The sequence below is a fragment of the Lysinibacillus sp. GW247-5R2A genome (genome assembly GCF_059424475.1).
Genome location: NZ_JBWKZL010000001.1, coordinates 1 through 57,671, shown reverse-complemented (window position 1 = coordinate 57,671; position 57,671 = coordinate 1). Strand labels below are relative to the sequence as shown.

Annotated in this window: 54 protein-coding genes and 1 other RNA gene (1 of these 55 running past the window's edge); 45 read left to right on the top strand and 10 right to left on the bottom strand. The window is 37.7% G+C overall.

Going from position 1 to position 57,671, the window contains the following annotated elements; genetic code table 11:
• Positions 1–273, top strand: partial view of a YppE family protein gene (locus AC07YC_RS00275; protein WP_494918053.1) — the 3' portion only. It extends 111 nt beyond the left edge of the window; the window shows 273 of its 384 coding nt (coding positions 112–384); the start codon falls outside the window, past its left edge; its stop codon occupies positions 271–273.
• The gene (locus tag AC07YC_RS00270) at positions 248–2,521 is read left to right on the top strand and encodes a DEAD/DEAH box helicase (RefSeq protein ID WP_494918052.1); all 2,274 of its coding nucleotides are present in this window, start codon (positions 248–250) and stop codon (positions 2,519–2,521) included. Before AC07YC_RS00275 ends, AC07YC_RS00270 begins: the two co-directional genes overlap by 26 nt.
• Positions 2,522–2,654: 133 nt before the next feature.
• On the opposite strand, the gene AC07YC_RS00265 is transcribed toward AC07YC_RS00270, so the two are convergent.
• The gene (locus tag AC07YC_RS00265) at positions 2,655–3,011 is read right to left on the bottom strand and encodes a hypothetical protein (protein ID WP_494918050.1); all 357 of its coding nucleotides are present in this window, start codon (positions 3,009–3,011) and stop codon (positions 2,655–2,657) included.
• Positions 3,012–3,737: 726 nt separating this feature from the next.
• Here AC07YC_RS00265 and AC07YC_RS00260 point away from each other — a divergent pair.
• The 24 genes from AC07YC_RS00260 to AC07YC_RS00145 all read left to right on the top strand — a co-directional run bounded on the left by AC07YC_RS00260 (position 3,738) and on the right by AC07YC_RS00145 (position 28,391).
• A complete protein-coding gene (locus tag AC07YC_RS00260; protein WP_336633991.1) occupies positions 3,738–4,988 on the top strand; it encodes a ribonuclease H-like domain-containing protein in 1,251 nt (416 codons plus the stop codon).
• A gap of 121 nt (positions 4,989–5,109) precedes the next feature.
• The gene (gene gpsB, locus AC07YC_RS00255; protein ID WP_036124847.1) at positions 5,110–5,409 is read left to right on the top strand and encodes a cell division regulator GpsB; all 300 of its coding nucleotides are present in this window, start codon (positions 5,110–5,112) and stop codon (positions 5,407–5,409) included.
• 60 nt (positions 5,410–5,469) lie between these two features.
• An RNA gene (gene rnpB, locus AC07YC_RS00250) (RNase P RNA component class B) lies at positions 5,470–5,849 on the top strand.
• A 493-nt stretch (positions 5,850–6,342) separates the two neighbouring features.
• Positions 6,343–8,088 carry a putative bifunctional diguanylate cyclase/phosphodiesterase gene (locus tag AC07YC_RS00245; protein WP_336633990.1) on the top strand — a complete coding sequence of 582 codons (1,746 nt, stop codon included), beginning with the start codon at positions 6,343–6,345 and terminating at the stop codon, positions 8,086–8,088.
• A gap of 3 nt (positions 8,089–8,091) precedes the next feature.
• Positions 8,092–9,228, top strand: coding sequence for a THUMP domain-containing class I SAM-dependent RNA methyltransferase (locus AC07YC_RS00240; protein WP_336633989.1), 1,137 nt, complete (start codon positions 8,092–8,094; stop codon positions 9,226–9,228).
• 85 nt (positions 9,229–9,313) lie between these two features.
• Positions 9,314–11,221, top strand: coding sequence for an ATP-dependent DNA helicase (locus AC07YC_RS00235; protein ID WP_336633988.1), 1,908 nt, complete (start codon positions 9,314–9,316; stop codon positions 11,219–11,221).
• A 244-nt stretch (positions 11,222–11,465) separates the two neighbouring features.
• On the top strand, positions 11,466–12,908 hold the full coding sequence (locus AC07YC_RS00230) for a sensor histidine kinase (protein WP_336633987.1): 1,443 nt from the start codon (positions 11,466–11,468) through the stop codon (positions 12,906–12,908).
• Entirely contained in the window at positions 12,901–13,479 is a 579-nt protein-coding gene (locus AC07YC_RS00225; RefSeq protein ID WP_336633986.1) for an ANTAR domain-containing response regulator, read from the top strand. The genes AC07YC_RS00230 and AC07YC_RS00225 overlap by 8 nt, the downstream gene beginning before the upstream one ends.
• Positions 13,480–13,562: 83 nt before the next feature.
• Positions 13,563–14,804 (top strand): ethanolamine utilization protein EutH, encoded by a 1,242-nt coding sequence (gene eutH, locus AC07YC_RS00220; RefSeq protein ID WP_008176453.1) that lies wholly within the window; start codon positions 13,563–13,565, stop codon positions 14,802–14,804.
• A gap of 25 nt (positions 14,805–14,829) precedes the next feature.
• Positions 14,830–15,171, top strand: coding sequence for an ethanolamine utilization microcompartment protein EutS (gene eutS, locus AC07YC_RS00215; protein ID WP_008176451.1), 342 nt, complete (start codon positions 14,830–14,832; stop codon positions 15,169–15,171).
• Positions 15,172–15,181: 10 nt separating this feature from the next.
• The gene (locus AC07YC_RS00210) at positions 15,182–15,682 is read left to right on the top strand and encodes a EutP/PduV family microcompartment system protein (RefSeq protein ID WP_008176450.1); all 501 of its coding nucleotides are present in this window, start codon (positions 15,182–15,184) and stop codon (positions 15,680–15,682) included.
• A 17-nt stretch (positions 15,683–15,699) separates the two neighbouring features.
• The gene (locus AC07YC_RS00205) at positions 15,700–17,124 is read left to right on the top strand and encodes an ethanolamine ammonia-lyase reactivating factor EutA (RefSeq protein WP_494918046.1); all 1,425 of its coding nucleotides are present in this window, start codon (positions 15,700–15,702) and stop codon (positions 17,122–17,124) included.
• A gap of 5 nt (positions 17,125–17,129) precedes the next feature.
• Entirely contained in the window at positions 17,130–18,500 is a 1,371-nt protein-coding gene (locus AC07YC_RS00200; protein ID WP_494918044.1) for an ethanolamine ammonia-lyase subunit EutB, read from the top strand.
• Positions 18,501–19,520 (top strand): ethanolamine ammonia-lyase subunit EutC, encoded by a 1,020-nt coding sequence (gene eutC / locus AC07YC_RS00195; RefSeq protein ID WP_494918043.1) that lies wholly within the window; start codon positions 18,501–18,503, stop codon positions 19,518–19,520.
• A gap of 11 nt (positions 19,521–19,531) precedes the next feature.
• Positions 19,532–20,182: an ethanolamine utilization microcompartment protein EutL gene (eutL, locus tag AC07YC_RS00190; RefSeq protein ID WP_494918042.1), complete on the top strand. Its 651-nt coding sequence runs from the start codon at positions 19,532–19,534 to the stop codon at positions 20,180–20,182.
• 15 nt (positions 20,183–20,197) lie between these two features.
• The gene (locus tag AC07YC_RS00185) at positions 20,198–21,688 is read left to right on the top strand and encodes an aldehyde dehydrogenase family protein (protein ID WP_336633979.1); all 1,491 of its coding nucleotides are present in this window, start codon (positions 20,198–20,200) and stop codon (positions 21,686–21,688) included.
• 16 nt (positions 21,689–21,704) lie between these two features.
• The gene (locus AC07YC_RS00180; protein ID WP_008176438.1) at positions 21,705–21,983 is read left to right on the top strand and encodes a BMC domain-containing protein; all 279 of its coding nucleotides are present in this window, start codon (positions 21,705–21,707) and stop codon (positions 21,981–21,983) included.
• A gap of 90 nt (positions 21,984–22,073) precedes the next feature.
• Entirely contained in the window at positions 22,074–22,664 is a 591-nt protein-coding gene (locus AC07YC_RS00175) for a phosphate propanoyltransferase (protein WP_494918041.1), read from the top strand.
• Between the two features lie 12 nt (positions 22,665–22,676).
• On the top strand, positions 22,677–23,546 hold the full coding sequence (locus AC07YC_RS00170; protein ID WP_494918039.1) for a phosphate propanoyltransferase: 870 nt from the start codon (positions 22,677–22,679) through the stop codon (positions 23,544–23,546).
• Positions 23,547–23,582: 36 nt separating this feature from the next.
• Positions 23,583–23,867 carry a EutN/CcmL family microcompartment protein gene (locus AC07YC_RS00165; RefSeq protein WP_054611001.1) on the top strand — a complete coding sequence of 95 codons (285 nt, stop codon included), beginning with the start codon at positions 23,583–23,585 and terminating at the stop codon, positions 23,865–23,867.
• Entirely contained in the window at positions 23,860–24,222 is a 363-nt protein-coding gene (locus AC07YC_RS00160; RefSeq protein ID WP_036124869.1) for a BMC domain-containing protein, read from the top strand. The genes AC07YC_RS00165 and AC07YC_RS00160 overlap by 8 nt, the downstream gene beginning before the upstream one ends.
• A complete protein-coding gene (mdh, locus tag AC07YC_RS00155) occupies positions 24,222–25,169 on the top strand; it encodes a malate dehydrogenase (protein ID WP_494918037.1) in 948 nt (315 codons plus the stop codon). The genes AC07YC_RS00160 and mdh overlap by 1 nt, the downstream gene beginning before the upstream one ends.
• A gap of 557 nt (positions 25,170–25,726) precedes the next feature.
• On the top strand, positions 25,727–26,821 hold the full coding sequence (locus AC07YC_RS00150) for a helix-turn-helix domain-containing protein (RefSeq protein ID WP_494918035.1): 1,095 nt from the start codon (positions 25,727–25,729) through the stop codon (positions 26,819–26,821).
• Between the two features lie 73 nt (positions 26,822–26,894).
• Positions 26,895–28,391: a carboxypeptidase M32 gene (locus AC07YC_RS00145; protein WP_494918033.1), complete on the top strand. Its 1,497-nt coding sequence runs from the start codon at positions 26,895–26,897 to the stop codon at positions 28,389–28,391.
• Positions 28,392–28,438: 47 nt separating this feature from the next.
• On the opposite strand, the gene AC07YC_RS00140 is transcribed toward AC07YC_RS00145, so the two are convergent.
• The 4 genes from AC07YC_RS00140 to AC07YC_RS00125 all read right to left on the bottom strand — a co-directional run bounded on the left by AC07YC_RS00140 (position 28,439) and on the right by AC07YC_RS00125 (position 31,511).
• Positions 28,439–30,100, bottom strand: coding sequence for a b(o/a)3-type cytochrome-c oxidase subunit 1 (locus tag AC07YC_RS00140; RefSeq protein WP_089985098.1), 1,662 nt, complete (start codon positions 30,098–30,100; stop codon positions 28,439–28,441).
• Positions 30,087–30,578 (bottom strand): cupredoxin domain-containing protein, encoded by a 492-nt coding sequence (locus AC07YC_RS00135; protein ID WP_336633971.1) that lies wholly within the window; start codon positions 30,576–30,578, stop codon positions 30,087–30,089. Before AC07YC_RS00135 ends, AC07YC_RS00140 begins: the two co-directional genes overlap by 14 nt.
• Positions 30,579–30,602: 24 nt before the next feature.
• The gene (locus AC07YC_RS00130; RefSeq protein ID WP_009370491.1) at positions 30,603–30,725 is read right to left on the bottom strand and encodes a hypothetical protein; all 123 of its coding nucleotides are present in this window, start codon (positions 30,723–30,725) and stop codon (positions 30,603–30,605) included.
• A 324-nt stretch (positions 30,726–31,049) separates the two neighbouring features.
• Complete coding sequence (locus AC07YC_RS00125; RefSeq protein ID WP_402790959.1) at positions 31,050–31,511, bottom strand: chemotaxis protein CheX; 462 nt, start codon at positions 31,509–31,511, stop codon at positions 31,050–31,052.
• Between the two features lie 519 nt (positions 31,512–32,030).
• Between AC07YC_RS00125 and AC07YC_RS00120 the strand changes: the two genes are divergently transcribed.
• The 11 genes from AC07YC_RS00120 to AC07YC_RS00070 all read left to right on the top strand — a co-directional run bounded on the left by AC07YC_RS00120 (position 32,031) and on the right by AC07YC_RS00070 (position 44,037).
• Positions 32,031–33,044: an ABC transporter ATP-binding protein gene (locus AC07YC_RS00120; RefSeq protein WP_336633970.1), complete on the top strand. Its 1,014-nt coding sequence runs from the start codon at positions 32,031–32,033 to the stop codon at positions 33,042–33,044.
• A complete protein-coding gene (locus AC07YC_RS00115; RefSeq protein WP_494918030.1) occupies positions 33,019–33,996 on the top strand; it encodes an ABC transporter ATP-binding protein in 978 nt (325 codons plus the stop codon). The genes AC07YC_RS00120 and AC07YC_RS00115 overlap by 26 nt, the downstream gene beginning before the upstream one ends.
• A complete protein-coding gene (locus AC07YC_RS00110; protein WP_336633968.1) occupies positions 33,993–34,784 on the top strand; it encodes an IclR family transcriptional regulator in 792 nt (263 codons plus the stop codon). Before AC07YC_RS00115 ends, AC07YC_RS00110 begins: the two co-directional genes overlap by 4 nt.
• Positions 34,785–34,815: 31 nt before the next feature.
• A complete protein-coding gene (locus tag AC07YC_RS00105; protein WP_494918027.1) occupies positions 34,816–36,396 on the top strand; it encodes an ABC transporter substrate-binding protein in 1,581 nt (526 codons plus the stop codon).
• A gap of 66 nt (positions 36,397–36,462) precedes the next feature.
• Positions 36,463–37,395, top strand: coding sequence for a nickel ABC transporter permease (nikB, locus tag AC07YC_RS00100; protein ID WP_036124886.1), 933 nt, complete (start codon positions 36,463–36,465; stop codon positions 37,393–37,395).
• A complete protein-coding gene (locus AC07YC_RS00095) occupies positions 37,395–38,297 on the top strand; it encodes an ABC transporter permease (protein WP_336633966.1) in 903 nt (300 codons plus the stop codon). The genes nikB and AC07YC_RS00095 overlap by 1 nt, the downstream gene beginning before the upstream one ends.
• Positions 38,298–38,305: 8 nt before the next feature.
• Entirely contained in the window at positions 38,306–41,131 is a 2,826-nt protein-coding gene (locus tag AC07YC_RS00090) for a M14 family metallopeptidase (protein ID WP_494918024.1), read from the top strand.
• Between the two features lie 5 nt (positions 41,132–41,136).
• The gene (locus AC07YC_RS00085) at positions 41,137–41,751 is read left to right on the top strand and encodes a pyroglutamyl-peptidase I (RefSeq protein ID WP_336633964.1); all 615 of its coding nucleotides are present in this window, start codon (positions 41,137–41,139) and stop codon (positions 41,749–41,751) included.
• Complete coding sequence (gene pxpB / locus AC07YC_RS00080; RefSeq protein ID WP_494918021.1) at positions 41,735–42,430, top strand: 5-oxoprolinase subunit PxpB; 696 nt, start codon at positions 41,735–41,737, stop codon at positions 42,428–42,430. Before AC07YC_RS00085 ends, pxpB begins: the two co-directional genes overlap by 17 nt.
• A 3-nt stretch (positions 42,431–42,433) precedes the next feature.
• Positions 42,434–43,297 carry a 5-oxoprolinase subunit C family protein gene (locus AC07YC_RS00075; protein ID WP_494918019.1) on the top strand — a complete coding sequence of 288 codons (864 nt, stop codon included), beginning with the start codon at positions 42,434–42,436 and terminating at the stop codon, positions 43,295–43,297.
• Positions 43,294–44,037 carry a 5-oxoprolinase subunit PxpA gene (locus AC07YC_RS00070; protein ID WP_336633961.1) on the top strand — a complete coding sequence of 248 codons (744 nt, stop codon included), beginning with the start codon at positions 43,294–43,296 and terminating at the stop codon, positions 44,035–44,037. The genes AC07YC_RS00075 and AC07YC_RS00070 overlap by 4 nt, the downstream gene beginning before the upstream one ends.
• 80 nt (positions 44,038–44,117) lie before the next feature.
• On the opposite strand, the gene AC07YC_RS00065 is transcribed toward AC07YC_RS00070, so the two are convergent.
• The 3 genes from AC07YC_RS00065 to AC07YC_RS00055 are packed head-to-tail and all read right to left on the bottom strand — an operon-like array spanning position 44,118 to position 46,312.
• Positions 44,118–44,672 (bottom strand): phosphatase PAP2 family protein, encoded by a 555-nt coding sequence (locus tag AC07YC_RS00065; RefSeq protein WP_494918017.1) that lies wholly within the window; start codon positions 44,670–44,672, stop codon positions 44,118–44,120.
• A gap of 7 nt (positions 44,673–44,679) precedes the next feature.
• Positions 44,680–45,645: an LCP family protein gene (locus tag AC07YC_RS00060; RefSeq protein ID WP_336633959.1), complete on the bottom strand. Its 966-nt coding sequence runs from the start codon at positions 45,643–45,645 to the stop codon at positions 44,680–44,682.
• A gap of 16 nt (positions 45,646–45,661) precedes the next feature.
• Positions 45,662–46,312, bottom strand: coding sequence for a DUF1232 domain-containing protein (locus tag AC07YC_RS00055; protein ID WP_494918014.1), 651 nt, complete (start codon positions 46,310–46,312; stop codon positions 45,662–45,664).
• A 348-nt stretch (positions 46,313–46,660) separates the two neighbouring features.
• Here AC07YC_RS00055 and AC07YC_RS00050 point away from each other — a divergent pair, with 348 nt between their 5' ends.
• Complete coding sequence (locus AC07YC_RS00050; RefSeq protein WP_025115097.1) at positions 46,661–47,935, top strand: cation:dicarboxylate symporter family transporter; 1,275 nt, start codon at positions 46,661–46,663, stop codon at positions 47,933–47,935.
• Positions 47,936–48,047: 112 nt separating this feature from the next.
• Here AC07YC_RS00050 and AC07YC_RS00045 read toward each other — a convergent pair whose 3' ends face one another.
• Together AC07YC_RS00045 and AC07YC_RS00040 are read right to left on the bottom strand one after the other, a co-directional pair.
• Positions 48,048–48,773 (bottom strand): ETX/MTX2 family pore-forming toxin, encoded by a 726-nt coding sequence (locus AC07YC_RS00045; RefSeq protein ID WP_494918370.1) that lies wholly within the window; start codon positions 48,771–48,773, stop codon positions 48,048–48,050.
• Positions 48,773–49,039: a hypothetical protein gene (locus AC07YC_RS00040; protein WP_494918012.1), complete on the bottom strand. Its 267-nt coding sequence runs from the start codon at positions 49,037–49,039 to the stop codon at positions 48,773–48,775. The genes AC07YC_RS00045 and AC07YC_RS00040 overlap by 1 nt, the downstream gene beginning before the upstream one ends.
• 523 nt (positions 49,040–49,562) lie before the next feature.
• On the opposite strand from AC07YC_RS00040, the gene AC07YC_RS00035 reads away from it, so the two are divergent.
• The 7 genes from AC07YC_RS00035 to AC07YC_RS00005 all read left to right on the top strand — a co-directional run bounded on the left by AC07YC_RS00035 (position 49,563) and on the right by AC07YC_RS00005 (position 57,501).
• Positions 49,563–50,978 (top strand): ABC transporter permease, encoded by a 1,416-nt coding sequence (locus AC07YC_RS00035; protein WP_494918010.1) that lies wholly within the window; start codon positions 49,563–49,565, stop codon positions 50,976–50,978.
• 12 nt (positions 50,979–50,990) lie between these two features.
• Positions 50,991–51,674, top strand: coding sequence for an ABC transporter ATP-binding protein (locus tag AC07YC_RS00030; RefSeq protein WP_336633954.1), 684 nt, complete (start codon positions 50,991–50,993; stop codon positions 51,672–51,674).
• A gap of 32 nt (positions 51,675–51,706) precedes the next feature.
• A complete protein-coding gene (locus AC07YC_RS00025; RefSeq protein WP_336633953.1) occupies positions 51,707–52,018 on the top strand; it encodes a hypothetical protein in 312 nt (103 codons plus the stop codon).
• A 226-nt stretch (positions 52,019–52,244) separates the two neighbouring features.
• A complete protein-coding gene (locus tag AC07YC_RS00020) occupies positions 52,245–52,907 on the top strand; it encodes a response regulator transcription factor (RefSeq protein ID WP_008176378.1) in 663 nt (220 codons plus the stop codon).
• The gene (locus AC07YC_RS00015; RefSeq protein ID WP_494918007.1) at positions 52,900–54,339 is read left to right on the top strand and encodes a sensor histidine kinase; all 1,440 of its coding nucleotides are present in this window, start codon (positions 52,900–52,902) and stop codon (positions 54,337–54,339) included. The genes AC07YC_RS00020 and AC07YC_RS00015 overlap by 8 nt, the downstream gene beginning before the upstream one ends.
• Before the next feature lie 96 nt (positions 54,340–54,435).
• Entirely contained in the window at positions 54,436–56,172 is a 1,737-nt protein-coding gene (locus tag AC07YC_RS00010) for a methyl-accepting chemotaxis protein (RefSeq protein ID WP_336633951.1), read from the top strand.
• A gap of 249 nt (positions 56,173–56,421) precedes the next feature.
• Positions 56,422–57,501, top strand: a complete 1,080-nt coding sequence (locus AC07YC_RS00005) for an EAL domain-containing protein (protein ID WP_494918004.1) — start codon at positions 56,422–56,424, stop codon at positions 57,499–57,501.
• The last annotated feature ends 170 nt before the right edge of the window (positions 57,502–57,671 follow it).

Sequence of the window (57,671 nt, the reverse complement as noted above, 5' to 3'; positions counted from 1 at the left end):
AAACCACACGCTGATGAAATTCACCAACTGTTGAAGGAATGGCAGCAAGAGGCCAATAAATGGATTCAAGAGAATCGACCGAAATATATGCATACACAACAAATTGCTTCAACGGTAGAATCGATGGAGCAATTTGTTGTGCAATCTTTTTATAAAGAAACAAGTAAAAAACGCTTTTTAGATGCAATTCATTCTACCTCCTTTACAATGAAAAACTTTGAACGATTGGTAAGGGAGGAGTCAGTAAATGCTATCGAAGAAACGAACGATTAGCGAGCTTTTGCATGAGTGGAGATATGATGAAGAATTAAAAGAACGCATTCTACATTGGCAAACACTTGAAGGCCGACCTGCTAGCTACGCTCCTTTCCCAGAAAATTTACATCCCTCTTTAGTGAAGGCTTTGCAGGCAAGGGGAATCGAGCAACTTTATACGCATCAGCGAGAGGCCTTTGATTTGGCACAGAGTGGTACATCTTTTACGGCTGTTACACCAACCGCATCAGGTAAATCATATTGCTATCATTTGCCGGTGTTGCAAAAAATAGTAGAGGATAAAAACGCACGTGCGATCTATTTATTTCCAACAAAGGCTTTAGCACAGGACCAAAAAAATGACTTGAACGAACTGATTGAACAAAGTGGTGAGGAAATTTTAAGTTATACCTATGATGGCGATACGGCTCCAGGCATTCGCCAGAAGGTTCGCAAAGCAGGACATATCGTGATGACAAATCCTGATATGCTTCATTCAGGAATATTGCCACACCATACGAAATGGGTATCGCTATTTGAAAATTTACAGTATATCGTGATTGATGAATTGCATACATATAAAGGGGTATTTGGTTCCCATGTTGCCCATGTTATTCGTAGATTAAAACGCATTTGTGAATTTTATGGTAGTAAACCTGTGTTTATTTGTACATCGGCAACGATAAAAAATCCTAAGGAGCTGGCAGAGCTATTAACAAATGACTCACATGCGCTTATCGCAGACTCTGGAGCACCCGTTGGTAAGAAAACATTTCTGTTCTATAATCCGCCCATTATTCACAAAACTTTTGGGGTGCGTAGAAGTGCCGTGTTAGAGGTAAGTGATTTAGCAAAGCGGTTATATATAGCTGGTATTCAATCAATCATATTCGCTAAAAGCAGGGTACGGGTTGAAATGATTGTCACTTATTTAAAGGAGCTCACTCGCAATAAGCTGCTGGATGAATCCGTGCGTGGCTACCGAGGTGGTTATTTGCCATCTGAACGTCGGGTAATCGAAAAAGGCTTGCGTGATGGAACCATTCAAACCGTGGTCAGTACCAATGCGTTAGAATTAGGGGTCGATATCGGCCAGTTACAAGCATGTATTATGACAGGTTATCCAGGAAATATTGCAAGTGCCTGGCAACAAGCAGGACGTGCAGGCAGACGGCAAGATGAGGCATTAATTATTTATGTTGCACAATCGACTGCACTGGATCAGTATGTGGTGAATCATCCTTTATTTTTACTTGGTAGTGCACCAGAGGAGGCACGTATTTATCCTGAAAATATGTTAATTTTAATGGATCATTTAAAATGTGCCGCTTTTGAATTACCTTTTTCTATAGAAGATACGTATGGTGAATATGACATACAAGAATTGCTAGATTATTTAGCCGAAGAGGGCGTTGTCTTTAAGACAAGCGATAAGTGGCATTGGATGAGTGATCGTTTCCCAGCACATGATATTAGCTTACGGTCGGCTTCACAGGAAAATGTGGTAATTATTGATCTGTCTATCCCTGCCCAAACAAAGGTAATTGGAGAAATGGATCGTCATAGTGCCATGACATTATTACATGAAGAAGCGATTTATTTACATCAAGGGATTCAATTCCAAGTAGAGAAGCTCGACTGGGAAGAAAAGAAAGCTTATGTGCGTGAAGTCGACATCGATTATTATACAGATGCCAATCTTGCCGTTGAAATGAAGGTATTAGAGGAAGATCGTAGCCGAACTTATAACGGCGGTACGATTAGCTATGGGGATGTAGGATTAGTTGCACAGGCAACTATTTTCAAGAAAATTCGCTTTGGAACGCATGATAATATAGGATCGGGGCCTATTCATTTACCTCCAGATGAAATGCATACAAGCGCATCCTGGCTATCACTTCATCTAACAGAACAGTGGTCAGAGGCGGAATTGACAGAGGTAATGATTGGAGTAGCCTATGCCATGAATGCCTTTATCCCTTTATTTATTCAATGTGACAGTAGTGATGTAGCAGTTGTCCCACAAGTCAAAGCATCCCATAATGAGCTGCCCACTTTTTTTGTTTACGATAAATACCCTGGTGGGATTGGTTTAAGTGAAAAGGTCTATGACTTATGGGAAGAGCTATTAATGAAAACGTTGGAGCATGTTTCAAATTGTCCTTGTGAATCTGGATGCCCATCATGTATTGGTGCCCAAGACAGTTTAGACAAAGGCAAGAAGAGAGTCCTAATACTTCTTCAAAGATTAAATCAAATTAATTAACATAATAAAAGAGGGCTTGAGGAATAACTAAATTATTTCCTCAGGCCCTCTATATTTAATAGTATATAGCTCATCTAACGGAATGACAGTATGCTTTCTAATTCACGTCCAGTAGTATTCGATTAAGCTAAAGTTACTTGATAGATATTTTGTGTTTTTCGTTCAGTAGTATAGTACCATTTACTTTAACGACAATATTTAGACTGAGTAATCCACCGATTTTTACTTTGACGGTAGAGATTGTGCCATCTGCCTCTGTAATTTTACCTGTCAATGTAACATAAGGGTAGATTTGTTTGAACATACTATCTCTACTTTTTTTATCTACTACTTTATTATTAATGGAAAGAACTTCCTCAGTCACGGCATTTACAATTCGAATAACATGGCCTTTATAGTCTAATTGCCATACTTTAAATACTTCCTTTTCTAAATCCTCGGTTGTGTTTTTCCATTCTTCTTTTATTTCTTCACGCAAATTTTTAAACAAAGCATTTCCTCCAAAAAACATCATTTTATCACTTTTTATATGTAATTTCATTTTATAGGAAATACTTACAATAGTACACTAGCAATAGACAATAGCTTGAGTTTTCTATGTATCCACTAAAATCTTGTACATAAAAGGGACATACATCAAGAAATGTCGTATCTTAATTGGAAATGGATTGTTTAATGAATAGTTTTAAGCAAAAAGCATATCGGGGTAGTTTCTTTAAATGAAATGATGAGGGTGAATTTATTTTAAAATTACATTTGTACGGACATTCAATTACACAAAATGAAATACACTTTCTTTCGCAAGTTTTTCTGAAGAAGAGGATAAGACTTACTATTATCAATATAATGGCGAGAATCTAAAGGAAATGTCAAAAGAATCATATGTGAAAAGTAAATTTGATAATAGATGGAGTACTATATCTAGTCAATTGGAAGAATCGAATGATTCATATATTGAAAGTATAAGTTTGAATCGGGGCTTTATTTTTTGCAGCTCTTTTTGCAAAATGTTTTACGCTTCTTCAGGCAGGGCATGCTTTTTTCATTGCAACCGCAAAGACATACTCACATGTCCTTTACACTTTTGAGGTCTTCAATTCAAGAAATAGAGCTTCTATAAACAAGAATTCCTGCGATGAAAATTTTGAATGAGTCGAGCAATCATGGTAATCTTGCAAGAGAGTCTTATATTATAAGCAGAAAATGAGTGAAATACATGTCTTACGAAAATAAAATACTACAAATGAAAAAAATGCTTAGTAAAAAACCAGCGGCGACTCTACAAAAGGTAGAGGAACCAGCTTTTCAAAAGCCAACTAGGCCGAGCTATACCGAGCGATGGGAAAAGGCGGGGCTTACAGTTGTAGAAAATGACTTTGGTATTGTGTTTAAGCGCCATGTACAGTATCCATTTTCTTTTCAGCATGGGCATTATCAGCTACAGTCATTTTTTGATGCGTTGAAAATATGGCGGGATGCTTCGTTCGATCATCCGTATGCACTGGATTTTCATGAACCTGTATTATTTTTTGATACAGAAACGACAGGCTTAAAAGGTGTGGGCACGCATATTTTTTTGCTTGGGTTTTTAGAGGTAGACGAAGAATGTTTTAGTTTAACTCAATATATTCTTGCAGACCCTGCACATGAGGCGGCGTTTTTGTTTGAATCAAAACTGTGGCAAAAATCGGCAACGGTTATCACCTATAATGGTAAAAGCTTTGATTGGCCGCAGCTTGAAACACGCTGGACACTGCATCAAAAAACATTACCGAAATTAAGGTCACAAAGACAAATCGATTTATTGCATAGTTCCAAGCGTTTATGGAAAAATGATATGGAGCGCTTAAAATTAAAATCTGTGGAGGAAGAGAAGCTTGGTTTTTCTCGAAAGGGAGATATTCCTGGTCATCTTGCCCCTATTATTTATTTAGATGCTGTGAAAAGTGGCGTACCAGATGCTCTTATGAAGGTTTTGCTGCATAATGAGTGGGATTTGCTGTCGCTTATCACCCTATATAGTCATTCTACTCAGCTCTTGTTTGAAGAGGGATATGAAGAATCTGCAAAAACCTTTACCAATATTGGGAAATGGTATGGTGATTTAAAAGAAAGCACACAAAGTGTTAAGGTGTTAGAAAGGGTGACAACACAATTTGATGCACTGGAAGCGGGTAATGCTCAATATTATTTAGCACTACAGCATAAAAAGAGTAAACGCTATAGTGAAGCCATCGATGCATTTGTGGCCTCTCTCCATTTTGTTGAAGCACGAACAAAGTTGCATGTCCTTGAGCAGCTAGCCATACTTTACGAGCACCAAATAAAAGATTATAAGCAGGCCCTTTATTATACGCAACAAGGCATACAGCTCATTCAAAAGAATGAGCAATGGAGAGCAGAACAAAAACAAAAATGGGCAATTTCTTGGGAAAAGAGGTTGCTCAGATTAGGAAATAAGAAATAATTTCCCAGGTAATCGCATAAAACGACAAGTTTAGCCTTACAAATGGAGTTTTCAGACGATATAATGTGTTGAAGTATGCTATAATGTATTCGTGTATGTAGTGTGAGGAAGGGCGATGTGAATGGACATTAAATTAACGTCAAAAATGATCCTTGAAAAGGAATTTAAAAAGAACTTTAAAGGCTATAATGTGGAAGAAGTAGATTCATTCCTTGATGAAATTATTCAAGACTATGAAACGTTTGAAAAAGTGATGGCCCAACTACGTGAAGAGAATAGACAATTAAAAGAAGAAATTGAAAATACACCGAAGAGACAACCCGTTGCATCAGCGGCAGCAGCAGGTACAACTAATTTTGACATTTTAAAACGTCTTTCTAATTTAGAAAAACATGTATTTGGTAGCAAGCTATACGAATAATTTTAGTCAATTATATTGTATTTAACATAAAACTCTAGTATAATCTTTCGTATCATCATGAAATTCTGGTAATCGCTGCGGCGCTAGACGTCGTAGAGGAAAGTCCATGCTCACACGGTACTGAGATGTCCGTAGTGTTCGTGCTTACTGAAAAAATAAGGTAAGGCAGCTGTTCAGGCTGACGGCGGAAGGAAAACCTAAGTCCTTGGATATGGTTGACACTTCCTGAAAGTGCCACAGTGACGAAGCTTGCTTGGAAACATGCAAGGTGGAACGAGGTAAACCCCACGAGTGAGAAACCCAAATTATGGTAGGGGCACTCTCTTGAAGGAATTGAACGGATAGAGGGACGGAGCTTGCTCTGTAGATAGATGATTACTACCTGGTCGTACGAGGCGCAAGCTGTTTGAGTACTCAGGAACAAAACATGGCTTATGGAATTTTTTTGATGCTTATTTACGAAATAACAAGCGCTCTCCAACTCGGTGGAGAGCTTTTCTTTTGAGTTTATGAGGAAAAAGTAACCTAGTTAATCAAGTCTTGGTATGCGCGATACGTTTGAGAATGGCTATTTGATAGTCAAGCCTCTATCGCTACCGCTTCTAAGTCACAACATCTGAAAACGGTGATCGCATCAATGTGTATTTATCTTGATTCAGCAAAAGTTTGTGTACCTAGCAACATGTTAGATACACATGACTCTACTCGAGAGGTAGCGAGAGTTTGCACATTTTCTTTCCATTCAGGTGGCGACAGGACAACTGCTGAATCAAGTATAAACCTCTAAGGATGTCACAGATTTTTAAGACGAGCTTACGAGTTACTCAAAAAAACTGTACACCATCTAAATGGGGTGTCATTGATTTACATACGAGTTGGCCTGACGTAAGTGCCCTTTAAAGGGGAGTATAGAGAGATAGGATGGGGCGGAACATGAACGGAGTAAATAATTGGGAAAGTGTGGATAAATTGAAGTTGATTTCTCAATATCCTACTACCTTAATACTTAAAATCTTCGAAAATGTATCTGAAGGTATCATGATTACTGATGAATACAAAAAAATAGTAATGGTTAATCCTGCCTTTGAATTTGTCACAGGTTATAAACGTGATGATGTGGTGGGAAAAACACCTGCCGTTTTACAATCAGGTGTACATGAATTACCGTTCTATTTAGAAATGTGGGAACAGATACGACAAGAAGGAATTTGGCAAGGAGAAATATGGAATCGTCGTAAAACTGGAGACGTATATCCTGAATGGTTAACAATTGTTTGTGTAACCAACGATGAGGGTGAGGTTACAAATTATTGTGGTATTTTCACAGATTTGTCTGAAAGAAAAATAGTAGAAAACGAACTAGAAAAACGTTTACTGACTGATTCACTAACAGATGTATCCAATCGTTTTGCTTATATCGAAAGAATGGATAATCTTTTAGAATCAACTTCTGCTATTTCTCATTCAGTGCAGCATGCGGTCTATTTTTTAGATTTAGATAGATTTAAGCAAATTAATGATACTTTAGGTCATGCTGTCGGAGATTCCATTTTAATAGAAGTCGCCAAACGACTAAAACATTTACTGAAAAACAAAGATATTATCGCAAGATATGGCGGAGATGAATTCGTCATTACATTAACGAATGTAAAAAACGTAAAAGAAGCTGCACAATTTGCTGAACAAATAATAAGTAGTATTGAAAAGCCAATGATGATAAACGGCCAGGAAGTGTTTATTTCTACAAGCATAGGCGTAAGTGTCTATCCAGTAGATGGGAAAAATACGGAAGAACTCATTAATTGTGCTGACAGAGCAATGACCTATTCAAAAAAGAATGGTTTGAATGGCTATTCTTTTTATTTTGATGAGCTGCAAACAGATGCACAGCGTGTCTTATTGCTAGATTCAGAATTAAGAAGAGCCATTGACAATCGTGAATTTGAGCTGCATTTCCAACCGAAAATTTACATGGACAATGAGCAAATTCAAGGATTAGAGGCATTGGTCCGTTGGAATAATGAAAGGCTAGGCTTTGTCTCTCCTGGAGAGTTTATCCCTTATGCTGAGGAAACAGGATTAATCATTCCTTTAAGTGAGGTCATTCTGGAAAAGGCGTGCGAGGCAGTTATTCAAATGCAACAATACGGGTGGAAAATACCGGTTGCCATTAATATATCAAGCATTCACTTTAAACAGCAAAATTTTTTAGAATCGATCCAAGCAATATTAGAACGCTATAATATGCCAGCAAACAATTTTGAAATAGAAGTGACGGAACGAACAGTCATGAACAGTGCTAACGAAACCGTGAGCAAATTAGTTCGTTTGAAACAATTAGGCTTTAAAATCTCCATAGATGATTTTGGGACAGGCTATTCGTCTCTGAGCTATTTAGTTCGCTTTCCGCTAGATTGTTTAAAAATCGATCGAAGCTTTATTCAACATATTGGGTCGCTCGATGAAAAACAGGCAGTTGTAGATGCTATTATTCAAATGTCCCATCGCCTAAAAATGAAAGTTGTGGCAGAAGGTGTAGAACAGGCACAACAAGTGGATATACTACGTAAAATGAACTGTGATATTATTCAGGGCTATTATTACAGCAAACCATTACCATTAAACGATCTTATGGAGTTTATGGAATATTGGGAAATTGAGCATCAAGGAAGGAAATAATCTATGGCAAATTATCAATTAGTAGCAACGTCAGCAATGGGTTTAGAGGCAATTGTAGCCCAAGAAGTAAAAGCACTTGGCTATGAAACAACTGTTGACAATGGTAAAGTATATTTTCAGGGTGATGAAACAGCGATTGCACGTGCCAATTTGTGGCTACGAGTAGCCGATCGTGTAAAAATTGTCGTTGGACAATTCCCAGCAAAATCATTTGAACAATTATTTGAAAGTGTAAAAGCTCTACCGTGGGAAAAATATTTACCCGTGGATGCTGCCTTTCCTGTTTCAGGGAAATCAGTTAAATCTAAATTATTTAGTGTACCTGATTGTCAAGCTATTACAAAAAAAGCGATTGTTGAACGAATGAAGCAGCATTATAAGCGACTTGGCTTTTTAGATGAATCAGGTGCTACTTACAAAATTGAGGTTTCAATTTTAAAAGATGTGGCGACACTAACGATTGATACATCCGGCGCAGGTCTTCATAAACGTGGCTATCGTCAAGCACAAGGTGAGGCACCATTAAAAGAAACCTTAGCGGCGGCGCTTATACAAGTTTCAAAATGGAATCCAAATCGTCCGTTTGTTGATCCATTCTGTGGTTCAGGAACCATTGCTTTAGAAGCTGCCATGTTTGGACAAAATATAGCACCAGGCTATAATCGTGAGTTTATTTCTGAAGACTGGCCATGGATGAAAGCGCAAATCTGGGATGCTGTACGAGACGAAGCAGAAAGTTTGGCCAATTATGATCAGCCATTAGAAATTGTAGGTTCTGATATTGATCATCGTATGGTAAGCATTGCACAAGAAAATGCTTCAGAAGCAGGATTTGGTGAGCTAATTACGTTTAAGCAAATGCAAGCACGTGATTTCACGACTCAGTTAACAGATGGTGTAATGATTGGTAACCCGCCATACGGAGAACGTATTGGTGATGTTGAAGTTGTAGAACAGGTTATCCGTGATTTAGGGATAGTTATGAAAAACTATCCAACTTGGTCTGTATATATGCTATCCTCCATGAAAAATTTTGAAGAATTATATGGACGTCAAGCGACGAAAAAACGGAAATTATTTAATGGTTTTATCGAAACAAATTATTATCAGTTCTGGGGACAAAAGTCTAAAAGAGATTAACGAATAGTAACGGAAGATAAGATTTTTTCTTATCTTCCGTTTCGTCGCGTATAATAGCACCAGATAGTAAGAGGGGGAACATCAATTGCGTAAATCTTTACCATTTGCATTATCAAAGGACCGATCATTTTTTGATTCACTAGGTGACTGGATGGGTGACGTCCTTTATGATGAATTGCCTGAAAAAGGCTTTGAGTGTCGTGATGAGCAAATCTTTATGGCTTATCAAATAGAACAAGCGCTAAAAGAAAAAAACGTACTCTTTGCGGAAGCGGGTGTTGGGACTGGGAAAACAATCGCCTATTTACTCCCAGCTATTTCCTATGCACGCTATACAGGGAAACCAGCACTTATTGCCTGTGCTGATGAAACATTAATCGATCAGCTCGTTAAAGAGGGCGGAGACATCTATAAGCTACAAAAAACGCTTGGTCTGGAAATTGATGTTCGTTTAGCCAAATCACGTGATCAATATTTATGCTTAAAACGCTTTGAGGAAGCGGAAAAAGTTGAATCGGATGAATGGATTGATGATATTTCCTTCTCCATTCCGGATGGTGTATATGCCCAAGGTTCAATGATTGCTATTCATCCATATGGAGAACGTAGTAATTATCCAACTGTCAGTGATGAGGATTGGCAAAAAGTTAATTACAACTCGATTATGCAATGCTCTGTATGTGATCTACGTAATCGCTGTGGGCAAACATTGCATCGTTCTCATTACCGTAAATCAACGGATTTAGTTATTTGTTCGCAAGATTTCTTAATGGAGCATTTAGCTACAAAGGAATCTCGTGAACGTGAGGGACAGCTTGCCTTACTACCAGAAGTGTCTATGATGGTATTGGATGAAGGACATCTGTTGGAATACGCTGCACAAAAAGCAATGACCTATAAAGTACAGGCAACAACGATTGTCCAGCTTTTAGAGCGATTAATGGTAGATGGTGTGCGAGAGCGAACATTGTATGCTATGGAAAAATTGCAAGATGATCATGAGTTATTTTTTGATCAGCTTCGTGATGATATCGTTCCTTCAGATGAGGATCGTAAACGTATCAATAAATCCAAAACATTGCTCGCCTATGGAAAACAATTGATACAAGATGTGGAAATATTGATGGAAGAATTTGTTTTTGAATCTGAAATGTATATGATTCCTGAATATGAGTTAAATATGGCAGAGGAATATTTAGAACAATATGAGGCTTCCTTACGTATTTTCATAGCTCAAGGAGATGCAGTGGATTGGCTGGAGGAAACAGATGGAGAAGAAACGTTGGTGATTATGCCTCGTTTAATTACCGAAGTTTTAGCAGAAAAACTATTCTCTAAAAAGCTTCCGATCGTCTTTTCGTCTGCTACTCTATCCGTTAATAAAGACTTTTCGTATATCGCCTATAGTTTAGGTATTAAAGAGTCCCAATCATTTTCAGTCCCTTCGCCATTTGATTATGAAGAAGTCATGAAAATCTATTTACATGAGCTTGATCAACATGCTAAAACCGCACATGTACAGCAATTACTGCGTGATGGAGAGCAAACATTAATTTTATTTAAATCCAAGCAAGCCATGTTAAAATTTAAAGCCGAATTGCCATTAATGGAGCGCATGCATGTTGCCTTTGAAGGTGATCGAGAGCTCTCGGCCATTGTTCGTGATTTCCAGCAGGGAATCGTTAAAACATTATGCTCATATCATTTATGGGAAGGGTTAGATTTACCTGAAGAAGCATTAACACGCGTTATTATTTATGATTTACCGTTTCCTCCACAGGATCCGTTATTTGATGCGAAGCGTACGTTTGCTGAAAATCCATTTGAAGAAGTGGAGCTACCATTTATGCAATTGCGCTTGCAGCAAGGAATGGGCCGCTTAATTAGGACGTCAAACGATCATGGTGATATTCATATTTTGTTAAATGAAGAAGAACAAAAACAACGCGCAGCCTTTGAAAATATATTAGCTGTTGCACCTGAAATAAAGTAGAAATAAGAGAGTTTGCTTAATCGGCAAGCTCTCTTTTTGTTATATCGAAATAGTTGTTTTTCCCTTGTTAAATAATGTAATAACAAAAAGATGTTGAATATTTCTCTTTTAAGCTATATAGTTCTTTGTAATGCAATGAATTTTGATGAAAGATAATATTTTTTGTATTGAAAATAATTTCACAAAAGGTTTATAATAATGACAAGAATTTTTAAGAATAATCAAACTGATTGTTGATTATTCCATGATGGGGGGCTTTAACCTGTCGAACATTCAATCATTGTGTAGAAACTATACTAATCTTTCGGCAACGGATATTGACAAGTTAATAGAACTAGAAGCTACGCTTAAATATTATGCAGAGCTCACTGATTGTTATATGTTCATAGATTGTATGATGGATAATTTATCACATGCAATTGTCGTGGCAGAAGCATTCCCTAACAAGGAAAAAGGTTTATACGAAAAATCGGTTATTGGAAAATTCGTTTTTGAAAGTTTTGAACCAGCCGTATTTACTGCGTTTAAACAAAAAGAAAAATCATCGATTTCCAGAGCCGTTACACAAGAAGGCATTACGGTGGAGCAAAATGTGATTCCAATCTTTAATGAACAACAGCAAGTAATTGCTGTATTGATTCAGGAAAAGACGGTGAAGATGCAAACGACACCAAAAGATGATTTTCAAAATATGCCTTTTGCATTAATTGAACATATTGTAGAACCTAATTCTCAACCGATACCAGTTGTTTCTGATTTACTTGTGGAGTCAATTATTCTTACCAATCACGAAAACAAAGTCATCTACAGTAACCCAGCTGGCTATCATTTTATTTCAGAACTTTCGGGATTAGAAAACTTTGACAATGTTGCGTTGGATAAAATCTTACCGTTTTTACAGGAGGTCTATGATAAAGGCGACGATGTCTTTTTCCTAGAAATTACGATTGAACGTAAATCCTTTATCGTGAAGAAAATTCCAATTCGCAGTCAAAATGACAAGGTTACACTCCTCATTATTCATGATCTAACAGAGCTAAAGCTGAAAGAAAATGAACTTATGATGAAAACATTTGCCATACGAGAAATTCACCATCGTGTGAAAAATAATCTTCAGACAGTGACAAGCCTATTACGCCTGCAAATGCGCAATGAATTGTCGGCTGTCAATGCAAGTGCTTTTCAGGAGGCATTAAATCGAATATATAGCATCTCATCTGTATATGAGCTTATTTTAGAAAATGAGGATAACGCTGAGGAAAAAGTAGACGTTATTGCATTGGCTAAAAAAATTGGACATAAAATGATTGGCACGTCCAATACAGCAACGATTCAACTAACATTTCATCACGAACATTTGCGAGTATTTTGCCATTCCAAAAAGGCAGTATCCCTTGCACTCATTATTTGTGAGCTACTACAAAATGCATTAAAGTATGCTTTTGTTGGTCGTGATGAAGGAGCCATTGATATTCATTTCATGCAGGAGGCTTCAACTATTTCACTTCATATTTCTGACAACGGCGTTGGAATGCAAGAGGTGAAGGCATCATTTGGCATGGAAATTATCACAAGGCTTGTGGAATATGATTTAGCTGGCTCATTTTCAATTATCCCTAGTGAAGAAGGTACACATACTCAAATTCAGTTCCCTGTAAGTGAGGAGGTATTTATCGTAAATGACTAGGAAAGTTATGATTGTCGAAGATGAATCATTGATTGCCATCGATTTGAAGTTTATGCTAGAGGATAATGGTTACGAAGTAGTGGCACAAGCTAATAATGGTGAAACTGCCATTGAGCTAGCCTTTTTGCATAATCCACAATTAATCTTAATGGATATTAAAATGCCTAAACTAGATGGTTTAAAGGCAAGTAAAATTATTGAACAACAGCTTGGCATACCTGTTCTCTTCATCTCGGCATATAGTGAAAAAGAATTATTACTATACATGAAGCAGGATAATATATTAGGATATGTTATGAAACCGTTTTCTGAAAAAAATGTGTTGCCTGTGTTAGAGGTTGCTTTTCATCAAATTGATAAGTTCAATCGTCTCAATGGGGAGATTTTACATAAGCAAACACAATTAGATAAGCGAAAAGTCATTGAACGAGCGAAGGGCTTGCTTATGCAGGCTGAAAATATAAGCGAGGACGAGGCTTACCGCAAAATTCGCAATGAAAGTATGCAAACACAGCAAGAAATGGTGCATATTGCGGAGCAAATAATTTTAAACTTACAAGTTAATAGGTGAAGCAAAGGCGCTTTAAAGAGATTTCTTCTTTAAAGTGCCTTTTTTTATATAAATTTATTAATCATAAAGGGGTGATGAGTAAGATGGCAATGATAGGAACGATTATCGTTTATATTATTATGATTTGTGCTGTTTTAGGGGCAATCGGAGCAATCCGGGATGCTGAGTATGGAATTGGTAAAGAGTTTATGAATGGTATCCATACAGTTGGTCATATTTTCGTCCCAGCAGCAGGGATCATGGCAGCTATACCTTACTTAACATGGTTTATTAGTCATTTTATTAGTCCGATTTTTGAGTTAATTGGTGCAGATCCTGCGATTGCAGCGACGACTATTCTAGCTTCGGACATGGGTGGTTACCAATTAGCCAATGCTTTAAAAGAGTCATATGAGGGATGGGTAATGGCTCTAGTCGTTGGATTTATGTCAGGTGCTACTATTGTCTTCTCGATTCCAATGGGTCTTGCGATGTTAGATAAGCGTGATCATAAATATATGGCGCTTGGTATTATGGCCGGCGTATTAACAATTCCGATTGGTGCATTTATTTCATCGATTATGATCGTGCTATTTAACACAGAAGTGCGTGAAGTGATTAGTACAACAGAGGCACCTACATATGTATTTGCCATTTCTGTTCTACAAATTTTAATTAATTTACTGCCTTTGTTCATCTTTGTTGTGTTAATCGCGTTAGGCTTAAAGCTTATTCCAAACGGTATGATTGCAGGCTTCATGTTATTCGGCCGTGTGATGGATGCAGGAATCAAATTGGTATTAGTGTTCTCGATTGTTGAAATTTTCACAGGTATTTTTACAAAAATATTTGGTGCATGGGGCTTCGATCCAATTATGGCTGATGAGATCGATCAATTCAGAGCATTAGAAACAGCTGGTTATATAGGTATTATGCTAGCCGGTGCATTCCCAATGGTTTATTTAATTCGAAAATATGCATCGAAACCACTTGAAGCGGCTGGTAAGAAATTGGGCCTTTCATCTGTAGGGAGTGCAGGGATTTTAGCAACCATTGCTAATATCTTGGCGATGTTCACGCTTGTTCGTCATATGCCACCAAAAGATAAAGTTATTAATATTGCGTTTGGTGTATGTTCAGCATTTTTATTAGGCGATCACTTATCATTTACAGCTAATTTCCAGCCGACGATTATTTTACCTGTAATTGCAGGTAAGTTTTTAGCGGGTGTGATTGCGATTATTTTAGCGTATAAGCTTTCTGTACCGACTGCCTTAAGGTTAGAAATGGAAGATCGCAAAGCAGGCATTATCAAAGAAGGCGAATATTTAGATCAAAAATCTTAATCCATTAAAAGTGAGGTGATGATGTGTGAGTGAAGAAAAGAAACGATTTATTCAGGAGTTTGTACCGGGTAAACAGCTAACATTGAGTCACCTTATTGCGAACCCTGACCCCGAGATGTTTCAAAAGCTGGGTATTCAAGAATCGGGTGCGCTAGGTATTATGACGTGTACTCCAAGTGAAACGGTTATCATCGCAGGGGATTTAGCGACGAAAGCTGCCAATGTTAGATTAGGATTTTTAGACCGTTTTACAGGCAGTCTCGTTATTGTCGGTAGTGTATCAGAGGTGGAAATGGCGATGTTAGAAATTAATCGTTTTTTATCCGAGGTATTAGGCTATACACCATCAAGAATAACAAAATCATAGGATGTGTCGTATGAAAAATCGAGTAATGATAATAGGCGGTGTGCAAGCAGGAAAGTCAACATTGATGAATACTTTGTTGGGCAAAGAAAGCAGTGCCAATAAAACACAAGCACTCGTTTATGAAGACTGGATTGTCGATACACCCGGTGAATATATTGAAAATCCCATGTATTACAGAAACATTATGGCCACTTCGTTGGAAGTAACACATGTCATTTATTTGCAGGATGCCACATCTTCAAGAAGTGTGTTTCCTCCGCAATTTAGCTTAGGGATTCCGAAAATACAAATCGGTGTCATTACAAAAATTGATGCACCTGATGCAGATGTTGAAAGAGCGACAGGTTTATTAAAAAATGTGATGACACAGGGCCCTATCGTGAAAACTTCTTCGTGGAAAAAGCTTGGCGTGGAATGGATTGCGCCACTTATTCAGCTTCATACACACGAGGAAATTCAACAATTCGTGAAGGATTGCGATAGTCCATATCTCATGTATTGCTCACAGTAGCGAGAGGGTGGTGTAGGGTGAAAACTGAAAAAATTTATAGTGCTGGCATTGATATTGGGACAAGCACGACCAAAATGGTAGTTAGTCGTTTTTTGTTAAAGAATGTGGCTGGTGTAACCCATGTGCCAAGGATTGAAATTATTGAGAAGACGGTGTTACATCAAAGTCCCATCATCAAGACACCATTTATCAATAAAGACATCATCGATATGAAAAAAATTGAAGAATTCATTTTTCAGCAGTATCAATTGGCTCAAATCGCACCAACTGATATTTCAACAGGCGCCATTATTATAACTGGTGAATCTGCCACGAAGGAAAACGCTAAAGAGGTTGTCCATACCATTGCAGATGGGGCAGGTCATTTTTTAGTTGCTACTGCTGGTCCTGATTTAGAAGGCATTATTGCGGCTAAAGGGTCAGGTACTCTACAGCAATCCAAAAACTCTTCAAAAGTGATTGCCAATATAGATATTGGTGGTGGAACTGCCAATATTGCAGTTATGCAATTTGGAGAAGTCATCGGGACATGTACCTTACATGTTGGTGGTAGATTGATTGAATTTAACAATGGGAGGATTCAATCAATTTCTCCGCCACTCATGGAACTGATGGAAAAGTGGTCTAATCCGTTATCCGTCGGTGATTCGGCAGAGGATGCTCGAGTGACGCAATGTATAGAGGAAATGGTCGGTACGCTTGCTTTAATTTTGAAGGGACAGTGTACGGATGACAAGCATCCATTAGTACTTGGGCATTTGCCAAACTGGCATAAACCAGTAGATGCCATCGTCTTTTCTGGAGGAGTAGCCTCTTGTATTTATGAAAATGAATGTACACAGCGTCAATATGATGATATTGGTGAGCGATTAGCGAAAATACTCGTTCAGCATGAGCAGCTACAATCATTTTTATGGCTCCAACCTAAAGAAACCGCTCGTGCGACCGTCACTGGTGCAGGTACACAAACTACGGAAATTAGTGGGGCAACCATCCAGGTGGATGCCGAGGTGTTACCACTCAAAAATGTTCCTGTGTTTAACTGCCATCTGGATGAAACAGCAATAGACTATAACAGCACGGTGAAAATAGCGGTGGAGCGAGCAGATGATTTATTTGCGATACAGGATAATCGTGCACCATTTGCACTCTATTTTAGTGAATTGCCGTATTTAAGCTTTCAGGATGTACATGCATTGTGTGAGGCCATCTTGCAACATTTAGCAACAAGATGCTCCAAGGACATACCAATTATCATAGTCATTCAATCAGATTATGCAAAGATTATTGGACAAACCATACAAGCAATCAATTCGACAGTCCCAATTATTTGCATCGATCAAATCAAAGTGGAGACGGGTGATTACATCGATATTGGAGAGGTTCTGCCATCAGGCGTTGTTCCAGTTGTCGTGAAAACTCTTGCCTTCCACTCAAAGTAAGGAGGATGAATGTGAATTTATCGGTGATATTTGGTGGAGAGAAATATAATTTTAAATCATTAAAAGATGTCATGGCCAAGGCCAATGAAGAAAAATCAGGTGATCAGCTAGCGGGAATTGCAGCTGAAACCGTTCAGCAACGTATAGCTGCGAAGGCAGTACTAAGTGAGCTTCTAGTGAAAGATATCCGAGAAAATCCATTAGTGCCGCAAGAAAATGATGAAGTTTCACGCATTATTGAGGGCGATATTAATGAGCAAATATATGGAGAAATCAAAAACTGGAGCATTGAGCAGCTACGCGAATACATCTTATCGAATGATACAGGTGATCGTGAGTTAAAGCGTTTAAGCAAAGGGATGAACTCTGAAATTATTGCAGCTGTCACGAAGCTAATGTCAAATCTAGATCTCGTTCATGCAGCCAATAAAGTAGAGATTTTATCGACATGTAATATTACTATCGGTCAAAAAGGTACGCTGTCATCACGTTTACAGCCAAACCATCCAACCGACAATATCGACGGTATTATTGCTTCCCTAAAGGAAGGTCTGTCCTATGGTATTGGTGACGCTGTTATTGGTATTAATCCAGTGGATGACTCAGTTGAAAGTGTCAAAAAGGTATTAACTGCTACAAAAGATTTTATCAATGAATGGTCAATTCCTACGCAGAATTGTGTATTAGCCCATATTACGACACAGATGAAGGCCATTAAACAGGGTGCACCAGCGGATATGATTTTCCAAAGTATTGCTGGCACTGAAATTGCCAACCGTTCATTCGGCATTTCAGCAGATTTAATAAGAGAAGCAGAAGAGCTCATTAAAAAGCAGGGAACGGGTACTGGTCCGAACCTATTCTACTTTGAAACAGGCCAGGGCTCGGAACTATCGGCAGAAGCTCATATGGGCATCGACCAAGTTACACTTGAATCTCGCAATTATGGATTTGCTCGACATTTCAACCCTTATATCGTTAACACGGTAGTTGGTTTTATCGGCCCTGAGTATTTATACAACAATAAACAAGTAATACGAGCGGGTCTTGAGGATCACTTCATGGGCAAAATGCATGGTATCCCTATGGGTGTGGATATTTGTTATACAAACCATATAAAGGCAGATCAAAATGATGTGGAAGATTTAAGTGTGTTACTGACAGCGGCTGGCGTTAACTTTATTATTGCGGCGCCGATGGGTGATGATGTCATGCTCAATTATCAATCAATGAGCTTCCATGATGTAGCTACATTACTACAAACATTTGGAAAAAAACCAGCACCAGAATATTTAGCATGGCTTGAGAAAATGGGCATTTATGAAAATGGTCGACTTTCAGCTAGGGCTGGCGATTTATCCATTTTTGAAAGGTAGGTGAGTCGAGTGAATGATCAATTAGTCTCTATGATTACACAACTTGTCATCGAAAAGATGGAGAAAACTACTGAAGGGCAAGCGCCAGAGGTAATTACAACACGAACAGAGGAGCCGCTTATTAAGTTCTATGATACAGCAGCAACTAAAGGTACTACAGAATTAGCAAAACCTATGTCTACAACAAGTGAACCATTAATTCAGCTGTATCAGCAAGGAACTCCTCAGCAGGCACATATAGCTCCTGCAACTTTTGAACAACCGTTAAATATGGCTGTACCCATTAAGCCTTTTCAGTTTGAGGCAGACACATTAACGGACAGTATACAGGCGGCTAAAAAACATACACCAGCTCGGATTGGAGTAGGTAGAGCGGGCACAAGACCAAAAACAAAAACATGGTTAAAGTTCCGTCTCGATCATGCCGCTGCAGTGGATGCTGTGTATGGTGAAGTGACAGAAGATCTTTTACAAAAACTTGATGTCTTTCAAGTGACAACGAAAGTAACAGATAAAGAGGAATACATTACAAGACCTGACTTAGGTCGTCGTTTATCAGATGAAGCCAAGTCATTAATTCAACAAAAGTGCAAGCAACAGCCGAAAGTACAGATTATTATTTCGAATGGCTTAAGTGCGAGTGCGATTGAGGAAAATGTACAAGATGTTTATTTAGCGCTTCAGCAAAGTCTTAGCAATTTAAATATTGATATAGGCACGACCTTCTATATCGATAAAGGCCGAGTGGCGCTCATGGATGAAATCGGTGAGTTGTTACAGGCGGAGGTTATTGTTTATTTAATTGGTGAGCGTCCTGGACTAGTATCAGCTGAATCGATGAGTGCTTATTTATGCTATAAACCTAGAATCGGTACAGTAGAAGCAGAGCGTATGGTCATATCTAATATCCATAAAGGAGGCATCCCACCATTAGAGGCGGGCGCGTACCTTGGAACAATCGTACAAAAAATCTTGCATTACGAGGCAAGTGGGGTAGAGCTTGTCGCAAAAGAAGGTTAGGAGGCTGAAATATGAATCCTCAAAAAATAATGGCCCAAATTTTAGCGATGCAAACTATTCCAAGAGTTAACAGTGAATTAGCAGAGCAGCTAGATTTGAAGCCGCACCATCATAGTATTGGGCTCGTGACGCTCACAATTGATGATGTAGGATATGTAGCATTAGATGAAGCAACGAAGAAGGCAGATATTGATGTTGTCTATGCGAAAAGTTTCTATGCAGGAGCGGCACATTCCTCTGGTCCCTTGTCGGGGGAGGTTATTGGCATTATTGCTGGGAGCTCTCCTGATGAAATCCGTAGTGGTCTAGATGCCATTCAGCAGAAAATAGAGTTTGACACGTACTTTGAAGCTATTAATAACAATGACAACCATGCTTTGTTTGCCCATACGGTGGCAAGCTGTGGGACGTATCTTGCCGAACTAGCAGATGTAAAGGTTGGCACACCTCTTGCGTATTTAATCGCACCGCCATTGGAGGCAGTTGTTGGTTTAGATGCAGCATTAAAGGCGGCAGATGTAGAGCTAAAGGTTTTCTTTGGCCCTCCCTCGGAAACCAATTTTGGTGGCGGTTTATTAAGTGGCAGCCAATCTTCCTGCGAGGCTGCAGCACAAGCTTTTAGAGAAGTCATCGAAAATTTAGCAAGAAACCCAGTGATTTAGAAAGGAGGCGGCTTTATGGCCACGTTAGACAAAGACTTATTAGCTATTCAAGAAATGAGAGATGCTGTTAAACATGCTAATACAGCACAAGCTGCCTATATGCAATTTTCACAGCAACAAGTAGACAGCATCGTGAAGGCTGTTGCGGATGCTGCCTTTAAGGAAGCGGATCGCTTAGCCAAAATGGCTGTGCAAGAAACAGGGATGGGTATCCCTAATCATAAAAAAATGAAAAACGAAGTTGCTTCACGCGATGTCTATGAAGATATTAAAGAATTAAAAACGGTTGGTATCGTAGGCTATGATCGTATGAAAAAAGTGGCAGAGATTGCAAGTCCTTTTGGGGTTATTGCAGGGATTGTGCCAACGACGAATCCAACATCAACAGCTATTTTTAAAACATTAATTTCTTTGAAAACGAGAAATGCCTTAGTGCTAAGTCCTCACCCATATGCTGTGAAGTGTACAAAAGAGGCGTTAGACGTTTGCCGAGTAGCTGCAGAACAAGCAGGTGCACCAGAAGGTTTACTACAATGTTTAACAATGTCTTCTATGGAGGCAACACAGCAGCTAATGAAGCATCCTGATATTCATTTGATTTTAGCAACAGGTGGCGGCGCATTAGTGAAGGCAGCGTATAGCTCAGGAAAGCCTGCTTATGGGGTAGGACCCGGGAATGTCCCAGCCTACATCGAAAAATCAGCTAATATTCAAAAGTCTGTACGTCAATTGGTGCACAGTAAATCGTTTGATAATGGCACAATTTGTGCTACAGAGCAAGCTATTATTGTAGATAAAGCAATTGCAGAGCAGGTACAAGCAGAACTAAAGAAAAACGGTGCCTATCTATTAAATGCTGAAGAAAAAGCTAAAATGGAGAAATTAATTTCACCAGTTCCTGGAAAGGTGAATCCACAAATCGTCGGCAAATCAGCAACCTGCTTAGCGGATTCTGTAGGCATCACTGTACCAGAGGATACTAAAGTACTTGTTGGCTTAGAAACGATGATTGGTAAAAATATCCCGTTTTCTCTTGAAAAATTGTCACCTATCTTTGCCCTCTATACGGTAGAAAACAGTACAGAAGCTAAGCAAGTGATGATTGACCTTTTAAATATTGGTGGACGCGGACATACATGCTCGATTCATACTGAAAATGCAGCTTTAGCAGAGCAATTTTCCGTTGAATTACCAGTATCTCGTATTGTAGTGAATACACTATCATCTATTGGTGCAGTAGGTGGCACAACTGGATTAGCACCATCCTTTACATTAGGCTGTGGTACATTTGGCGGCAATATTACGTCAGATAACATTACAGCAAGACATCTGTTAAACATTAAACGTATGGCTTATGGCATTAAGGATGTAGAAGTGCCAAAACCAGAGTTTGAAGTACAGTCCGTTGTTGAGTCGGTTGTCTCACAGGAGCCTTCTTTAGACACAACAATGGTTCAACAAATCGTTGATCAAGTATTAAAACAAATCACATTACAAAATAAATAATTTGGAGGAATGACAAATGAGTACAGCATTAGGAATGGTAGAAACAAAAGGTTTAGTAGGAGCAATCGAAGCAGGAGACGCAATGGTAAAAGCGGCAAGCGTTAATTTAGTAGGTAAAGTACATGTTGGTGGCGGTATCGTAACGGTTCTTGTTCGTGGAGATGTAGGTGCTGTAAAAGCAGCAACAGATGCAGGTGCAGCAGCAGCACAACGTGTAGGGGAACTTTTATCAGTGCATGTAATCCCACGTCCACACCATGAATTAGAAATGATTTTACCAAAAGCAGAAGCTTAATATATCAGCAATGAGAGCTGATCCAACTCAAGGACAGCTCTCCTCTTGTCATCAAGGAACAACAATCCATTTAATATAGAGGTGGCTAACGTGACAACAGCAACAAAAACATTTCCAGTGGCCATTTCGGCTCGCCATATCCATCTAAGTGAAGCGGATTTACAAGCACTTTTTGGTCCACAAGCAACGCTAACAAAGGATTTTGACTTATCACAGCCTGGACAATTTGCAGCAAAGGAGCGTGTCTCCATTGAGGGGCCGAAAGGCGTTATCCATAATGTTCGAGTACTTGGTCCAGTAAGAGCAGCTACGCAAGTGGAAGTCAGCCGAACAGATGCGATGAAACTAGGGGTAACCCCTCCGCTTAGACAGTCAGGAGATATTGACCATTCAGCAGGCATCAAAATTAGTAGCCAACATCATGAATTGACCATTGAGCAAGGAGTCATTATTGCACAGGCACATATTCATATGACTGAGGAAGACGCGAAAGTATTGGAAGTTCAAAATAATGAATTGGTTTCTGTAGAAGTAATCAGTGACCGCCCAGTTACATTCCGTGGTGTTGTTGTACGCGTTTCCAATGATTTTAGTTTGGAAATGCACATTGATACGGATGAAGCAAACGCTGGTTTTATTGAACAACAAGCACAAGGAACATTAGTAAAAGTAACATCGTAAGGAGGAGGCAAGATGCAAGAAAATTTAGTGCAAAAAATTGTAGAAGAAGTTCTGCAGCAAGTTTTAAAAAATCAATCTTCCCCTCCACATGACGGTAAAATTCCAATTGGTGTATCCGCCCGCCATGTCCACCTTGCACAAGCAGAAGTGGAACAGCTCTTTGGTGAGAATTATCAGCTTACACCAAAGTTTGAGCTTTCCCAACCTGGGCAATTTGCTGCGGAGGAAACCGTAGTCATTGCTGGTCCAAAAGGATCGATTGAGCGTGTACGTATACTGGGTCCAGCTCGTTCATTGTCACAAGTGGAAGTCAGCTGGACAGATGCCATGAAACTAGGGATAAAACCACCATTAAGAATTTCAGGTGATATACAAGGCTCTAGCCCTGTTACATTGATTGGTCCAAAGGGAAGTGTCGTGCTAAATGAAGGACTCATTGTTGCACAAGCCCATATTCATATGTCCCCAGAAGACAGTGCGAAATTCAATGTAGTAGATGGACAGTCTGTACAAATCAAGGTAGAGGGTATTCGCCCAATTATTTTATCGAATGTGGTTATCCGTGTATCAGAGCGTTATCGATTAGAGATGCATATTGATACAGATGAAGCCAATGCAGGTTTAATTCAGCAAGGAACAGTAGCAGAAATCGTTCAGCATCAAGTGAATGAGCAACCGATTTCAGTGAAAGAGCAGTCTCCAGTCGTAGCAAAGGTAGAAAAACCAGCTATTTATCATTATGACAAAAAGCTACTTTCACAACTGGAAGTGTTAGAAATAGATGCGCAAGAGATTGTCGTGCCAAGGAAAACCATTGTAACGGCGTTAGCTTATGATAAGCTGCGAGAGTTAAATAAAACGTTAACGATCCGTTCTGAGTAGCAAATTAATCTGTGTAGCATAAAGAGGGTGAAGTTCATGCAAATGGGAAGAGTGATAGGCAGTGTATGGGCAACACGTAAGGAGGAAGGGTTGAATGGTTTAAAACTACTAATCATTCAACCAATTGACTCCAATCAACAGCCGATTCGCACTGAAATTGTAGCAGCTGATCGTATCGGTGCAGGGATTGGTGATGATGTTCTCATAACAAGTGGCGGTTCATCACGCTATATTATGAAAGAAAATCCGTTACCAATCGATGCAGTTATTATAGGTATTATTGATTCTACTGAAGTGATGAGAGGTGAGGACAATGAGTAGCGCAATTGGCATGATTGAAACAAAAGGATTGGTAGGTTCTTATGAAGCAGCTGATGCGATGATTAAATCTTCTGACGTGACAATCGTCAAGCAGGAATTCGTAGATGGTGGCATTGTGACAGTGGTCGTGAAAGGTGACGTAGGTTCTGTACAAGCAGCAGTAGAAGCTGGAAAAGCGGCTGCTATGCGTGTAGGAGAATTATTAGGCGCTCACGTAATTCCAAGACCTGATGACGAGGTATTCCAAATGATTAATGGACCAGAGGCACCGAAGAAAAAGCCGGCTCCTACATCCACACGTGCTAAAAAAACAACCGAAGCAACACCAGCGACAGATAATCGAGGTGAAGCATAATGGCATTTCGTAAAAATAAAATCGCTGTGATTGGTGCCGGTCATACCGGTTCTACATTGAGTTTATTTTTAGCACAAAAGGAACTAGGCGATGTCGTGCTTGTCGATATACCCGAAGCTGAGAACCCAACTAAAGGGAAGGCATTGGATTTATTACAGACAGGTCCAATAGAAAAGTTTAATGTATCGATAAAAGGGACGAGTAATTATGAGGATATTGCTGGTGCAGATATCGTAGTCATTACTGCAGGAATCCCTCGTAAGCCAGGCATGAGCCGTGATGATTTAGTGACAACGAATGCGAAAATTATTCAACAGGTTTCAAGACAAATAAAACACTATGCTCCAAATAGTATTGTCCTCGTGTTGAGTAATCCGGTTGATGCCATGACGTATGTATGTCACAAGGAAACAGGCTTTGCTAAAAACCGTATCATTGGTCAGTCTGGTGTGTTAGATACAGCTCGCTTCAACACGTTTGTTGCACAGGAGCTACAAATTGCACCTGAAGATGTCTCTGGCTTTGTGCTAGGTGGACATGGTGATGAAATGGTACCATTAATCCGTTATTCCTATGCAGGAGGTATTCCGCTAGAAAAACTCATCCCCCAGGATAGACTCCAGCAAATCGTTGAACGTACACGTAAGGGTGGCGGTGAAATTGTCGGTTTATTAGGAAATGGTAGTGCGTATTATGCACCAGCTGCTGCATGCGCGCAAATGGTCGAAATCATTATGAAAGATCAACGGAAAATTATCCCTTCTATTGCCCTATTAGAAGGTGAATATGGGTACCAAAACCTGTATCTAGGGGTACCAACAATTTTAGGTGGCAATGGTATCGAATCTGTAATCGAATTGCACCTAACAAATGAAGAACAAGCAGCGCTTCAGCATTCTGCGGAAGCTGTTAAACAAGTAATTGCCATTTGCCAAAACATAGAGTAAGCAGACTCTACTTTCGATGAATAGAAAGAATCCCCATCTTTCTTTCGATTGTAAATGAATGGCAGCTCCTAAAAATGTTTGATTGGAAACCGAACATTACTCGAAAGCTAGTGAAAATTCTCCTAATATATATCTCTCTTTGATTAAGAGAGGACGAGCTGTAGCAAGCACATCGTTTGCTACAGTTTTTTTATTTGGTAAAAAGGGCTTTTTATGCAAATAGGTTAAAGGATGTTGACTTTGCCTTGAGGGGAAAGTGTATAACAGATATAAGACATAGATAAAAGGGAGAAGTGATGGTGTCATATCAATTGGTGAATTTTAGGAATTTTTGGTGTATCAACGAAGTGGGGGAAGATTTCTTTTCTTATGCTGCAGTTGGCGATGGCGGCAATAGAATCTGTTGTAGTCCTTCACTGAACACAGTAGATGCTATCTCTTCACTCTTTATGGTCAATGCTCCAGATAAATAGTCATTTATCAAAGCACATAATATCACAACCTATATCATAACAAACCATATCACCTCTACTATAATCAAAGGAGGAGGGATGAGGATGAATAACATCATACAGGAGATGATTGATTGGATTGAAGATCATCTCTTAGAAGGCTTTTCATTAGAATATTTAGGAAAGGATATGGGCTATTCCCCGTATTATTGTTCGTTTAAATTCCATCAAATAACGGGGATCACCATTAAAAAATATGTTTCATTACGCAAGGTATATTTGGCCTCTGAAGCATTAAAAAAGTCGGAAGAAAAAATGATCGATATTGCCTTACATTATGGCTTTTCAACACAGGAATCCTTTTCTAGAGCCTTTAAAAAGGTCTTTGGTATAAGCCCTCATGAATTCCGAAAGTCCCCACAACCTTTGCAAACATTTGTAAAAAAGAATTTAAAGGATGAAAAAGGATGGTTTACAATGGATATTTCTTCAAAACTAAAAATTGAAGCATTGCAAGAGAAAATACATGCGCAATATGATCAAGCGATATTGAATGTTTTAAATGGTCAAATGATGTACGAGGAGTTTTCGAAACAGCAATTAATGGGGAACAGTGATTATGTACCTTTTAATGAAGCCATGTGTACCAATCAAACAGTAAGCCCTATTTTTGATGAAGAATTTAACAAAATTCGTGCTGCTGGACACCAAGTAGCAGTCCAGGACTATGAGCGTATAACAGTGAATCCTTTAAAGTCATTGTGGACCAAAAACTATCAATGTATCGTTTTATGGTTTGGGGATGATATGTTTTGTCAAATGAACTTGTTAACTGTACTTGCTTTTCTGGAGCAGCAAAAATACGAAGGCAAAGTTTATTTCCATATGGTACAGGAAGCGACCTATGATGTGGATGAAATTGAGCTCGTGCTGGGAGACTATTTAAAGATTTATCAAGACGTTTTGATCCGCCATCGTATCCCAGAGGCAACGCTTTTACCAGTAATGTATCAGGGCATTCAATTATATTTTGACTATTTAAAAGAAGAAAATGATATTTCTACTTATATTAAGAAACATGTTGATCAGTCACCACAGGAATTGTTAACACAATTATTTCGTCTCTTTCCTCAATATGGGCTCGGAGATACTCAGTATTTAAAAATCATAGATAAAGTGAAAAATGAAAAATCTGAGTAAAACTACTAAACGGCCCACAATATACAAAATTTTCGAAAATATGATAAACTTATAGCACAAGGAGGATGAAAGCATGACTGTTCAACAATTTACTGACTATGTTAAGAAGATGCAGCATTATGAGGAAGCACTCAATGTAATTTATTGGGATATGAGAACGGGAGCACCTAAAAAAGGGTTAGCACAACGTTCAGAGGTAATAGGTACATTATCAGCCTCCTTATTTGATATGCAAACGAGTGAACAATTAGGTGAGCTACTATTAGCCTTAGAGGCACAAAAATCAAACCTTGATTACGTGACACTTCGTTTAGTGGAAGAAGTAAGAAAGAATTACGATCAAAATAAAAAAATTCCTGCTGAAGAGTATAAAGAATTTGTGATTTTACAATCGAAGGCGGAAACGGCTTGGGAAGAAGCAAAGGAAAGCAATAATTTTGAACTATTCCTGCCATTCTTAGAGGAAATCATTCAATGGCAAAAAAAATTCATTCAATATTGGGGCATTAAAAATGGATCTCCTTATAATACATTGCTCGATTTATATGAACCAGACATGACGACAGATGTATTAGACCAAGTATTTGGTGATTTACGCGAATCCATTGTAACGCTTGTACAAAAAATTGCTGATTCATCGAATAAACCAGACACAAGCATGTTATTTAAGCATTTTCCACGTGAAGCTCAGCGTGAACTATCACTAGAGATGCTAGCTCAGCTTGGTTACGACTTTGATGCTGGCCGTTTAGATGAAAGTGTCCATCCATTCATGATCGGCTTAAACTATGGTGACGCGCGTATTACGACTAAATATGATGAAAATGACTTCCGTTCAGCTATTTTTGGCACAATTCATGAATGTGGTCATGCGATGTATGAGCAAAATATTGATGAAAAACTTGCAGGTTTACCATTAGCCACGGGTACATCGATGGGGATTCATGAATCACAATCATTATTTTATGAAAACTTTGTTGGAAGAAATGACAAGTTCTGGGAGCGTAACTATGAGCGTCTTCAACACTTCTCATCAGCACAATTTGGTGATGTGGCATTAGCCGATTTCTTACGTGCCATCAATATGGTAGAACCGTCCTTTATTCGTATTGAAGCGGACGAATTAACGTATCCACTACATATCATGATTCGCTATGAAATTGAACGTGACTTGTTCAATGGGGATTTACAGGCGAAGGATCTGCCACAAGTTTGGAATGATAAATATGAGGAATATTTAGGCATTCGTCCTGAGACTGATGCAATGGGAGTATTACAAGACATGCATTGGTCAGGTGGCATGTTCGGTTATTTCCCATCCTATGCATTAGGAATGATCTATGCAGCGCAATGGAAGCACGCGATGGACAAGGATATTCCAAACTTTGATGAGCTACTAGAAAAGGGAGAGCTACTGCCAATTCGAGAGTGGCTAACAGACAAGGTCCACCAATATGGGGCATTGAAAAAACCATTCGAATTGCTAAAAGAAGCGACAGGGGAAGGCTTAAATGCTAAGTACCTAGCAAACTATTTACAAGAAAAATATACAAAGCTATATCAGCTATAAAAAACAAGCGATTTCTCTACAATGAGAAATCGCTTGTTTCTAAATGCTTACCACAATTGATAGCCTTTGGAGCCAGCCGGTGAATTCGAAATAATATCAAAGATTGGCACGGTGTAAGCGAATAAAATTAAGGCAACTAAAATGACAAGCCACACTTTAAAGTTTTCTAAAATAGCCGGTGTTGGACCACTAAGCTCATGTACATCCCCAATAGGGAACTCCTCTTCACCCTTAGGTGCAAACCAAGCTAATTTCACGACGATATAAATAATGATTAGGATGGCGATAAAGAGAATCGTTCCCCCCACAGCTTGTGCAATTTGATAAGGAATCCAATCATATGCCTGTGAAGCACCACCATATTCTGAGTAATCTGAACGACGAGGTGCACCGATAAGACCAGCAATATGCATAGCAGAAGACATAATAGTCATACCGACTGCCCATAAGATACCAGCGAAATTACTAAGATTGTTTAAAGCCTTTGTTAAAGTACGTCCTGTTAAATGTGGAATTAACCAGAAGGCCGCACCAAAGTATGTTAGAACAACAGCGGTTGCAATCGTTAAATGGAAATGCCCAGTCACCCAAATAGTGTTATGGATTAATTGGTTCATTTGATAGGAGGCATTGACAATACCGCCAGCACCACCAGGAATGAATGCCACCATACCGATAAATGGAACGAAGAAACGAGAATCTTTCCAAGGTAATTTTTTGAACCATCCGAACAGTCCTTTTCCACCTAATTCTCGACCACGTAATTCGAACATAGCAAACATCGAGAAGGCTGTCATTAAAGATGGAACGATTACAGCAAATGTTAAGACAACTTGAATGAACTTCCATGTACTATCAATACCAGGCTCTGTTAACTGATGGTGAATCCCAACAGGAATAGAGAAGAGTAAGAACAGCATAAACGAAAGCCTTGCTAGGGAATCGGAGAAAATTTTTCCGCCAATAACCTTTGGAATAATTACGTACCAAACCATATAAGCAGGTAATAGCCAGAAGTAAACAAGTGCATGGCCGAAATACCAGAAAAGGGTACGAGATAAGGCAACATCGACACGTTCAATTAAACCTAATGACCATGGTAACAGTTGGATTAATACAGAAGCTGCCACACCAAGTGTTGCAACGAACCACATTAAATTATTTACAACTACCATAAATGATAATAATGGGCTAGGCTGACCGCTACCTTTATTTTCTTTGCGCCATTGAGCATAGCGTAAAATTTGACCTGCGCCGCCAACCCAAGAACCAACTACGACTAGTGTAAGGCCTAAATAGAAAATCCAGTGTGCCTTTAGCGGCGCATAAAACGTATAAAGAACAGTTGCTTTATTCAATAAAACCATCGTTGCCGCAGCGGCTGTACCGATTGTCATTAACCAAAAGCCAATCCAACCAAGTCTGCGTTGACTATTAGTAAATGTACCAGAAGTACGACTGACACTGGCAATTTGGAAACCGTAAATAAAGAATGTAGTTAAAATAAGACCGAGTAATACTCCGTGTACGGTTAACACTTGGTAATAGCCAATGCCCGCTGGTAAAGTAAATTGACCAGAACGTACAAATACTTGTAATAAACCTGCAAGACCACCTAATAGCAATGCGATAAATGCCACATATATATGCGCCATTGCAAGCTTTGCATCACGACGATCTACTTTTGTCATTGAATTAGTGTGACTCATTTGAATCCACCACCTTTAGCATAGAGTGCATCATCGTATGTCCTGTACCACAATATTCGTTACATACGATTAAAAACTCGCCTACTTTGTTGACTTCTGTTACATATTCTGAAATATAACCAGGCTCAAGCATCATGTTGATATTCGTACCTGCAACCTCAAAACCGTGCATGACATCCTCGCTTGTTGCGATGAATTTTACCTTTGCACCAAGTGGTACCTCAATTTGTGGAGGATTATAATTGAATGCAGAAGCTATTACGACTACCTCATAATCCCAATCTTTGCCCTCTACCTTATGGACTCCTGGATTATCAAACGGTGCTGTCTCTTTCACTTTCTCGTAATCTAGTGTTTTTTTACCATTGTTCGGGTGGGAGCCTTGATGAAATGCTCCGATACCGAGAATGATTAGGAATACGACTAAAGTAGCAACCCCGAACACAAGCCAATACTTCTCATACTTATGTATGTGCATATGTTTCTTTCCCTTCTTCGTAGATTAAAACCGTCCAATGAACAAATCAAAGCAGTATACCCAAAGTAAAATAATGATGATACCTACTCCAAAAACTGCATAGAGTGAACCTTTTAAATTCTCATCTGACTTCTTTTTATTTGCCATTTTTGCTCCTCCTACGCTTTTTATAGTTGATGTTTCTTACAGTCATCATATATAAATCCAATGCAATTTGATGTGAAAAAAATCACACTTCTAGACGAATTGTGTGAAGAAAGTGTGAAGAATTTAGAGGAGAAAAAAAACAAGCTATCTCAAAAGTCATCGAGATAGCTTGTTTCACCGTTATATTTAGCTTTTTTTTAATAAAAATAATAGATAATAAGGAAGTCTTATCAATGTATCTAGGCGAATGGCAAATTTAAAACATATATGCTGTATGCTCCTGCATATAATGTCTTATTTGGCATAGACTTTAAACCTAGCTTTCTACTCCGCTTCTTCCTCAATTGTTAATAGAACTGTTAGGGCACCGACGCTTGGGACCGAAACTGGGAGAGCAAATGCCTTTTCAAAGCCATATAATTTTGTATTGCCCACCATCACAGTTGGCGGAGTGATGTCAATTTCTAAGCTTTCTTGCCCAACAGCTGTACATAAATTACCTGCAATCATGTTACCAAATTCCCCTGTAAAGGATTCTAGCATTTCTCCTTCAAGCGGCATACCGAACATGGTACTACCGATTCCACTGAACACTTCAGGAGAGGAGTCAATGATGACGCGACCCTTTAGATCTCCGATTAAACCAATTAATACACCCATTTGCTGCTGTTGAAAGGGTTCAGAAATAATACTAGGCGACTTTACTTCTATATCCATAGGTAGAATTGATTTTAAAGCGTGAATAGTCCCGTTTAAAATAGTTTGAAAGTACTTCGAATTACTCATCATTACCGCATCCTTTTTCCGACTTTTCTACATCTTACCATGTAAAAAGGGTAAGATGAAAGTATGTCTTGACGAATTAACAGGAAATTTATAATATATTAGTGAGAATGATTTTCAAATTCAATGAATTGGTCAGAAAGCCAAAAGAAAAACACTAGATTTATATGAAAAGGAGCGGTCAGCAATGACATTCGTATTGATTGGAGCAGCTGTAGCCATCTATATTGGAGTAGGGAAATACGTCATGAAACAGGCGACTGCCCATTTGAAATAAGAAACTATACAAGAAAAAAAACGTTAAGCATGGTCCGAGCACTTAGGACCATGCTTTTTTTTGTATTTCTCGAAAGGTAGGAAGATGTCTAGGCAGTTTACAAATATAATTAATTGTTTTCCTGAAATAATTATAATAAATAGAATTTTTATTTTTTTCTGAAAACTATTGAAATAACCTATTAATCTCTGATAAGATTTTAAAAAATGGAATCGCGTTTCATATTATGGAACGGAGGGGGAAAAATGGGATTGAATATTTTAGAAGTAAAGGAATTGAAAATAGGTATTCAGCAAAATAAAAAGGATATTTCCATTGTGAATGGGGTGTCATTTCAACTTGAAAAAGGTAAAACATTGGGGATTGTAGGGGAATCTGGTTGTGGGAAAAGTATGACATCCTTATCTCTTATGGGGCTATTGCCTTCTGGAGTTGAATGGCAAAATGGAGAGATTTACATAGATCAAAAACAAATTCATAAAAAATTGAAGAAGGAGTGGCGAAAGATTCGTGGGAAAAAAATTTCAATGATATTTCAGGAACCGATGAGCTCCCTTAATCCGGTGTATAAGGTAGGCTCCCAAATCATTGAAATGATTCATAGTCATGAAAAAATTTCAAAAAAAGAGGCACATGAGCGAGCGGTTGATATGCTTCGCCTTGTTGGTATTCCCCGTCCCGATAAAGTGGTGAATGAATATCCACACCAATTATCTGGTGGTATGAGACAACGGGTGATGATTGCGATGGCATTGGCTTGTGGACCAGAAATATTAATCGCAGACGAGCCTACTACTGCATTAGATGTAACTATTCAGGCACAAATTCTAGAGCTAATGAAAGACATACAAAAAAAACTGGACATGTCCATTATTTTAATTACCCATGATCTTGGTGTTGTGGCTGAAATCTGTGAGAAAGTGATTGTCATGTATGCGGGTGAAATAGTTGAAGAAGCAAATGTGTTGGAATTATTTGATCATCCGCTCCATCCCTATACGAAAGGGTTACTAAACTCATTGCCAGATATTGAGACAGAGCAGGAGTATCTTCCTTCTATTGAGGGTGTGGTGCCATCACCAGCCGATATGCCAGCAGGTTGTAGATTTTTCGATCGATGTGAATTTGCAACTGAAAAATGTAAACAGAAACCAGAGCTATTTACTACGTCTATTGGTAGCACGGTTAGATGCTGGTTATATGAAAAGGATGATGTGGGAGGAGGAATTGTAAATGAGCAGTCCATTGTTAGAGGTTAAACACTTGAAAAAATATTTTCCAGTGAAGGGGTCACGTTCAGGAAATTTAAAAGCCGTAGATGATGTTTCATTTTTTGTCAACGAAGGTGAGGTTTTAGGAATAGTAGGGGAATCTGGTTGTGGAAAATCCACAATGGGCAAAACACTCATTCAGCTTCTAACACCTACAGAGGGCGAAATTTTGTTGAACGGAGAAAATATAGCCACACTTAGCGCCAAGGAGGTACTTCAAAAACGTCGTGATATGCAAATCATATTTCAGGACCCTTTTTCTTCCCTTAATCCTCGTATGAAGGTTTTCAAAATAATTGAAGAACCATTAGTGAATTTTGGAATCGGTACAAAGGAAGAACGGAAACAACGTGTTTATGAGGTTGCTAAACAAGTAGGGCTTACAGAAAAGCAGCTAGAACGTTTTCCACATGAATTTTCAGGTGGCCAAAGACAGCGCATTGGAATTGCCAGGGCACTTGTATCAAATCCGAAATTGATTGTTGCAGATGAGCCCGTATCGGCGCTAGATGTATCCATTCAGTCCCAAGTGCTTAATATAATGAAAGATTTAAAAAGGGATATGAATCTTACCTATATTTTTATATCCCATGATTTAAGTGTCGTGCATCATTTTTGCGATCGTATAGCGGTGATGTATTTAGGGAAAATAGTGGAATTAGCTGACAAACATGAACTGTTTAATAATCCGAAGCATCCCTACACGAAAGCATTACTTTCTGCATTACCGAAGTCCCATCCTTCAAAGGTTAAAGATCGAATTGTCCTTAGCGGAGATGTGCCCAATCCAGCAAATCCGCCATCAGGATGCACCTTCCATACGCGGTGTCCAAGCTGTATGGAGATTTGTAAAGTGACACCCCCTAAATTGAAAAAAATTAGTGATCAACATGAAGTTTCTTGTTTACTTTATGAAGAACAAATGGAGCGATTAACATGAGCAAAACATTGGAAAAAGGGATCAATATTTTAACGTTATTCACGGAAGAAAAACCTTCTTGGCGATTAGACGAGCTAGCAATAGAAACCGATATTCCTAAACCGACCTTACATAGATTTCTAAAAACATTTACGGATTTAGGCGTATTAAAACGGCCATACGTTCAAAGTGGCGGACAGGTAGTTTTAAGTGACCATTATTTACTGGGGAATAAACTAATTGAATTAGGGGCAATAGCTGCTAATTCCATAGAGATTCGTTCGTTAGCCATTCCATATATGAAAATGTTACAACAGAAATTTGATTTGGCTGTTCAATTAGTAGTATTGGATGAAACGGACGGCCTTTATATAGAAAAAATAGAAAGTCTAAAGCCGGTTCTATTATATACAAGAGTCGGAAGAAGAGCACCACTATACGCAGGCGCTTGCTCACGTATTCTTTTATCTTTTCAATGTGAAGAGAAAATTAACGAGGTCCTTCATAAGCCTCGAAAAAAATATGCGAGCGGAACCCCTCATACGGATAATGAAATTCATGAACTAATTGAATTTGGTAAGACAAATGGCTATGCCTACAGCGTGTCGGAACTAGAAGAAGGAACTGTCTCAATAGCGGTGCCAATTTTTAATAGTGATCGAAAAGTAGAGTACTCCATTAGTATTGCTGGTATAGAATCACTACTACCACAAGAAAAAATAAAGATGTTTTTAGAGGGACTGTGGGAAACTGCTGCGTTAATTTCGGCTGAACTAGGTTATTCGATGCCATATCCTTATGGCGTATAAATAGCACAAATATAAAAGGGGATGAACAATAATGAAGAAACAAAAATGGCTAGCGCTATTACTAGTTTGCATGATGATTATTTTGTCGGCATGTAGTGGCGGTACATCGACAAAAGAGGATAGTAAAAATAGTAGCAAATCTTCTGGAGAAAACGCTGCACTCACAAGGGGGAATGAGTTAGTTGTCCGTGTAGCAGGAGATCCTCAAAACTGGGACCCGATTGATACGTTTTTACTGTCTTGGAGTACAGTAGCAACATCAGTATTTGAAGGTTTAGTAAGTCGTTCTTTAGATTTAGAAATTCAACCTGGATTAGCGGAATCTTGGGAATATAAAGATGACAAAACAATTGTCTTTCAATTACGCCAAGGCGTTACCTTCCATAATGGTGAACCATTTAATGCGGAGGCCGTTAAATTTACTTTTGATCGTCTGCTAGGGGATGAAGGTCAAAAAGGTCCTCAATATTCAAATTACACTTCCATTGAAAATGTGGAAGTAACGGGTGAATATGAAGTAACGATGCACTTAAATTCTATAGATCCAGTATTACTTACAAAACTATCAGGATATGGTGCTGTAATCGTGCCACCTAAATATATTCAAGAACAGGGAGCAGAGAATTTTGATATGAAACCTGTTGGTACAGGTCCGTTTAAAATGACAGATTATCAACGAGATAAACAAGTGGTAATTGAACGCTATGAAGATTATTGGAATAAGGATGCTATTAAACTAGATAAAGTAACCTTTAAAGTAATTCCAGAAACTGCAACAGCACTTGCAGAATTACAAACAGGCAATATTGATATTATGACACGTTTGGAAGTTTCTCAAGCTGCAACAGCAGAAGGAACTGACTTTATTGAATTAATGGAAGTGTCTACACCTACAGCCTATTCAATTCGTTTTGACACGGCGCAAAAGCCAGTTGATGATGTACGTGTTCGTCAAGCTATTAACTATGCTATCGATAAAGAAACGATTGTAAAAGAAATTTTAGGCGGCTATGGGAATCTAATAAGCTCATTCCAAAGTGATTTATCGTTTGGCTATAATAACGATTTAGAGCCATATCCATATGATCCTGAAAAGGCAAAAGAATTGCTGGCTGAAGCGAAAGTTCCTGAAGGTACTACATTAGATTTCTTTATTCCAGGCACAGATGGAACATTTAAAGAGATTGCACAAGCAGTAGCGTTTTACTTAGAGGAAGTTGGTATGAAAGTATCGATTAATAGTGTGGAAAATACGACCTTCCAATCAGAGCTAATTCCTCAAGGAAAAGCTGGCCATATGTATAAAAATGGTTGGGGCGGCTGGACGCTGGACTTTGATAATACCGCTTATTTAATGTATCACGAGGGGGAATTCTGGAACCCATCCTATAAAAATGACAAAGTCGAACAATTATTAGCAGCAGAGCGTGCCACTATTGATAATGACGAAAGACAAAAGGTCTTTAAAGAGCTTACAGAGGTACTATATGAAGATGCAACTGAAGTCAACTTATATTCTGAAGTTGAAATATACGCAGTGAATAAACGAATAAAAGGCTTCCAACCACCACATGATGGCCGCTTTAATTTTGCAGGTGTCACTGTCGAGTAAGTAAAAAATTAAGAGATAGTATGCTAGCATACTATCTCTTTCATTTCACATTAGGAGGATGGAATTATGCTTTCCTATATTCTACGACGTTTGTCGCATACCGTGCTGGTAATCATTGCGGTTTCATTAATTATATTTTTCTCCATTCGTTTGACAGGTGACCCCGTAAGTATAATGTTTGGGGCTGGTGAACCTTCACAGCAGGCAGTAGAAGAATTGACAGCCAAACTTGGTTTAGATAAACCTGTTTGGGAGCAATACTTCATATTTATGAAGGATTTAGTGACACTTGATTTTGGCACATCCTATCGCTCCAATAGCCCAGTTTTAGAGATGTTACTGGAACGAGCGTGGCCGACAATTGCACTAGCTTTAGGTGGAATGGCAGTGGCTTTGTTAATAGCTGTTCCGCTAGGTATTCTATCCGCTATTTATAAAGGAAAATCCATTGATGTATTTAGTCGTATTTTTTCTTTGTTAGGTATTTCCTTCCCTAATTTTTGGCTGGCGTTCATGCTAATTTTAATTTTTGCTGTTCAACTAAAATGGCTGCCAGTATCCGGATTTGATGGGTTTAGCTCATTAGTTTTGCCATCCGTTGCCTTAGGGCTCATCCTATCTGGTATTTTAGTTCGATTAATTCGTACGTCTATGCTGGAAGTACTTAAAATGCAATACGTCACAACTGCACGGGCGAAAGGAATAAGAGAATGGCTAGTGATCATTAAACATGCTTTCCGCAATGCCCTCTTGCCAACTGTAACATTTGTTGGTTTACAGTTTGGGGGGCTATTAGGAGGTGCAGTTATTGTTGAGCAAGTCTTTTCTTGGCCGGGGATTGGAAGGTTAATTGTTGATTCTATTAATCAGCGAGATTATCCAGTGGTCCAGGGAGGAATCATACTTTTAGCACTGATTATGATTTTGGTCAATCTAATCGTTGATTTATGCTATTCATTAATTAACCCAAAAATAAGAACTGGAAGAGGTGAGCAATAATGACTCAAATAATGGAAACAGAAGCAATCGAAATAAAAAAAGCCAATAAAATAGTAACCGTTCTTAAATTCGTGAAGAATAATCCAACGGGCATAATTGGCTTATTATTGGTTGTCACTACGATACTATGTGCAATATTTGCGCCATATATTGCTCCCTATGATCCGGGGGCGGCTAGCTTAGGACATCGGCTTGACCTACCCAAATGGCTAGATGATACTGGTAAATCCCAATACTTACTTGGAGGAGATCAGGTTGGGCGTGATTTGCTAAGTAGAATTATTTACGGAGCTCGTATATCTCTATTAGTGGGGATTTGTGGCGTAATTATTTCATTAGTGCTTGGTACATTCCTAGGAATTATTTCAGGTTACTTTGGGAAATGGATGGATGATTTAATTATGCGGCTAGCCGAAGTTCAAATGGGGTTACCGTTTATTTTATTAGCCATCGTCATCATGAGTGTTTTTGGAACAGGCATTGAAAAAATTATTATTATCCTAGGACTTACATATTGGGTTAGTTTTGCGAGATTAATTCGAGGAGAGATTTTGGCTTTAAAGGAACAAGAGTATATCCAAGCAGCAAAGGCAATTGGTGGAACACATTTCAAAATAATCATGAAGCATATACTTCCTAATGTTGCCTCCTCCATTTTAGTGTTAGCAACGATGTGTATTGCCGAGTTTATTTTATTGGAGGCCTCTTTAACATTTTTAGGGTTAGGTGTGGAGCCTACAGTACCTTCGTGGGGAGGAATGTTAGCGGATAGCCGAAATTATATGACCTCAGCTTGGTGGATATCTGTTTTCCCTGGGGTGGCCATTATGTTAACTGTTTTAGGCTTTAATTTATTGGGAGATTGGTTGCGAGATCGCTTAGATCCAAATATGAAAGTTTAGGTGATATGATGAACTCTTTAATTTTTTCTAGTTTATTTCAAAAGAACGAAACGAAAAAAAAACCTTCTTTATTTATAGATTTACCTAAAGATTTAGCTCCATTAGGGTTAATTGATTTTTGCTTACGCTTAGGCTTCGAATCAAATGAAGTAGACTTTGATTTATTTCAGCCAGCCAATCAGTCCTATACAATGAAGTTTTTACAGCATACTAGCACATTTATTTCACAAGATGACTCTGCATGGATTATTTATTATGAGAGTGAATCAGCACTTTCTACATGGTTAAGCGCAATAGCCTGTGAAGGAATGGTCGACACCAAAACGGATAGCCCTTTAACGTATTACGAGAATTTAAGTCATCTTTGGTCAGCCTATGGCACGGGCGAAAAGGATGAGGCACATCCCCAGCAACATGTAAGTGTGAAAATGGATATACAAGAAGAAATAACGACAAATGCTCTATTAAAAGAGACTTGCTATCTAGCATTGCGTTTAGGCCTATATGCCACATCTATTTCATTACCAGCTATAACATCAGAAGAGCGACATGTAACCATTTCATTCAAGCATGAAAACGAATGTTCTATGGAATTGACCGCCAAAAACGCCATTCAAATCTGTGGTACGAAAGACAGCCTACCGACCGTTATCCATTCCATTGCAACTGCAAAGCATGTGTCTGAGGGAGGACTGCTTGGGGTTTGGGAGTTAAACGAAAAACAAGTGAATGAAGCGGCTATTTTAATGGAAGAACAGTGGAGCGATGAATCTGAGGCTTCATCCATGATAAAAGCAATAGAAGAAGAACCAGATAGAGCGTTAGAGGCTGAAATTTATATAACGGCCACTAAAAAAAATCGTGATCAATTTAAGCTAGATTTATATGAAAAATTTACAAATTTGACAACCATTAAAGTTCGCTCTGCCTTTAAAACAGGGTTATACTGGATATTAGAGGAAGTACTTCCATCTGTCGAGGGGCGCTTTGAAAATGTAAAAATAGTTTGTAAGGATGGGGTAAGTGTAAACGGTTTAGAGCAACATAATCGCTGGATTATGGAGCTATACCCTGTAGATGAAATGATTGAAATGCAGTATGGCATACCTAAGGAGCATGTGCAATTTGAGCTTTCCAGCACGCAGCAACATGTGTATAGAGTATTTGTAGATGATCAGTTAATAGCTGAGCTCACTCCACTTATTAGTGAAGTGGATTATGTTGATGGTCAGAAAAAAGCTTATCCAACTACCGCTGGGTATAGACTATTCAGCAAGACAGAGCGAGTGCAGGAGAACATCATATTTTCTGATCGTGAACGTTTCTATAACTACTATATGAAGGAATTATTGCCACGAATGGTGAAAAAGTTAAAAATAGATCCGCATAACGTTGATCAAGCGCAGCTATTTCCATTATTCGATCGAATTGAAATTGATTTTACATCTTCTGGAATAGAAGAAGAAATAGGCGTCCAGCAAGAAGCGAACTCATCGTTTGAGGCGTTATACGAGGATTTATACTTTAATACTTTAGACTATTTTCATGAGCTTGGTCGCCAGTTAGTTAATCAGCCTTACAAAGCTCCAGGTGGTGTTATTCCTTATATTCATATAGAACAAGATTTGTATAAGCCTATTAAAAGTGCCATAAAGGTTTACCAGTGGAATGACAAACCAATGACCGAACCCGTTACAAAGCGAATCTTGTTTAATCAAGAAGGACAGTTTGACACTGTAGAAATGTCTATCGGTAAAGAACTGAAGGTCACTAAGGCAAAAACCTTTTTAAAACACAACATGAAAAATATAATTCCATTAGTAGAGCGTTTTAAACAATACTCAGAGGTCAAATTGAATTATGGAGATATATCTTATAAAGGTACTGTCATTCCATTTATAGAGGTAACGGAACCTATTACGAGTGAATATTATTCAGGGCTAAAAAAATCAGATGAAAAACATACGATTGTTTTTGAAGCTGGCCATCATCCAAATGAAGTATCTAGCACGCCAGCAATTTTGGCGCTAATGGAAGATATTATTTGTCAGCATCCAGACATATTAAAAAAAATGAATGTCATTATTATCCCTTTAGCGAACCCTGATGGCAATGAAATCATGGAATGTTTGACAAAGGAGCATCCGAAGTGGAAGCATCATGCTGCAAGATTTAATGCGGTGGGATTAGAATTTGCCCATGTGAAATTCCGAAAAAGTGTGTTCGGTGAGGCAAATTTATTACCACTTATCTTAAAAAAATGGGCTCCAGATATTGTTATTGATGACCATGGAATACCTGCTCGTGAGTGGGTTCAACCGTTCGCAGGTTACGCCTGCCCACCTATTTTTCCAGTTTCTTATACGCTTCCAAGTGCCAAAATTTATGGAATTGGTCGTTATGCAGATGATGATACGAAGGAAATTCAGGCCAAAAATCTGGACCTAGTAGCCGAAAGAGTTAATAGGATGTTTGATGGATCTTCGTTTGCTCAAGAAAATGCGTATTGGCGCGATCGATACTATAAATATGGAACAAAGTGGGATCCAGATAAATACCCGATTGAGGAAATGGGGAATATTAATTTTTATCGTAGTATGGAAGTAACACCTACGTATTCATCGGTTAGTATTTTACGTTATCCACAGTGGGTCGCTCTAGATATCATTTCGGAAGTTGCAGATGAAATCGTTTATGGTGATGAATTACTATCGTGTATGGCGGCCCATCAATTATTTAATCAGGCAATTTTAGAAGCTGCACTAGCTACCCCAGTAAATAAACAAAAACAATCTGGACGCTACATAAAAAAACGTCCGATAGAAATTAGGTGACTAACATGACAAACATATTATTAACGGGATTTGAGCCATTTTTAGATTATAAGCTTAATCCAACTATGCAAATTGTAGAAAACTTAGATGGCGAAAAGATAGAAGACTATCATATTATAGGAAGAATTTTATCTGTAGATTTTCAACAATCTGCCGAGCAACTAAAGCGACATATAGAGGAAATAGAACCGCAAATCATTATTTCTTTAGGGCTCGCGGGAGGTCGTTATAAACTAACGCCTGAGCGAATTGCTATTAATGTGAAGGATGGGGAGCCCGATAATAACGGCTACACACCTGTTGATGAGAGCATTCAAGAGGAGGGAGCAGATGCTTATCTGACGAATTTACCAATTCGCCAGATGGTTAATCGCTTACAAGCAGAGGGCTATCCGGCTGAAATCTCTAATACAGCAGGTACTTACTTATGTAATAACATTATGTATGAGGGGCTTGTGTATGCGCAGCAACATGAAGGGGTACGTGCTGGCTTTATTCATATACCTGCTTCCTTTGAATTAGCCATTCAACACGGCAAAATCCCAGGCTGGCATATTCGTGATTTAATCGCTGCTGTAAAGCTTTGCATTGAGGAGACAATACGTGCAGGTAATCATTGAATTTCCTCATTCAATGTGGATTAGCAAAAATACGATTCGCTTTTCCTTTAAGGAAGAAATATCCCACCAAAACTTTTATGCAGTACAAGCATTTAATCGATTTCTGAAAAAACAACTACGCCATCATCTTGTTGAGTGCGTTGCAAGCTATCATACAGTTACAGCTTATGTGAAACAACGAATAGATGTAGACCTATTAAGAAGGCAATGGCTGGACAGTCAAGCATCCACAGCCATTGATGACAAAACGAATAGACTATTAAAAATCCCAGTTTGCTATGATGAAGAATTTGCCTTAGATAGGCAACGAGTGATGGACTATACGGGTTTATCATTTGAGGACATAAAAATGCTACACATGTCCAAAAGCTATTATGTTTATTTAATTGGCTTTTTGCCAGGCTTTCCATACCTTGGAGAACTTGATTCTAAATTATTTGTACCTCGCTTAGGGAAGCCGAGAGCATCGGTGTCTGCAAGTTCTGTTGGGGTTGGTGGTGGACAAACTGGAATCTATCCTGTTGATTCACCTGGTGGCTGGAATATTATCGGAAAGACGCCATTTGAGCTTTTTAATGTCAATGGTAAAGAGCCGTTTCTATTTGAACTTGGTGATGAAGTTCAGTTTTATGAAATAACTAAGCAACAATATTGGGAAATGAAAAGCAAAGGAGTGTAGCGATTGAAGCCACTTCTGCTCATAACAAAACAAGGGGTTTATGGTAGCTTACAAGATAAAGGAAGGTTTGGCTATCGGGCATTTGGTATTCCGTTATCTGGACCAATGGATTATGTTTCATTTCAAGCGGCCCAGCTAATTTTACAAAATCATCATAACCAAACTTCTTTCGAAATGTTCGTGGGTGGTTTTGAATTTGAGGCAATGGCTGATGGGGTCTATGTTTTAACCGGCGGTCATGGGGTATGCATGATCAATGATGCAGCCATTGAAATGTGGAAAACATTCCATTTAACAAAGGGTGATAAGTTAACGATTAAGAGTGTGAGTCAAGGCTCTATCATTTATTTGACACCGCTGGGAGGTTTTACTTCAACATTGCAGCTTGGCAGTACCTCATACCTCTCTCAGGGGAATCTAGGTACGGTTCATGCAAAAGGAAGTATTTTATATGGACAAATAGCCTCGCCATTAAAATATAATAGAGGTCTTTATGCGCCGTATCGTCCAACTTTTGACAATACGGTTACTGTTAGAATTTTTAAGGGTCCCCATTTTCATTTATTTACGGAAGAGAGTCAGCAACAATTTTTGCAAAATCCTTTCCAGTTTAGCGGTGGTAATCGAATGGGCTATTATTTAAAAGGCCCTGTTTTACAGCTAAAAGAAATGAAGGAAATTCTATCTGAAGCGACACAGTTTGGCTCAATCCAAGTGCCTCAAAATGGGAATCCCATCATCTTAATGGCCGATGCTCAAACAGTAGGAGGCTATCCTATTATGGCCACTGTACATGAAGATGATTTACATAAAGTAGCCCAATTGCGTATGTTTACCACAATACATTTTGCACTGGAGGAAATGTGATACGAATGGATATTAATTGTGATCTAGGAGAAAGCTATGAAGCGTTTTTGACGGGAAGAGATGAAGAGATACTAGATTATGTGACATCAATCAATATTGCGTGTGGCTATCATGCGGGTGATCCTTCTATTATGCACCAAACAGTTCGGAATGCAATTCGCAAAAATGTTCATATCGGTGCACACCCTGGGTATCCTGATCGAGAAGGATTCGGACGAAGGGATATGGCGTTTAGTCCAGAAGAAATTTACGATATGATTGTTTATCAGGTAGGGGCACTGCAAGCATATGTCCATATCGAAAAAGGGATAGTACATCATGTCAAGCCCCACGGAGCACTATATAATCAAAGTGCTAATGATAGGGAGAAAGCTTCAGCCATTGTTCATGCGGTGTATGATCTCCATCCTCAGCTTATTTTATATTGTTTAGCGGGTAGCCAAATGGCAGAAATCGCAAGGGATAAGGGTCTTCAAGTATATGAGGAGGTTTTTTCTGATCGCCGTTATCACTCGAATGGCACATTAGTGAGCAGACAGGAACCGAGTGCCTTAATACAAACTGAAGAAGAAATGCTGGAGCATGTCAAAGGTATTTTAACGGCAAATGAAGTATTGTCTATAGAGTCTCAAAAAATAAAAGTAGCGGCGCACACCTTATGTATTCATGGAGATGGTCCACATGCCTTGGACTTTGCTAAAAAGATTGCTGCTCTGAGGAGGCAACTACATCAACAATAAAGTAGGTGGCTTCAGCATAACGGATTGAAACACAAAAAAGTTCGCATAAAGGGCGAACTTTTTTGATTGGAAGAGCATTCTTATTTTACATACATTTTTCTGTGATTCTTGGCGTCCTCAATAAGACCACTTAGCCACATCACTATGTAAGTTACCCCTAATCCGATACAAGCACCTGCTAACACATCAAGAGGGTAGTGTACACCAATATAAATTCTCGAAAATGCCATGAAGCAGGCCATCAAGATGAGGACAGCTCCAATTTTTCTTCGTTTCCAAAACAAAGCGAATGCTAGGGCAAATGCACCTGCCGCATGATTACTTGGAAATGATGGGTCTAGATTTGATTTTTCAAGTAATAATATGACGCTATGATTGACGAATGGACGTGGTCGAAAATACACCATTTCTATAATTATATCGATACCAAGTGTAAGAATAGCAATCGTTACGGCGTATAAGACTAGTTTTCTATTTTCATGCTGATTTTGAGAGTTTGAAAACCATAGCCATATCAATATTAATCCAAATAGGACAGGGCCATATTTTGAAAACAAGAGGACAAATTGATCAAAAATCGGGTTTTGTCCTGCAAACTGGTTAAGTAATTTAAAAAGCTGATAATCTATCGTCATATTTTCTTTAAGAGGAAACTCCTTCTAGTTTAGACACTTGCACATCATCCTCGGAGGATAAAAACTTTTCTAATTCATGTTTATTTTTTTCTAAATCAATATCTAGAACTGCGCCTACATTTACATGTTTGTTTTCAAAAGAACTGGCAACAGGAATCCGTAAAGTATCTACCCCATTAGAGTGTCCATCCATTAAACCTTTGCCAATCGCAAGTATTGTTTTTTTGTCAACATTCGTATCGATGTATGCCTCTGCAACACCCAATATTTTTGGTAAATTTAAGAAGCTTTGAAAGCTAATTTGATCTTTAACCTTTGTCATAATTTCCTGCTGACGTTCCACTCGTCCGAAATCACTTAAACGATCGTGACGGAATCGTACATAAGCTAATAACTGATCACCATGTAAAGTTTGTTCTCCAGGAAATAATGTCATGCCAATACCATATGACATTTCATAAGGGATGTCCACATCAATCCCATTGGGTGCTAGAAGATCAACAATTTTAGGGAATCCTTCAAAATCAACGATAGCATAATAATTTACATCAATATCAAAGTTTTGTTTAATGGTCTTCCTAACAAGTTCTGGACCTCCAAAAGCAAATGCAGCGTTTATTTTATTCTTTCCGTAATCTGGGATGTCAACATACGTATCTCTCATAATAGAAACGATTTTTACTTGATTCGTCGTTTGATTATAGTGTCCAATCATTAAGGCATCCGATCTACCTTCATCGCCTCTAGTATCACTACCTATCAAGAGGACATTAATCTCACCAAATTGTAGGTCTGCGCCTTGGAAGGGCTCAAAAGTTTCTTCAGCCTCAGCTTCATTTTTACTGTCGTCTTCTGCCATGGCCAACCCACTATTGTACTGATAAAACCAATAAACAACCCCTATTACAATCAGCGATGCGAATATGACACATGAATTTTTTAGCCATTTACGGCTTGTTTTACTACTTTCCATAAATTAATGAATCCACCTATCCGTTATTTTTCAACAAAGATTTTCCGGTAAGTTGTACAGCTATTGCATCATCCAAATATCCAATAGGAAATACGTAATCCGGAATTACATCTACAGGAATAATAAAATATAATAATGTACTTCCGATTATTGTTAATTCAAATAGTGTACCTTTATCTGTTGTAAATTTTTCATATAACTCTTTTAACTTATTTATAAATGGACCAACACTACCTACTTTTTGAATCTTTTCATTAAAACTCGTATGAATGGTATGTTTGCCTTCCTCCGTTTGAGAAAATAGTCCATAGTCATCTAATTTTTTTTCAACATCCTGCACTGAAAACTGGTTGTCGTATACATTTGATGCCTTAAGAAAGGTTTGTATAGCATCAACAGAGGTATGAATATCTGATTGTGCCTCTTCTTGTTTTTGTTCCATAGGGTATCCCGCTGCTTCAAATAGCTGAATAAAAGGAACACCAAGACATTCAGCGAATTTTTCTACATGTTGTGGGGTAGCATTTCGTTTATGATTAATAATCCGTGAAATCGTAGCCGTATCGATTCCTGTTAGTTCACTAAACTTTCGCATAGATAATGAACGTTCTTTCAATAGTTCCTTCAACAATAATCCTAATGTCGTATTTTCTTTCATTTCCGTCATATTTGATTCTCCCTTCTTCATTAAAAATAACTGTTGAACAGAAGTGTATAATGATGTTGACAAATTGTCAACACTCAGCAATGATAATGTCGCCAAATGGAAGTAATAACGGTAGCATGTTTGCATTTGATGAGTTAAAGGCTTAGTAGCGTTTTGGAATGTTTTCAAATTGCGGTGAATGCCTGATAGATAGAGGTAGAATGCACTTAATTGTAAGAAGCGAACAAGTGCTATATTCTGACTTTTCTAAAAAAACAAAAGTTTTTTTCATCGGATTTTGTCGGATTCTATAAGTATCTCTTATTATTAGGCAAGCCCCCAAAAAATAATATGAGGAGGTACGAAGGATTGAAAAAGAAATTTAAAATTAGTTTAGCCAGTCAAATTTTAATCGGTTTGATTTTAGGGATTATTGTTGGTGGTATTTTTTATGGCAACCCAAAAATTGAAACCTACTTACAACCATTAGGGGATATTTTCCTGCATTTAATTAAGATGATTGTGGTGCCGATTATTATTTCGACGTTAATCGTAGGTGTTGCTGGTACTGGAGACATGAAGCAGCTTGGACGATTAGGTGGGAAATCCATTATTTATTTTGAAATTATTACTACAGTAGCTATCGTAGTTGGATTACTTTCCGCAAATATTTTCCAGCCTGGCGCAGGTTTAAACATGAACGAGCTCTCTCAAGGAGATATTTCAAAATACGTGTCAACTACAGAAGAAGTACAGCATGAAGGCCCGTTTGATATTATTGTAGGCATTGTACCGACCAATATCATTCAGTCAATGGGTGAAGGCGACATGCTTGCGATTATATTCTTTGCTGTTATTTTTGGTTTAGGTGTTGCGGCCATTGGCGATCGAGGTAAACCAGTTTTAGACTTCTTCCAAGGGGTTGCAGATGCGATGTTCTGGGTAACTAACCTTGTGATGAAATTTGCGCCACTTGGGGTATTTGGTTTAATTGGTGTAACCGTTTCCAAATATGGATTTGCCTCTCTAATACCTTTAGCTAAGCTGGCTATCCTTGTTTACGCTACAATGCTATTCTTTATATTTGTCATTCTTGCACTTGTTGCAAAATTCGTAGGTGTTAATATTTTATTTTTAATTAAAGTACTAAAAGATGAGCTCATTTTAGCATTCTCAACAGCAAGTTCAGAGGCTGTGTTGCCACGAATTATGTTAAAAATGGAGAAATTAGGGGCTCCGAAGGATATTGTATCCTTTGTTATCCCAACAGGTTACTCCTTTAACTTAGACGGCTCAACGCTGTACCAAGCGATTGCGGCATTATTTATTGCGCAAATGTACGGTATTCACCTAAGTATTGGTGAACAAATTACGTTAATGCTTGTATTGATGGTTACATCGAAAGGGATTGCAGGGGTTCCAGGGGTATCTTTCGTAGTACTACTTGCCACTTTAGGTACTGTCGGCATTCCGTTAGAAGGTCTAGCATTTATCGCTGGTATTGACCGTATTCTTGATATGGGACGTACAGTTGTTAACGTAATTGGTAACTCATTAGCGTCATTAGTAATGGCGAAATGGGAAGGCCGTTTTGATACAGTGAAAATGAAAAATTACTTTAAGGACAATGAAAATTTAGCTTAAACCTTATCTCAATATTTAATGCAAGTTAACATAGAAAACACCTTTCGTTGATAAATGGTTTTAGCCATATTCAATCAACGTAAAGGTGTTTTTTCAGTCTACTAGATTAAACTTAATTCTCTCTTTCAATTGTTGGAAGTATGTTATATGTGTAGCCTTCATCTGCTGCATTCCTTTTTACGTTTACCGGATTTACTGTGACGGAAGAGGAAATTCCATATTTCGCTTCATATTGACCAGATCCAATTACATTAATTGTTTCCCCATCTGAATTAGCAGAAATATGTTTTAAATGCTCTTGGGAAACAACCCGTGCAATTTCATTCAATTTCATATTTTCAATATAGGCGTAAAAATCTATATTCGGATATTGGGGGAAAGTATAGAATGGACTAGCCGTAATAGTGCCTGACGCATTGGCTAAAAGTTTTACATTCCCATTCATTTTAGCTGTATTCAATACTACAATGACTTCGACAGAAGAATAGGCAGGAACTCGAATATTTTGCGGACTCACAATATAAGTATAGGATTCGCTATTTTCAAGACTATCTGTATTTGAGAAATCGTATTCAGCTGATAATTCTATTCCCGTTTCCCCAACAAAAGGTATATTAAATTTAGCAGTTGCTTTTGTTCCAAATTTAAATCCATGTGTAGTCGAGCTGGTAACAGTATGGGAAATGGTTTTAGAAAAACTTTGCGTGGTTAACATTTGTTCAGTAGCCGTGTTATTTGTCAAAGTCTCTCTCCCTACATATACATTTTCTGAATTTGTAATGACAGGTGAGCCATCAGCTTGAACTGAAAATTGATTGAATGTAAGGTGATTGTAAATTATTTTTGGATCTTTTTCTTCTCGATACGACCTTGCACCTTTTCAGGGTAATATTTATTTAAATTTTTCACAAAATGATTCACTAAGTTTTCAATTGGAATCTTTGCGTCTTCTAATTCACTTTTAGTTTGTATTCTTTCATTGGCGGTGATATTTTCCACGGCGTTTTGTGCAGCACTTGCAGTAATTGGTGATGTTAATACAAACGTAGTTCCTATAGAAGTAACCGCAACCATTGTTAGAACGGTATTTTTAAATTTCTTCATCTTATGCCTCCATTGTTTTAGATTGGTATGACTTCTTATTTCTCTTTAAGTGTTTCAACATTTGCTTTGTTAATAATGGCTTGCATCCTCGCTTTACATATTTCTTCATGTTCATCAGTTCACTACTTCCGCTAGGTTCAAGGTTGGCAATCAATTGAAACCGATCTCGAAAGAAAGTGAAAAACTATTTTCTTAAATCCTCATAGTCATTAACCTCCTTAATATGCAATTTTTTCCTTACAATAATAATTTATAGGAAGTATCTGTATATAATGTGTATTTTATCTGGAGTTTAGATGAAGATTTTCTTGCAATCTATCTAGTTATTAAAGAGAAAATTCATGTTGACCTCCTTTGACTTAACAGTAGAACTGGGTATGTTACTTCGTTTTTAGCAACTCGTGTTTGAGAATTTAGTAAATGACTCACATAAACCCCCTTCATTCTCTAGATAAAATTTTCACACACTCCATATTAACTCCAGATAGGTCAAATATATTTGAACTACCAAGGAGGTAAGGAAATGAATTTTATCAAACGTGCATTTTTAAGTGTGAAGGCAAGGAAAGGGAAATCGATTATATTATTTACAGTATTTTTAGTAGTTTCCAATTTAGTATTAGCCGGTTTCGCCATACAAAATGTGTCACAGAAGGCGAATGACCATGCTAGACAAACATTAGGTGTAGACGTAAGTCTTCGAATGGATGAAGAAAAGCTTATGGAAAACGTGGCAAAGCAGCGACAAGAAAATCCAAACGGAAAAATACAACACCCTGAGCTTTTTGCAGATGATGCAGATCAGTTAGCTAAATCACCATATGTAATAGACTATAACTATCTTAAAAGTGACATGGTTGTAGCAGACGATTACACACCTATTAACGATGCTGAAGGTGATGATGGGGTAAGCGGTGCAGTTGGTAGTAGTGCCTCTGGAAATATGAAAATGCCTAATACGTTTCTTCAAGGTGTGAGAAGTTCTGAATTATTGCAAGAGTTTACGGATGGAACACATGAAATAATGGAAGGTCGTTCAATTACACCTGAGGATGAGAATAGGAAAGTAGTGCTAGTTGAAAAACGATTAGCAGAACAAAACGAGCTTCAAGTTGGCGATATGATAAAGGTCCAATCAATGGAAGGGACGACTGAAGTAGAGTTGGAAATAATAGGGGTATATAAAAATTCTGGTATAACTGACTTCGAGGAAAATTTACCAGCTATGATGCATCCATCTAACAAACTATACACAAATTATGACTCGACGAAAGAAAGCGATGAAAAAAATTCCGTCATTAATGAAGCTATCTACTACTTAAATGATCCAGAAAATATAGCAGATTTCAAAACCGACGCAAAGAAAAGCACTATCGATTTTGATTTGTTCAAGTTAGATGCACATGATGCTTTATATCAGAAAATGGTTGGTCCTATTGAAAATATTGCTGCTACTTCAAAATGGATGGTCTATTTAGTATCCATTACAGGATCAATTATTTTAGCTCTCATTATTATGTTAACCATAAAGGAACGACGAAAAGAATTAGGCATACTCTTAGCAATCGGTGAGAAAAAGAGAAAATTAATTGGCCAACTATTAGTCGAAGTATTATGTATAGCCATATTAGCATTTGGTATTTCTACTATTACAGGTGAAACAGTGTCTCAAAAAATGGGAGATAGTTTATTACAGCAAGAGGTTATTGCCTCTCAAGAGAATCAACAAGAATCTAATAATTTAGGATTCTCATTTGGCACGATGAATAAGCAAGATAATGATGTGGAGCCTATCGATGATATTGATGTAAGTATAACTTCACAAGATGTGTTGAAATTAGGTGGGTTAGGACTGTTAATTGCCATATTATCGACGCTTCTTCCAGCACTATCCATTCTTCGCTTAAACCCAAAAGAAATACTATTAAAAGATGAGTAGGAGGAGTCCCACATGGACACAATATTACAATTTAAAAACCTATATTATTATTATGTAAGCAATAACAGGAAGAATACTTTACTGGAGAATGTGAATTTTACGTTCGAGAAAGGCTGTTTCTATAGCGTTTTAGGTCCTTCAGGCTCAGGAAAAACAACAGCACTTAGTTTGGCAAGTGGCTTAGATAACCCAAAGGAAGGACATGTGCTCTATAAGGGGAAGGATATAAGGAAAATTGGTTTGGACAAATATAGAAATAAATTTGTTTCAGTTATTTTTCAATCCTATAATCTGATAACGTACATGACGGCCCTTCAAAATGTAGTAACAGCTATGGAAATTACAGGGGTTAAAGTAAAAGATAAAAAGAAAAGAGCTCTCGAATTATTAGAAATGGTAGGTTTGACCGAATTAGAAGCAAAAAGAAAGGTCTTACAGCTTAGTGGTGGTCAACAACAACGTGTAGCTATTGCTCGAGCATTATCTAGTAATGTAGATTTATTAATTGCAGATGAGCCGACGGGTAATTTAGATGAGAAAACCTCAGCTGAAATCGTTCAACTATTTCAGGAATTAGCCCATCAAGAAAATAAATGTATTATTGTTGTGACGCATTCACAAGAAGTAGCCAAACAATCTGATAAGATTATTTACCTTAAAAAACGAAATTTAGTTTGTGAAAATCTGAATAAGTAAACTTAGCTAATCGAAGAATGGGAGTGGTATAAATGTGGACAAAAATAGTAACCTCATTAGGCTTAGTCTCTATAGGCATAGCTATTGGAATGCTTACTAACTTAGTGGCCTTCAATGGTGACTTAGGTGACAATGAAAGCAATATGTATCAGGATTATAATTCGTATTTAGATGAAAAGAATCCAGCTCAGGGGGATTGGGAATCTCCAAATCCGAGAGGTGAACTGACACCAGAACAATGGGAGGAGTTTACATCTAAACCTGGTGGACAAATGCCTGAGCAGTGGGATCCATCCACACCTCATTCAGAAGAAAGTATACAAGGTTCTACATCTCCCTATTAATTTTCTTTTATAATTATCGTAAAAATAGCATAAAACCTCCAAAGATTTGTAAATTTAGCCTATGAATCTTTGGGGGTTTTTGTACCTGAAGGCTATGCTGTTATTATGAAATGGATGTATGACTTTGATCGTAGGATTCATATAAAATTTTTTAGGAATAATGTAGGTATCTTCACATAAACTACAGATTGCGTGGTTATAATGGCTAACTAGGGGGGATATCTTAATGAACTATAATATTTTAGTAGTAGAAGACGATTTAGAAATTCAAGAATTAATTAAACAGTTTTTGATGACACAAAATTATACGATTGAGGTGGCATCTGATGGAGTAGAGGGAATAAAAAGATTAAATACACAATCATTTGATTTAATTCTCCTTGATGTTATGATGCCGAATCTCAATGGATTTGAAGTAGCCAAAATGCTACGCAATCAATCTAATATACCCATTATATTTTTAACTGCGTTAGAAGAAGAACAAGATCAAATGAAAGGCTTTGATCTTGGTATTGATGATTATATTACGAAGCCGTTTTCATTTCATGTGCTAATCAGACGAGTACAAGCGGTTCTTAGAAGAAGCAATCATAAAAATTGGGGAAATCATTTAAATTTTAATGAACTGAATGTCGATTGTGACGGGTATAAAGCTTATGTAAATAAGGAGGAAATACCTTTAACTACAAAAGAATTCGAAATTTTACAATTACTACTTCATAATGAAAAAAAAGTGCTCACTAGAGAGATCATAGTAGAAAAAGTTTGGGGATACGATTATTCGGGAGAAACACGGATGATTGATACTCATATAAAAAACTTAAGAAAAAAATTAAATTTACCCTATATTAAAACGGTAAAGGGTATCGGATACAAAATCGATGAATAGGATTGTAAACTTCATGAAGATGAAAAAAATAACCTATAAGCTCTTTATGATTACTTCACTTATATTGCTATCGTTTGCGGTCTTAATTTATTTAACTTTATACTTCTTCCTTCCAACATTCTACGAGCAATATAAAACAAATCAGCTCCAATCCGGCATAGCAGAAATAATTGATAAATCTAAGAGTTTAACAGTAAGAGAAGCGAAAGAGCTATTGGACGAGTATTCCAAAGAAAATAATGCAATCATTTACCTACAAGAAAAGAACGGAAATATTATCTATTCGCCTTCTTTTAATTTTCAAGGAAATACGCGATCATCCATTATTACCGGAAAAACATCACAAAATGAAGAAACTGTTAATGCCTTTAATCATTCTTTGCCCATACAATTTCTGAATGAAGGTAATTTAATGGTTACTGTATTCGCGACATTTCAACCCATCGATGAGGCCTCTCAGGTTTTAGTACGTTTTCTTCCTTATATAAGTATCATTGTTGTTTGTATTGGCTTGGGCAGTGCCTATTTATATTCAAGGTTCATTACAAAACCACTTCTCTATATAAATGAACGTGCACAAAAGATGGCAAATCTCGATTTTTCTGAAAATATAGTAGTTCGTTCTAATGATGAGTTGGAGGAGTTATCTAATAGTTTAAATGAGATGTCGAATAATTTGCAAAAAACAATGGATGATTTACGAATAGCCAATGAACAATTAAAAGATGATATTGAAAGAGAAAGAAAAATCGAAACAAAACGGAGGGATTTTTTTGCTACAGTTGCACATGAGTTAAAAACTCCACTCACTGTCATGAAAGGGTATATAGAAGGGATGATTTATAATATCGGACCTTATGAAAATCGTGACTTCTATTTAGAAAAAAACCATAAAATTATTGAGGGCATGGAACAACTTGTCCGTGAAATTTTGAGTATGTCGAAACTAGAACAAAATATTTTTAAAATCCAAATGAAAGAAACAAATCTCTCAAATTTAATTGAGACGATAACGAAAGACCTCGTTTTTTTTGCATCTCAAAAGGAGATTACTGTTATAAATAAAATTCCCCCGAATCTTTACGTATTTTCAGATAGTGATTTACTAGAAAAAGCATTTAAAAATATTATCCATAATGCAATTATGTATTCACCACAAGGAGAAACAGTCTATTTAGAATTGACAGAGGATTCCGAAGAAAACCAAATTCAAATCCAAGTCATTAATACCGGTGTACACATTAAAGCAGAGGAATTACAACAATTATTTCAGCCTTTTTATAGACTCGAAAAATCAAGAAATAGGAACACGGGTGGGAGTGGTTTAGGCTTATATATCGTCAAGCAAATATTTATATCACTCTCTATAAATTATTCTTTTAATAATGTTGAAAATGGCATTCGATTTTTAGTTACATTTCCTCAAAAATAAAGGGTACGAAGATTGGCGTCTCAGAAGCATACACAGATGACTCAATAAAGTAATTAGATTTATTGAGTCTTATATTAGATAGGAGATCGACTGAAAATGAAGATAAGAACAAAGTTAATTATTATTTCATTGAGCCTATTATTAATTCCAGGTTTAATTATAGGCATTAGCAGTTATAATTCTGCTAACAAGCACTTGGACGATTTGGGCGAGAGGATGCTAAAAAATAATGTAGAAATGGCACTTCAATTAATTGATTCAATGAATTATGCCGTTGAGACCGGAGAAATATCATTAGAAGAAGCCCAAGAGAAAGTAAAACAAAATTTAATTGGGGATTTACGAAGTGATGGTTCTCGTGAAATAACGACAAATGTTGATTTAGGTGAGGACGGCTATTTTGCCATTTACGGAGCGGATGGAGATAGGATCGCTCATCCATTCTCAGAGGGAGAAAATGCCTGGGAAAGCGTCGATAGTCATGGGGTTTATATGGTACAAAATATGATAAACGCAGCACAAAATGGCGGGGATTTTACATATTACGCTAGAGCCATGCCCAACGACCCTGATGCAGAAGAGGATAAAATAGCCTACTCTGCTTTAGATCCGAACTGGGGTTGGGTGGTAAGCGCTAGTAGCTTCATGGCATCATTTAATCATGGCATTCATTTAATTCAATATACGATCATCATTACTCTTGGCATCAGTATTTTAATAGGTGGAATCGTTATATTTTTATTTGCCAGACATTTAGCCATCCCAGTTCAAATGGTTACTGACAGAGTTGAAAAGATCGCCAATCAACATTTAACCTTTACGTATTTAAACGTTAAAAATAAGGATGAGTTAGGTATTTTAGCAACAGGAATAAATACGATGACTACAAATTTAAGAGGAATGATTGAAACCGTTTCGAACTCAGCCGAACAAGTTGCGGCTACATCTGAACAGCTTACTGCGAGTAGTGAACAGACAAGCACGGCTTCAGATGAAATTACGAAGGCTATTCAGCAAATTTCTACAGGACAAGAAAAGCAACTAGTTGGAATGAAAGAAGCGAATCATTCCGTTACAGAGATATCATCGAGTCTTACAGCAATTACAAAAAATATTAAAGAATTAAATGACCTATCCATTGAAACCTCTAAAGTCTCTCTTTCTGGTAATGAAGTGATTACACAGTCCGTTGAACAAATGAATCAAATTAATAACCAGAACATCATGACAAATGAAGCCATGCTATTGCTCGAAAGTAAATCACAAGAGATTGGAGAAATTATTAATGTCATTACTAGCATTGCAGCACAAACAAATTTACTTGCTTTAAATGCAGCGATAGAAGCCGCGCGCGCAGGGGAGCAAGGTAAAGGTTTTGCTGTTGTAGCTGATGAAGTTAGAAAACTAGCAGAGGAATCGGGCAATGCAGCTAACAATATTTCTACTCTAATAGGTGAAATACAACTTCATACACAAAATACAGTACAAATTGTCAATGAAGGAAAAAGTGTAGTTGAAGCGGGTATCCGTTATGTGGCAAACGCTGGGAAAACATTTGATGAAATAGCAGTTGATGTAGACATGATTAACAATAAACTTTCATCTGTCTCTACTGAAATTCAAGAAATTAATGCTAATACAGAGATTTTAGTAAATGAAATAATGAAAACCAAAGATGTTACCGATCAGTCATCGAGCTACACAGAACAGGTTGTTGCAGCAGCGGAAGAACAGTCTGCTACTATGATTGAGATGACATTTGCTTCTCGTTCTTTAGCAGAGATGTCTCAGGAGCTTCAAAATCTAGTATCAAACTTTAAAATCAACGAATGAATCATTATGTTTGGTAAGGTTTATAAAAGCTGAGACATATTCTTATGGTAAAAAGAATTTTGAGCTAGCAAATTTATGAACACGTAAATTTGTTAGCTTTTTTAATAGAGTTCTAAATGGTATCCATTGATATTCCACATAAACTTCACACGACATTCATACAGACTACAGATTAGCTTTATAAAATAATATAATAGTAATTTTTTGATAAAAGATGGAGGTTGAAACGACCCTATTGGAGGAATTAGGATGGAGACCGGTATGACATTATTTGAATCAAATCGAAAATCTGTATTAGAAAGTATTGAACATAAAAAATCTTTCACATTAGTATACATTACGATTATCAGTTGGCATGACTTGGATCTTTCTAAATGTATAGATGTAGTTAGGTGTAAGCTAACTTTGTATCAACCAAAAGTGGAATGGTATAGAGTATTTGATAAGGAATTTCTAGTAGTCTGTCATGCTCAGTCCCAAGCTCGTTTAATTTGTCAAGAACTATCAAATATTGACTATTTAAAGATACACTATCTATATGTCCAAGATAGAAAATTTCCTGCGTTAAATTACGTTAGACAAGTCTATCTGCAAAACACAACTAGCGATGAACTAAAAGAGTGTAATTCACAGAAAAGTTTAGTAACTGAAGAGTTTGAAATAGTCTTCCAACCGATATTACACCATAATCGGCAATTATCCTTTGAAGCACTAAGTAGATGGCGGGGGGAAGAGATGGGTTCTATTTCTCCGGGTATATGTATTCCAATTTTAAATATAGAAAGTTTAATAGAATTAACCAAAAGTATTATCAATAAAGCTGTTGATTTATTGAGTAAATATAAAGAAATCGTTTATGTTTCTATTAATTTATCAGCGTCATTACTCAAAGATATTACTTGGTTAATCGAACATCTAGATGAAATGGGTATTACTAACAATAACCGAATTGCTTTTGAAGTAACTGAGGAAACTATAATGGGGATAGAAGCTAGTGAAAATTTAAAAATGATGCGTGAGCGAGGTCATATTATATTTATTGATGGTTTCGGTTCTGGAAACTCGAACTTTCAATATATGTCCTTACTGCCCCTTGACGGAGTGAAGCTAGATAGGTTGTTTATTAGTGGGAAATCAAATAAAAAGGTAATGGAGCTGCTGACAAATATTATCAAGGCCTTAAATTTAGAAGTAATCATAGAAGGTGTAGACAATGTTGAGCAGCTTAATACGTTATCTGAAGCCCAATACGATTCAATACAAGGCTATTACATATCAAAACCACTAACAATAAATGAATTGACGAAATTTATGAATGACAATTGCTAGACTAGTATAGGGTGACAACAAAAGAATACCCTGTCACATGTAGGGGATATTTAGAAAAAATAAAACGACAGCAAAAAAAACGCAATCCCTTAATGAAGTGACCCCTAATAGTTAGACACGGTTATTTCGATTTAGGCAGCTTGGATAAAATGAGTTCGGTATTGCACCGG

Bases quoted from the DNA above. Each gene is read 5' to 3' on its own strand.
- AC07YC_RS00270 (WP_494918052.1), top strand. From the start codon at position 248: ATGCTATCGAAGAAACGAACGATTAGCGAGCTTTTGCATGAGTGGAGA.
- AC07YC_RS00260 (WP_336633991.1), top strand. From the start codon at position 3,738: ATGTCTTACGAAAATAAAATACTACAAATGAAAAAAATGCTTAGTAAA.
- gpsB (WP_036124847.1), top strand. From the start codon at position 5,110: ATGGACATTAAATTAACGTCAAAAATGATCCTTGAAAAGGAATTTAAA.
- AC07YC_RS00245 (WP_336633990.1), top strand. From the start codon at position 6,343: ATGAACGGAGTAAATAATTGGGAAAGTGTGGATAAATTGAAGTTGATT.
- AC07YC_RS00240 (WP_336633989.1), top strand. From the start codon at position 8,092: ATGGCAAATTATCAATTAGTAGCAACGTCAGCAATGGGTTTAGAGGCA.
- AC07YC_RS00230 (WP_336633987.1), top strand. From the start codon at position 11,466: ATGATGGGGGGCTTTAACCTGTCGAACATTCAATCATTGTGTAGAAAC.
- AC07YC_RS00225 (WP_336633986.1), top strand. From the start codon at position 12,901: ATGACTAGGAAAGTTATGATTGTCGAAGATGAATCATTGATTGCCATC.
- eutH (WP_008176453.1), top strand. From the start codon at position 13,563: ATGGCAATGATAGGAACGATTATCGTTTATATTATTATGATTTGTGCT.
- AC07YC_RS00210 (WP_008176450.1), top strand. From the start codon at position 15,182: ATGAAAAATCGAGTAATGATAATAGGCGGTGTGCAAGCAGGAAAGTCA.
- AC07YC_RS00200 (WP_494918044.1), top strand. From the start codon at position 17,130: ATGAATGTGAATTTATCGGTGATATTTGGTGGAGAGAAATATAATTTT.
- eutL (WP_494918042.1), top strand. From the start codon at position 19,532: ATGAATCCTCAAAAAATAATGGCCCAAATTTTAGCGATGCAAACTATT.
- AC07YC_RS00185 (WP_336633979.1), top strand. From the start codon at position 20,198: ATGGCCACGTTAGACAAAGACTTATTAGCTATTCAAGAAATGAGAGAT.
- AC07YC_RS00180 (WP_008176438.1), top strand. From the start codon at position 21,705: ATGAGTACAGCATTAGGAATGGTAGAAACAAAAGGTTTAGTAGGAGCA.
- AC07YC_RS00170 (WP_494918039.1), top strand. From the start codon at position 22,677: ATGCAAGAAAATTTAGTGCAAAAAATTGTAGAAGAAGTTCTGCAGCAA.
- AC07YC_RS00165 (WP_054611001.1), top strand. From the start codon at position 23,583: ATGCAAATGGGAAGAGTGATAGGCAGTGTATGGGCAACACGTAAGGAG.
- AC07YC_RS00160 (WP_036124869.1), top strand. From the start codon at position 23,860: ATGAGTAGCGCAATTGGCATGATTGAAACAAAAGGATTGGTAGGTTCT.
- mdh (WP_494918037.1), top strand. From the start codon at position 24,222: ATGGCATTTCGTAAAAATAAAATCGCTGTGATTGGTGCCGGTCATACC.
- AC07YC_RS00150 (WP_494918035.1), top strand. From the start codon at position 25,727: ATGAATAACATCATACAGGAGATGATTGATTGGATTGAAGATCATCTC.
- AC07YC_RS00145 (WP_494918033.1), top strand. From the start codon at position 26,895: ATGACTGTTCAACAATTTACTGACTATGTTAAGAAGATGCAGCATTAT.
- AC07YC_RS00140 (WP_089985098.1), bottom strand. From the start codon at position 30,100: ATGAGTCACACTAATTCAATGACAAAAGTAGATCGTCGTGATGCAAAG.
- AC07YC_RS00135 (WP_336633971.1), bottom strand. From the start codon at position 30,578: ATGCACATACATAAGTATGAGAAGTATTGGCTTGTGTTCGGGGTTGCT.
- AC07YC_RS00130 (WP_009370491.1), bottom strand. From the start codon at position 30,725: ATGGCAAATAAAAAGAAGTCAGATGAGAATTTAAAAGGTTCACTCTAT.
- AC07YC_RS00125 (WP_402790959.1), bottom strand. From the start codon at position 31,511: ATGAGTAATTCGAAGTACTTTCAAACTATTTTAAACGGGACTATTCAC.
- AC07YC_RS00120 (WP_336633970.1), top strand. From the start codon at position 32,031: ATGGGATTGAATATTTTAGAAGTAAAGGAATTGAAAATAGGTATTCAG.
- AC07YC_RS00115 (WP_494918030.1), top strand. From the start codon at position 33,019: ATGAGCAGTCCATTGTTAGAGGTTAAACACTTGAAAAAATATTTTCCA.
- AC07YC_RS00110 (WP_336633968.1), top strand. From the start codon at position 33,993: ATGAGCAAAACATTGGAAAAAGGGATCAATATTTTAACGTTATTCACG.
- AC07YC_RS00105 (WP_494918027.1), top strand. From the start codon at position 34,816: ATGAAGAAACAAAAATGGCTAGCGCTATTACTAGTTTGCATGATGATT.
- nikB (WP_036124886.1), top strand. From the start codon at position 36,463: ATGCTTTCCTATATTCTACGACGTTTGTCGCATACCGTGCTGGTAATC.
- AC07YC_RS00095 (WP_336633966.1), top strand. From the start codon at position 37,395: ATGACTCAAATAATGGAAACAGAAGCAATCGAAATAAAAAAAGCCAAT.
- AC07YC_RS00090 (WP_494918024.1), top strand. From the start codon at position 38,306: ATGAACTCTTTAATTTTTTCTAGTTTATTTCAAAAGAACGAAACGAAA.
- AC07YC_RS00085 (WP_336633964.1), top strand. From the start codon at position 41,137: ATGACAAACATATTATTAACGGGATTTGAGCCATTTTTAGATTATAAG.
- AC07YC_RS00065 (WP_494918017.1), bottom strand. From the start codon at position 44,672: ATGACGATAGATTATCAGCTTTTTAAATTACTTAACCAGTTTGCAGGA.
- AC07YC_RS00060 (WP_336633959.1), bottom strand. From the start codon at position 45,645: ATGGAAAGTAGTAAAACAAGCCGTAAATGGCTAAAAAATTCATGTGTC.
- AC07YC_RS00055 (WP_494918014.1), bottom strand. From the start codon at position 46,312: ATGACGGAAATGAAAGAAAATACGACATTAGGATTATTGTTGAAGGAA.
- AC07YC_RS00040 (WP_494918012.1), bottom strand. From the start codon at position 49,039: ATGAAGAAATTTAAAAATACCGTTCTAACAATGGTTGCGGTTACTTCT.
- AC07YC_RS00035 (WP_494918010.1), top strand. From the start codon at position 49,563: ATGAATTTTATCAAACGTGCATTTTTAAGTGTGAAGGCAAGGAAAGGG.
- AC07YC_RS00030 (WP_336633954.1), top strand. From the start codon at position 50,991: ATGGACACAATATTACAATTTAAAAACCTATATTATTATTATGTAAGC.
- AC07YC_RS00025 (WP_336633953.1), top strand. From the start codon at position 51,707: ATGTGGACAAAAATAGTAACCTCATTAGGCTTAGTCTCTATAGGCATA.
- AC07YC_RS00020 (WP_008176378.1), top strand. From the start codon at position 52,245: ATGAACTATAATATTTTAGTAGTAGAAGACGATTTAGAAATTCAAGAA.
- AC07YC_RS00015 (WP_494918007.1), top strand. From the start codon at position 52,900: ATGAATAGGATTGTAAACTTCATGAAGATGAAAAAAATAACCTATAAG.
- AC07YC_RS00010 (WP_336633951.1), top strand. From the start codon at position 54,436: ATGAAGATAAGAACAAAGTTAATTATTATTTCATTGAGCCTATTATTA.
- AC07YC_RS00005 (WP_494918004.1), top strand. From the start codon at position 56,422: ATGGAGACCGGTATGACATTATTTGAATCAAATCGAAAATCTGTATTA.